This is a genomic window from Nocardia sp. NPDC049935 (assembly GCF_055586645.1).
The window spans coordinates 619,257-676,927 of record NZ_JBVJHV010000001.1; the positions used below are offsets into that span (position 1 = coordinate 619,257).

Here is a 57,671-nt window from a genome sequence, read left to right on the forward strand (position 1 = left end):
GCGGCGTTGTGCCGGTGTGTTCTCTGGATCCATGGTTACCGCTGCTCCATTTCGAGGGCGTGGCCGGTGTGCCCGATCTTCTGCCGGCTGTTGTATTCGGTCCGCCGGTGCGATGTCCGCTACGGCTTCTGCCCTCGGAGACGCCGGTTCCTCCGGGGGGGAGCCCGAGAGCGAACCATGCCCGCCGTCGGGCTCGCTCATTCCCTCGGTGGTGCACCCGCACAACGACATCGGCCCACTCTTTACGCGAATCGGGCGATGGCGTGGAGGACGGCCTCGCCCATGGCGGGGCTGCCGGTGTGACCGGAGTCGTCGATGATGCGCAGGCGGGCGTCCGGCCAGGCCTTCGCGAGTTCCCACGCGGTTTCGAGCGGGCAACTCAGGTCGAGGCGGCCGTGGATCAGTTCTCCGGGGATTCCGATCAGGCGTCCGGCTTCGCGCAGCAGGACACCTTCGTCGAGCCATGCCGCGTGCGCGAAATAGTGCGTGCAGATCCGGCCGAAGGCGAGCGTCGCGGTATCCGGGCCCGAGCTGTATTGGCCCGGTCTGCCCAGGGATTCGTGCGCGATCACCGCGTCCTCCCAGCGGCACCACTCGGTGGCGGCGTTGCGCCGGACCACCGGATCCGGGTGTTCCAGCAGTCGGCGGTAGCCCTCCACCAGATCGCCGTCGCCGGGCAGCGCGGCCCGGAAGCGTTCCCACTCGGCGGGCAGCAACCGTCCGACGTCCCGGTACAGCCAGTCGATCTCGCGGCGGCGAGTGCTGGTGACCCCGACCAGCACGATTCCGGTGACCCGCTCGGGGTACCGCTCGGCGTAGGCGAGGATGAGCGTCGACCCCCAGGATCCGCCGAACAGCAGCCAGTCGTCGATGCCGAGATGGGTCCGCAGTCGCTCCATATCGGCGATCAGGTGTTCGGTGGTGTTCACCGTCATATCGGTGTCCGGGTCGGCCGCGCTCGGCAGGCTCCGCCCACATCCGCGCTGATCGAACTGCACGATCCGGAAGACATCCGGATCGAACGACTTCCGCGGCCCCGGACTGCTGCCGCTGCCCGGCCCACCGTGTACCACCAGCGCCGGACGTCCGGCGGGGTTTCCGCTGGTGCACCAGTACACCTGATTCTCGTCGCCGACCTCGAGCAGCCCGTCGACGTACGGCTCGATCGGGGGAAAGGGTGTGGGCACGCTTGCCGAGGTTAGCGAAGGCCCGCGGCTTCGACGACCGTGCGGGCGGCGCGGTGTGGTCATCGGCGGAACCGCTCCGCAAGGTTCCCGAAAGGTTTTCTCGAGCGGGGCCGATAGGTTTGCCGGTATGACGCACAGAGTTGTCCGCCGGGTCGTACTCGGCGCGGGGTGGTGTGCGCTGCTGGCCGGAGTGCTCGGGATCGGGCTCTATCTGGGTGGATGGCAGCGGCGGGAGCTGATTCTGCTGGCCTCCGGGGCGACGTATCTGATGCTCGGGGCGCTCGCCGCGCCGGTGCTGTTCGTGGCCGCCCGGGGCTGGCGCAGTGCCGCCGCGGCGGGGATCGTGCTCACCGGTGTGCTGTGGACCCAGGTGCCGCTGTTCGTGGCCGACGGGCGCGCCGCCACCGGTGCGGGCGCGGAGCTGACGGTATTGCAGTCGAATCTGCTGTTCGGCGGCGCCGACGCGGGCACCCTCGTGGCGGCGGTGCGGGACCGGCAGGTGGATGTGCTGACCGTGAACGAGCTGACCGACTCCGCGGTGGCGAATCTGAGTGCCGCCGGACTCGATTCGCTGCTGCCCCATCACTATCTGGATCCGGGGGACGGGGGCGGCGGCACCGGTATCTACAGCCGGTTCCCGCTCTCCGACCCCGTGCGACACCAGGAATTCGTACTCGGCAACCTCTCCGCGACGCTCACCCACCCGGAGCTCGGCCCGGTGACGGTGTTCGCGTTCCATCCGCTGCCGCCGAATATCGACCACGCGGCCTGGCTGACCGAGATGCGTGCCGCCGATACCCTCCTGCGCGGCACGGACGGGCCGGCGGTGGTCGGCGCGGACTTCAACGCGACCAGCGATCACGCCGCCTTCCGGCAATTGGTGAGCGGTGACTTCGCCGCGGCCGCGGATCAGGCGGGAGCAGGCCGGCTGCTGACCTATCCGGCCGACCGATCCTGGGGTCCGGTGATCGGAATCGATCACATACTTGTCTCGGGCGGCACCACCGAACACATCAGCACCTTCACCGTCCCGGGCTCCGATCACCGTGCCGTGCTCGCCCGCCTCCGCCTGACCACCCCCTGACTTCCGTCCTCCCGCGATTCCTTCCCGCCATTTCCAGGAGAGAACATGTCCTCCCGCACCCGCCTGCGCACCCTCACCTGCACCACGGTCATCGCCCTCGCCGCCGGTTTCGGCTCGGTGGCGTGCAGCAACGACCGCTGGTGTGAATTCGATGCCACCGATACCAAGGTCGACAATTCCTATTGCGAGAAAGGCACGCCCGGCTACGAATGGGAACCGGACAGCGACGGGAAGTCGAAGAGCAAGAAGTCGAAATCCACGACCTCCAAACGCAACAAGAACTGAGTGACTCCGAACCCCGGCGCGAGACGCCGGGGTTCTCCTATCCGAGACCGATCGCTGCTGGATTGCTCCGCGGGGAACTATTGCGGCGATTTCAGCCGGATGCTCCCGCCGACCGCACCCCAGCGGGCCGATCGCGAGCGGCGCTATCGATGCGCGTCGTGGCACTGCCTACCGGTCGATCGCCGCAATAGTGGCGATGCTCGCGCGCGGCGGCCGTGGCGACCAGTTCCGCTTTCAGATACACGATTGCTCGACACATCGGTGATGCTCCTGGCATAGTCTTGGTGCGCACCCGGTGCGGGGTCCGAAACCGCTGTCGGCGTGGTCGATACGGACCACCGGCCCTCCGCACTCCAGGCATCGGGTCGATGTTCCCCCAGGGCCATTGGGGGAGGGGCCCGCACCGGGCGCCCTATGAGTAGAGCGTTGCCGCAACGGAATTCACAGCGGCCTCGTGGATATTTCGCCGGAAATCACCCGCCTTCCATCGCGGGGCATTCCATATTCCGCTCATCCGATTAGCAAGGGGAACGATCATGGCCATGGGATCGACGCTTCCGCGCCGCGCACTGGGGCAGCAGTTGCGAAAACTCAGGGAACGCATCGATATGAGTCAGGCGGCGGCGTCGCGAATCGCCGAGACCAGCCCGCAGTCCTACGGCCGGTTGGAGGACGGCCGTATCACCAAGGTGACCGATATGGCACTCAACGCTCTCGCCAATGCCTACCGGGCGACCGATGACGAGCGTCGGCTCCTGCTCGATCTGGCGCGGGAGATCCGGGTGAGCCCGGCCTCCGGATCGGGCTGGTGGCGGGCGTATTCGGATGCCATCGCGCAAGGTTTCGATCACTATCTGGCGCTCGAGGAGGCGGCCGACCGTGTGACGTCGTGGCAGACGGCGGTGGTACCGGGCCTGCTTCAAACACGGGAATATCGCCGGGCAATGACCTGGGCGTTCCTGCCGAACGGTTCACCCGACGAAGTGGAGCGCCACCTCGATCTGCTCGCCGAGAGGCAGGTATCGCTGGATCGGGAAGAGTTCCGCTTCGAGGCAATTCTGTCCGAGGCCGTGATCCGCCGGAAGGTGGGGAGCTCATCGGTCATCGGCGAACAGCTCGGGCACCTTCTCCGGGTATCGGAAAGCGATTCCGTCGATGTTCGGGTCGTGGCGTTCGCTGAGACGAATCCGGTCGGATTGGCGGGAAACAGCTTTGTTCTGTTCGAGTTTCCGCCTCTTCGTAGTTCTGGTCTCGAGTCGCCTCCCGTCGTCTACATGGAAGGATTGACGGGAAATCTCTATATCGAGAGCGGCGCGGAGGTGACCCGATTCTCTCACGAGGCGGAGACGCTTCGACGTGTAGCGTTGTCGGCGGTGGCATCGCGTGACCTGATGCTACGGGCCTCGAAGGAGTTCAGATGATCGACCTGTCCGGCGAGCGATGGTTCAAGAGTTCACACAGCGCGGGCGGTCAGGATTGTGTCGAGGCCGCCCATATTGCGCGGGGCTCGGTCGCGGTGCGTGACAGCAAGAACCCGTCCGGCCCCGCCCTGATCTTCGACGCCGGGCAGTGGGACGCATTTCTCGGTGCGGCCAAGTCCGGGAATTTCGATCCACACTGATTCGCGGACTCCGATCCCGGCTCCGGGCGCGCTACGGGTTCGGCGGTAGCGCGAGCCGCATCTCGAACTCCAGGCGCGGATCCTCGGGGGAAATGGTCGCGGTGACACCGGTGCGGCGGAAGCCGTGGCGGTGATAGAGGCGTTCGGCGATATCGTTGCCGTCGGAGACCTCCAGGCGGACAGCGGGGTGACCGCCGGCCCTCGCCCAGTCGATCACCGATCGGACGAGGAGGTCCCCCACACCGGCGCCGCGTGCATCGGGTGCCACCCACATCGAGATCAGGTGCGCGCCGTCGCCCTCGGCGACGGCGCCGACCGTGCCGAGATCGAGATCGCCGGTGGTGCAGAGGAACTGCGTCCGGGCGGCGAGAAGGTCGCACCAGCCCTGGTCGGTGCGTGCCTCGGCTTCCGCCAGGGTGGAACCGAAGGCGTAGGGGGCCTCGGCGAGGGCCAGCAGCCGGATGCGGCGGAAACGGGGCCAATCGCCGGGGCCGAGGCGGTGGATGTGGACCTCGTCGATATCCATGGTCACCACCTTCCCCCGGTGTCACCGGCCGGGGGAAGGTGGACGGCGGGGTTCGTTCTTCCGGTGCGGCCCGGACCCGGAGTCATCTCGTGATGCCGGCGGCACGCGCCGCGCGGAGCCAGTCGGGGAATTCGCCGAGCAGCCGGTTGTAGAGGTCGGTGTCGGTCACGGCGTCGATATCGTCGACCGCGAAGAATCCGGCGTTGTCGACGCGACGGCCGGTCATGGTGTCCAGGTTCCGCAGCACGCCGTACTCCGCCTTCCCGAGGCCGATGAACTGCCAGAAGGCCGGCAGTGCCGACGCTTCGCGCAGGAGGGCGCCGATCTTGGATTTCTCACGGAATCCGCCGTCGGTGAAGAACAGGATCAGGGTGGGTTCGCTGTGGCGGGCGACGGAAGCGATGACCTCACGCATGATAGGCAACTCGTTGTTGGATCCGCCCAGCTCGCCGTAATCGATCCCGCCGTGATGGCCCCGCAGGTGAAGGAATTCGGCGCACCAGGCATCCGCCTTCTCGATCGTGACGTCCGGCAGCCGGGCGTAATCGGCGGCGTAGAGGTAGGGCTCGAGTTTCCCGTCGTCGTCGAGCTGGACCGCGACCGGGATCATGCGCTCGACAATGCGCTGGACCGTGCCCCCGGAGTACAGGCGGCGCATACTCCCGGTTTTGTCGATCACCAGGACAACCCGGGCCCGCACCCCGACCGCGCCCTTGTCCAGCAGGACCTTCGTGACCGCGCGTTTGCGGAGATCGAGCTGCTGCCGCTTCTCGAACGAGAGCTGTTCCTCGCCGCGAACCGCTCGGATGTCCTGGCCGAGCCCGTGTCCCGCGCGGCCCGCGGCCGGGATCAGCGGCGGGGTGTCCGGGACCGGGGTGGTCGCCGGGGCCTCGTCCACGGTGATCCCGTGGTCGGTCGCCAGCGCGGCGAGGCCGCCGGCGTAGCCCTGGCCCACCGCCCGGACCTTCCAACCGCCCGCGTGCCGGTACATCTCGACAGCGATCACCACCGATTCCGTATCGAGTCCCTCGATGCGGAAGGAATGACACCGGGAGCCGGAGGAATCGGTGATATGCGCGTGGAGCGGTCCGGAAGGGCCGAAGGTCGCACCGGCGGCGTCCATCGATACGACCACGCGGACCCGGTCGATCTCGGCGGGCAGCGCGCCGAGCGAGAGGGCCACATGCTCGGACCGGCCCGCGGTACCGGGCCGCAGGCGGACGCCCGGGGCGGACGGCTGGTCGAAGAAGACGAAGTCGTCGTCGGACCGGACCGATCCGTCGGCGGTGACCAGTAGCGCGCAGAGATCCGCCGCGGCGGTGATATCGATCGTGACGGTGAGATCGGTATCGGCGAGCCGGGCATTCTGGCCCTTGATCAGGTGCGTGGTGGACATGGATTCCCTCCGGCGGGATGTGTCGGCTCAGTGGAAATCGCGGGGGACCGCCGTTTCGTTGCGGCCGGGTTTGCCGTGAGTTATCCGAGAGTCGGGCGTTCGATTCGGATCGGCGGTGTCGGCGGCGGCCGGCCGCGTGGCGTTCCCGGGTGCCCGCCGCATGCGCCGGTAGAGTTCATGTGCGCATCAATGCACGTCTAATGGCATTTTCGGTTGAGTCGACATGATCGGGGAGGCGATGGACAGGCGTTCGATGCTGGCGATACTGGCCGCGGGTACCGCGGTGGCGCTGACAGGTTGCCAGCGGGCGCAGGGCGACCCGGTGGTTGCCGAGCGGCCGGTGGCGCCGGAGGTGCGGGTTCCCGCGGCCGTCGAACCGCCACTGCTGCCGCCTCCGCCGGGCGGGCCGAGAACACCGATACCGCCCGCGACCATCACCGCCCTGCCGGGCCCCGGCAGCGCGATGGCACTCACCGTGGACGACGGCGCGAGCGCGGAGGTCGTGGGCGCCTACATCCAGTTCGCGAAGGACACCGGCGCGCGCTTCACCTTCTTCGTCACCGGTTACTACCCCGCCTGGACCGAGCATCGCGACGCCTTGCGACCGCTGGTGGAATCCGGCCAGATCCAGCTCGCCAACCATACCTGGGACCACGCCGATCTCACCTCGCTGCCGGAGATGGAGGTCGCCGACGAACTCTCGCGCTGCAAGATGTTCCTGAACAACACTTTCGGGGTGAGCGGTGCGCCCTACTATCGTCCGCCCTTCGGCCGGCACAACGACGCGGTGGACCGGATCGCCGCCGATCTCGGGTACCGGGTGCCGGTGATGTGGTACGGGTCCCTGTCCGATTCCGGGTATATCACCGAGCAGTACCTCATCGAATGCGCCCACAAATACTTCACTCCGCAGACGATCGTCATCGGGCACGCCAACTTCCTTCCTGTCACCCGCTGCTACGGGCAACTGGTGGACATCATCCGTGAACGGAAACTCGCGCTGGTCACCCTCGACGACGTCCTCACCCTCGCCTGACCGGACGCCGGTGGCCCGTGCGGTCTTGGTCACGAGGCCGTAACGCGATCCGAACCGCCATGACATGACGCCCCACCAGACTTCCCCGAGTGTGATCACGCCGGGAAGTGAAGGTGAGGTGATATCACATGACCGCGGAGCCGATGGAACGGACCGTGGCGGACACGGTGTATCAGCAGTTCCGCCGCAGGATCCTGGAAGGGCGCATCAAACCGGGAACCCGGGTATCGATCCGTTCGCTGGCCCAGTCGGCCGGAGTGTCGACCATGCCGACCCGGGAAGCGTTGAAGCGGCTGCAGTTCGAAGGGCTGGTCGCCTTCGACCGGCGGGCGGTCACGGTGACGGCGCTCGACGCGGAGGAGATCCGGCAACTGTTCGCCATCAGGCTGACGGTGGAACTCCTCGCCACCGAATGGGCGCTGCCCCGGCTGGACGAGGACGGAATAGCCGCCATGCGGGCCGTTCTCGACGAAATGAACGATCCCGCGATCGCCCCGGACGCCTGGCGTGAGCTCAATCGCACCTTCCACCAGACCTTCTACAGTCATGCCCGCAGCCGCTATCTCATCGAGCTGATCCACAACATCTGGGACCGGATCCAGCCCTATATGGCGATCTACGCCTCGGCGGGTCACAACCTGGACGACGCCCGGCAGGACCACGAGCACATGATCGGGTTGATGGCCGGCCGGAAACTCGATGCCCTCCTCGACGCCACCAGGTATCACATCGAAACAACCGCGGAGGCCATCATCGGCGCGCTCGGAGAACCACACGGATCGGACGCCGCCACGGTGGACTACGAGGAATTGTCGATCGCGTCGTTCCACCGGATGATCGAGCGCGGCGAGACCACCAGCGCGAAACTCACCGGCTGGTATCTGGACCGGATCGAGGAAATCGACTCGACCGGTAATCCGGACGGCCCGCAACTGAACTCCGTGGTCACGCTCAACCCGGACGCCTTGGCCGACGCCGCGCGACTGGACGAGCGGTACGCGCGGACGGGCGAATTCGCCGGACCGCTGCACGGCGTTCCGGTTCTGGTCAAGGATCAGGGCGAGACACGCGGTATACCGACGTCCTTCGGGTCCGAGGTCTTCGCCGATTACCTACCCGACACCGATGCCGCGGTCGTCCGGCGCCTCCGGGAGTCGGGCGCGGTCATCCTCGGCAAGACCGCGATGTGTGATTTCGCCGCGGGCTGGTTCTCGTTCTCGTCCCGGACCGGCCACACCAAGAACCCGTACGACACCGACCGGGAGACCGGGGGATCGAGCGCCGGGACCGCGGCGGCGGTCACCGCCAACCTGTGTCTCGTCGGTATCGGCGAGGACACCGGCGGATCGATCCGGCTACCGGCTTCGTTCACCAATCTCTTCGGCCTGCGGGTCACGACGGGGCTCATTCCCCGCACCGGCTTCTCGCCGCTGCTGCACTTCCAGGACACCCCCGGGCCCATGGCGCGTACGGTCCCCGATCTGGCGGCCGTGCTCGACAGCATCGCCGGGTACGACTCCACCGATCCGTACACCGGTATCGCGACGGCTCATCCGGACATCGGGAACTACGCCGCCGGGGTCGGCGAGGTGAACGCGGAACTGTTGCGCACCTTCCGGATCGGCGTGCTCACCGACGCCTTCGGCGCCGGACCCGACCAGGAATCGACGAACGCCGTCGTGCGGGCGGCGATCGAGCATCTCGGCAGGCTGGGCACCGAGGTGGTCGACGGGGTGCGCCTCGCGGACCTGCCCTCGTGGATCGCGGAGACGTCGCTCTACACGCGCTGCTCCAGGAAGGACATCAACGATTTCCTGGCGCGGCGCCCCGGCGCCCCGGCCGCATCGGTGGACGAGATCGTCGCGGCCGGGCGGTTCCACCCGCTCACCGACCTGTTCGGGGATCTCGTCTCCGGCCCGGACGAACCCGGCGACGACCCGGTCTACCTCCGGGGGCGGCTGCGTCAGGAGCAATGGCGGCGGGTCCTCGTCTCGATGATGGCGGAGGCCGGTGTGGACTTCCTGGTCTACCCGACGGTTCAGGTCCCGGCCCCGACGCGGGCCGAACTGGAAGCGAAACGCTGGACCGCGCTCGACTTTCCCACCAACACCGTGATCGCCTCCCAGACCTCGCTGCCGGCGATGAGTATCCCGGCCGGTTTCACCGATTCGGGCCTGCCCATCGGCCTGGAGGTGCTGGGCCGGCCGCTGTCGGAGCTCTCGCTGCTGCGTTTCGCGCGGGCGTGGGAGCTGGCCGCGAGGCCGCGGCGGCCGGCGATATCGACGTCCTCGGCTTCCCGCTGATCACAGATTTTCCACGTCAACGGTGACCTGGACGGAATCTTCGGCGCCTCGGCGCTTCTCGTTCGACAAAGGATGGTCTCGCATGACAACAACGCGTATCGACGAAACACCGGCGGTGGAACCGGATAAACACACCGGGCTCGAGGAGGAATTCGAGAATGTCCCGGTCCCCGAATCGCATCGGCGGTCGGTGTTCTCGGTATCGGCGGTGTGGTTCGGATTCCCGATGGTCCTCACCTCCGCCATCTTCGGCGGGACCATCGCCTACGGACTGGGCTTCTGGAAGGGCGTGCTGTCCATCCTGATCGGCAATCTCGTCCTGTTCGCCTACGTCGGCGCGCTGTCCTATCTCGCGGGCACCACCGGTAAGAACTTCGCGCTCAGTGCGGCCGAAACGTTCGGCCGGAACGGGGCGAAGATCGTGGCGGGCTTCCTGTCGACGGTCGTGATCGGCTGGTTCGCCTTCCAGACGGGATTGACCGGCGCGACCCTGGAAACCTCACTCGGCTGGAATGCCACGCTGCTCGCCCTGGTCGCGGGCCTGCTGTACATCGGTATCACCTTTATCGGCATCCGCGCGCTGACCATCATCGGCCTCATCGCGGCGCCGCTGTTCATCGCCCTCGGGATCGTCGCCGTGGTGATCGCGACGCGCTCCGACGGTATCGGTGCGATCACCTCCTACCAGGGCGCGAGTGATGCGACGGTGCTCTCGGTCGGCGCGGCGATCTCGATCGTGGTCGCCGGTTTCGTCGACTCCGGAACGATGACCGCCGACTTCACCCGCTGGTCCCGCAACGGCAGGGAAGCCGTCGTCGCCACCTTCAGCGCGTTTCCCGTCGCCAACGCGATCGCCATGATCGTCGGCGCGATCGTCGTGGCCGCGGGCGCCGCCGTGAACCCGGCCGCCAACGGCGGTGATTTCCTGCCGATCCTCACCGATCACGGTGCGGTGCTGACCGTTCTCGCGGTCGTCTTCGTCTTCGTGAACCTCGGATCGGTCTGCGCTCATTGCCTGTACAACGGCGCGGTCGGGTGGAGCCAGCTCACCGGGTCGAAGATGCGGCTGCTGACCATCATCCTCGGGGCCGTGGGTGTGGTGATCGCGCTGGCCGGGGTGTGGAGCCATTTCGCCACCTGGCTCAATCTGCTCGGTATCTTCGTGCCCTCGATCGGCGCGGTGCTGATCGTCGATCAGCTGATCACCCGCCGCGCGGCCGCGCGCACGATCACAGGTCTGCGGGCCCAGCCGTTCGTCGCCTGGTTCATCGGCGCCGCCTGCGCCTACGCGGTGCACCACTGGGCGCCGCAACTGAGCGAAGCCCTCGTCGGAATGGTGTGCGCGGTCGTCGCGTACCTCGTCGTCGAGGCGGTCGTCCCGGAACGGGCCGGCCGCACCGCGGTCGCCGATACGACAGAAACCGAGGTAGCGCAATGACACTCGCCTCCGAGACCGCACTGGCCGGAATGTCGGCGGTGGAGATCGCCGCGTCGATCCGCGACGGCCGGATGACAGCGACCGACGTCGTGGAGAGCGCGCTCGCCCGGGTCGACGCTCTCGACGGCAGTCTGCACGCCTTCGTCGAACGCACCGATTCGATGGCGCGGGCGCAGGCGGCCGAAGTGGACGCGGCCTTCGCCCGCGGTGACGACCCGGGACCGCTGGCGGGAGTGCCGATCGCGGTCAAGGATCTGATCGCCACCGCGGGAGTACCGACCCGGAACGGGTCGGTCGTCTACGGGGACTGGATTCCCGACGAGGACGATATCGTCGTGGAGCGGGTCAAGAACGCCGGAGCGGTGATTCTGGGCAAGACCACCGTTCCCGAGTTCGGGTACAGCGCGGCCGGTCACAGCCCGGTGTCGCCACCGGCCCGCAACCCGTGGAACCCCGCACTGACTCCCGGCGGCTCCTCGGCGGGCTCCGCGGTGGCGGTCGCCACCGGTATGTCGCCGCTCGCCCTGGGCAGTGACGGCGGCGGGTCGGTCCGGATTCCCGCGTCGCTGTGCGGGCTGGTCGGATACAAGGCATCGATGGGCCGGGTCCCGCTCTACCCCGGATGCCGGGACGAGCGATTCCCCGGTATGTCGAGCTGGGAGACCATCGAGCACATCGGCCCGATGACGCGCTCCGTCGCGGACGCGGCGCTGCTCATGTCGGTGATCGCCGGACCGGATCCCCGCGACCGGCATTCCCTGCCCGCCGGTGACGTCGACTGGCGCGCAGCGGTTTCCGGGCCTGCGGCCGGGGGACTGGCCGGAAAACGCATCGCCTATTCGGCCGACCTCGGCTATCTGCCGGTCGATCCGCGGGTCCGGTCGACCGTGGCGGCGGCGGTCGAGACCTTCGAGACCCTGGGCGCCACGGTGGTCGAGGCCGATCCGGGAATCGATGACCCGCGGTCCTATATCTGGTCGATCGTCATGGCCGACAGCGATCTGGTGGGTATGCGCGGGCTGGTGGCACAGCATCGGGACCGCATGTCCCCGCATCTCGTCGATCTCATCGAAAAGCCCTGGACAGCGGAGGAGTTCACGACCGCGCAGATGATGCGCAAACGCGTGGTCAACCAGCTGTGGCGGTTCATGCGGAACTACGACCTCCTCATCACACCGACCCTGGCCGCACCCGCGTTCCCGATCGGTATCCAGGGCCCCGAGCTGATCGACGGCCGGATGGTGGATGCCGGGAGCTGGCTGGGTTTCCTGAATATCTTCAACTGGTCCGGACAGCCCGCGATCTCGGTGCCGGCGGGATTCACCGCCGACGGATTGCCCGTCGGTCTGCAGATCGTCGGCCCGCATCTGGGCGACGCCGCGGTGCTCGCGGCGGCGGCGCTCTACGAACAGGAAAAGCCGTGGCAGCACCTGTGGCCGGAACTCGGGTCACCGGCGGCCGGTGCGATAGGAGAGGAGTATCCCGCCCGATGAGCGGACTCGACGGACTCAACCCGACACCGGGCGCGCTGGTCCTGGGATTGGTACAGGCGCGCGTGCCCACCATTCGCGAACCCGGCGATCTGCCGGCCACCGCCGAGCGGCTGGCGGGCATCGTGCGGGGCGCCAAGGCAGGTATGCCGACCATCGATCTGGTGGTCCTGCCGGAATACAGCATCAACGGGCTCGACCCGCAGACCTGGCTCGACGACGCACTGCTGTGCGACCGGGACGGCCCCGAGATGACGCTGCTCGCCGAGGCCTGCCGCGAGGCCGGGGTGTGGGGGTGCTTCTCGATCATGGAACGCAACCCCGCGGGAGCGCCCTGGAACAGCGGGATCGTCATCGACGACACCGGCCGGGAACGGCTGTACTACCGCAAGATGCATCCCTGGGTACCCGCCGAACCGTGGGCGCCGGGCGACCTGGGTATCCCCGTCTGCGAGGGACCGGCGGGGTCGACACTGGCGCTGATCATCTGTCACGACGGCATGCTGCCCGAGATGGCACGGGAGGCCGCCTACAAGGGCGCGAACGTCATCCTGCGGACGGCCGGCTACACCTACCCGATCCGGCAGGCCTGGCAGATCACCAATCAGGCGAACGCGTTCCAGAACCTGGCCTACACCGCCTCGGTGGCGCTGGCCGGACCGGACGGCAACAACATCTGGTCGCAGGGCGAGGCGATGGTCTGCGATATCGACGGCACGATTCTGGTGCACGGGGACGGAACACCCGACCGGGTGGTCACCGCGGAGGTGGTCCCGGCGCGCGCGGACCAGGCCCGGCGGACCTGGGGCGTGGAGAACAATATCTACCAGCTCGGGCACCGCGGATACTCCGCCGTCGAAGGCGGCGCGCGCGACTGCCCGTACACCTTCATGCGGGACCTGACGGAGGGCGTGTACCGGGTGCCGTGGGAATCCGAGGTCCGTCATGTGGACGGGACGGGCGCGGGCTGGGGTGTGCCGGCCGAAGTCCGCGCGCGCTAGCGGTCAGGCGGATTCGGCGAGGTTGTCGGCCGTCCAGATCTCGGCGAGTTCCTCGAGGGGGAGTTCGAGGACGCGGCTGAGGGAGACCACCGTGCCGAATCCGGGAGAGGGGAGGCGGCCGGTTTCGATCTTCCGGAGGGTCTCGGGGGAGATACCCGCCGCGCGGGCGACATCGGCCAGGTCCCGGCCGTCGCGGGCGGTGCGCAATCGGACGCCGAGGCGGCGGCCGGCATCGATCTGGGAAGGGGTCAGGGGGAGGCGGACCATGCGCTCCAGCTTAGAAGTGGTATTAATGTACCGCAAGGACGGTATAGAAATACCGATGATTCTGGAGGCTGTCATGGTGGAACTGAAAACACCCGAGGAGATCGACCGGATCGGAGTCGCGGGCGCGTTCGTGGCCGAGATCCTGGCCGAATTGCGGGCCAAGGCCGGGGTGGGGGTCAACCTGCTCGAGCTGGAGGCAATCGTGCGGGAGCGGATCCGGGACCGGGGCGCGCAGTCCTGCTACTGGGATTATTCGCCGTCGTTCGGGCGGGGCCCGTTCCGCAACACCGTCTGCCTGTCGGTGAACGACGCGGTACTGCACGGGCTGCCGTTCGACTACGACCTGCGCGACGGCGACGTGCTGACCATGGATCTGGCCCTGGGCATCGACGGCTGGGTGGCCGACGCCGCCACCACGATCATCGTCGGGACGCCGGATCCGGAAGATCAGCGGCTGGTGCTGGCCACCGAGGAGGCTCTGCGCGCGGGTATCGACGCCGCACAGGCCGGGCGCCGGATCGGCGATATCTCGGCCGCCATCGAGGCGGTCGCGCGGCGGCACGGCTACCCGGTGAACACCGAATTCGGCGGGCACGGGCTGGGACGCACCATGCACGAGGACCCGCACGTATCCAACGCGGGCCGGGCGGGGCGCGGCTATCCGCTGAAGCCGGGCCTGGTGATCGCCCTGGAACCGTGGTTCGCCAGGACCACCGACCGGATCTACACCGACCCCGACGGATGGACGCTCCGCTCCGCGGACGGATCGCGCACCGCGCACTCCGAGCACACTGTCGCCATCACCGCCGACGGGCCGCGGGTGCTCACCGCGGCCTGAGGGGGAGTGCCGCAGACGCGCCCCTCACCGCAGGGTGAGGGTGGTCTCCGACTCGATATGGGTCAGCTTCTCCGGATTGCGGACGAAGTAGAGACCGCGGATGCGGCCCTGCTCGAAGCGGAACGCCAGGATGCCGTCCAGGACATCGTCGACCTTGACGACGAACGCGGGACTGCCGTTGATCACCGTGAATTCGACGGCGCCGCGGTCTTTCCCACGGCGTCGGCGATCTCGTCGTAACCGAAATCGAAGACCTCACGCAGCACGAATACCGCGCGCTCGGTCGGCGACAACGTCTCCAGCACCAGCATGAGCGCCATCGACACGCTATCGGCGAGTTCGGCGTTCTCCGCGACATCCGGCGTGGTGAGCAGCGGTTCGGGCAACCACTGGCCGACGTAGGACTCCTTGCGGCGGTTCATGGATCGCAGCCGGTTCAGCGACTGGCGGGTGGTGATCCGGACCAGATACGCGCGCTGATCCTGCACTTGCGCGAGATCGACCTCGACCCACCGCAACCAGGTCTCCTGCAGCACGTCCTCGGCGTCGGCCGCGGAACCGAGCATTTCGTAGGCGACGGTGAACAGCAGATTGCGGTGGGCGACGAAGGTCTCGGTCGCGGTATCGCCGACGGGGTTGCCCATGATGTCGGTCCCTTTCTGGGGGTGCGGTGCGCCCGGGCGCGGAACGGGTCGTCCGGACCCGTGATCGACGGGTCCGGACGCCGGAGGAGTCAGGCCGCGGGTTCGCGGACGGTCGCGGTCGCTGCCCGGCGGTTCGCCACGAGTGCGGCGCGTTTACCGTCGGCGACCCACCGCAGTGAACCGGGTTTGCGCGCCTCCGCCGCCAGATGCCCGACGGTATGGACGCAGACGAACTCCTTGAGCCTGGCCCCGGCGCCGCCCGCGACGAAATACCGGTTGGCGGCGTCGTCGCGCGAGGCGAACTGGAAGATGCCGGCGGCGCGCCCCAGGCTGATGCACTGCCCGAAGAAGCCCAGGTCGATCGGTGCGGGGGTGCGGCCGGCGATCCGGGCGAGCACGGTATCGGCGGCATGCGCGCCGATCCTGGTGGCCGACTGGCAGCTCATCCGGAACGGCAGATCCGAGGGGGCGGTACTGTCCCCGGCTCCGATGATCCGGTTGTCGGTGACACTGGTCAGCGTTTCGTCGGTGCGCAGACGCCCGGCCTCGTCGGTGCTCAGCCCGCTGCGGGCCGCCAGATCCGGGACACCGAAACCGGCGGTCCAGATGGTCACCGCGCTCGGCAGCTCGCGGCCGTCACGCAACCGCACCGCCTCCCGCGTCACGGCGGTCACCCGGGCGTCGGGCCCTTCGAGCACGGTGACGCCCAGCCGGGCCAGCCGTTTCGCGACCGAACGCCGCCCCCGCGCGTGCAGGTACGGGCCGAGCACCCGGCCGCAGACCAGGGTCACCGGGCGGCCCCGTTCCGCCAGTTCGGCGGCCGTTTCGATACCGGTCGGACCGGCGCCGACCACTGTCACCGGCGCGGTCGCGGGCGCCTGTGCCACCACCGGCAGCAGCCGCCGCGCCTCCTCGTAGGTGGTGATCGGATAGGCGAATTCGGCCGCCCCGGGAATACCGGGATCGGCGCTGCCGCTGCCGACGGCGTAGATCAGATAGTCGTAACGCCGGGCGCCGCCGGCGGCCAGTTCCACCGTGCGACCGGCGGCGTCGATACGGGTGACGGTGTCCACCACCAGCCCGACCCGTTCGGCGAGGACCTCGCGATACGGGACGACCGCGTCGTCGGAACCGCCCACCAGCTGATGCAGGCGGATCCGCTCGACGAAATCCGGGCGCGGGTTGATCAGGGTCACGGTCACATCGTCGCGCTGGGTCAGCCGGTTGGCGGCCAGGACGCCGGCATAGCCACCGCCGATCACGACTACCTCGGTGTTCTCCGACATGATGTCTCCTCGCTTCAGGGGGTCGAGCATGAGACACCGGGGAACCGCGGCGTGTGACAGGTGGTGACGTGGATCACTTCCGGCTGGGTCAGGTCGCCTGGCTGACCGAGGACATATGGAAATCGGGCACCCGCAGCGGTGGCATCGCCGTGCGGGTGAACCAGTCCTTCCACTCCCTGGGCAGCGTCTGCTCGGTGGCCCCCGCCTCGGTGACCCGGCGCAGCAGATCCAGCGGGCTCTCGTTGAACCGGAAATTGTTCACCGCCCCGGTGACCTCTCCGTTCTCCACCAGGTACACCCCGTCGCGGGTGAGGCCGGTGAGCAGCAGGGTCGCCGGGTCCACCTCGCGGATGTACCAGAGGGTGGTGAGCAGCAGACCGCGTTCGGTGCGGGCGATCATCTCGTCCAGTGTGGCCTCCGAACCGCCGGTGAGCAGCAGGTTGCCCACCGGGACGGTGGGGGAGGCGTCGTAGTCGGCGGCGGTGGCGCGCGGATACACCAGATCGGCGATCGCGCCGTCACGCAACCAGTCCACCCGCCGCGCCGCCATCCCGTTGTCGAAGACCGACAGCGTTTCCGAGGACGCGGGAGTGGCCACGAACGGCAGGCACTGCAGGCCCGGGGCGTCCGGATCCGACGACAGGGTCAGCGGGATATCGGTGAGCTTCTCCCCGACCCGGGTACCGCCCGCCGCGGCGAAGGCGGTATGCCCCTCCTGCGCGCCCCGCCCCTCCATCGACCAGTACATATAGATGAGCAGATCCGCGACCGTCGAGGGCGGCAGCAGCGTCTCGTACCGGCCGGCGGGCAGGTCCACCCGCCGCGCCGACCAGTCCAGCCGCCGCGACAGTTCCGCCAGCAGCGCCGGGATGTCCACATCGCCGAAATCGGTGGTGCCCGCGCCCACCCAGGCGCTGGCCAGCTCCGCGCCCGCGCCGCGTTTGCCGTTGATCTCCACCGACCCGGTGGGCTGGGTGTAGCGGCGGCGGACCCCGGTGGAGGTGCCCAGCCAGGTGGTCTGCACCTGGTGGTGGGCGAATCCGTAGAGCCGGTCGGCGCCGTCGAAACCGGCGGACAGGCCGGTCGCGAGACCGGAGAACACCTCGATACCGGTCGCGGCGGGCGCGTCCGCCCAATCCGGCGCCGGCGGGGCGATATCGGCCGCCAGCAGCGGCATGGCGTCACGCGCGGGTTCGGCGGCGGTCGCGGCGGCCTCGCTCGCGCGGACCACCCCTTCGATATCGGCGGGATCCACGCTGGTCGAGGCCACACTGCCGACCCGAGCGGTCCGCGGCCCCTCCCGGTACACCGAGATCACCGACCAGTGCCGCGAGACCGACTGCCCGTTGGTGGTCATGGAGTTACCGGCCCAGCGCAGCGACGCGTCGTAGTCGTCGGTGACGATGACGATCGCCTCGTCGGCCCGCGACAGCGCGAGTACCCGGTCGACCACCTCACCCGCGGGCAGTACACCCGCACCGATGCCCGTCATCGTCGCGCCTCCGTCCGGGTGTTGAGTACGTTCACGCCTCGGACCAGCACCGACGGGCAGCCGTGGCTGACCGCGGCGACCTGTCCGGGCTGCGCCTTACCGCAGTTGAACGCGCCGCCCAGCTGCCAGGTCGACGGTCCGCCGACGGCCTCCATCGACCCCCAGAAATCGGTCGTGGTGGCCTGGTAGGCGACGTCGCGGAGCTGGCCGTCGAGTTTCCCGTCGCGGATCCGGAAGAAGCGCTGGCCGGTGAACTGGAAGTTGTAGCGCTGCATATCGATCGACCAGCTCTTGTCGCCCACGATGTAGATACCGTCGCCGACCCGCGAGATCAGATCCGCCGTACTGGTATCGGTCTCGGGATCGGGTTGCAGCGAGACGTTCGCCATCCGCTGGATGGGGACATGATGCGGGGAATCGGCATAGGAGCAGCCGTTGGAGCGGTCCAGGCCCAGCCGCGGCGCGAATACGCGGTCGAGCTGGTAGCCCACGAGCACGCCGTCGCGCACCAGATCCCAGCTCTGCCCGGCCACTCCGTCGTCGTCGTAGCCGACGGTGGCCAGGCCGTGTTCCTGCACCCGGTCGGCGGTGACGTGCATGATCGGGGTGCCGTAGCGCAGGGTGCCGAGCCGGTCCGGGGTCGCGAAGGAGGTACCGGCATAGGCCGATTCGTAGCCGATGGCCCGGTCGTATTCGGTGGCGTGGCCGATGGATTCGTGGATGGTGAGCCACAGGTTGGTCGGGTCGATCACCAGATCGGTGGGCCCGGCGACCACACTGGGCGCCTTCACCTTCTCCGCCAGCCACTCCGGGATGCGGGTCAGTTCGGTATCCCAGTCCCAGGTCCCGTCGGCCCCGGTGACGTACTCCCAGCCGCGCCCGACCGGTGGGGCCAGGGTGCGCATGGTCTCGAACGCGCCGGACGCGCTGTCCACGGTGATCGCCTCGAACTGCGGCTGCAGGCGCACCCGCTGCTGGATGATCGACGACCCCGCGGTATCGGCGTAGTAGGTCTGCTCCTTCACCTGCAGCAGGGCCGCCGAGACATGATCGACGCCGTCGGCCGCCGACAACCGGCCCGAATAGTCCTGGAGCAGCGCCACCTTCTCGGCGGCGGGCACGGTGAACGGGTCGATCAGATACGACGACACCCACCGGGCATCCTCGTACCGGGGTTCCGGCGCCAGTTCCACGCGCTCGCGGTTGAGGGCGCGCAAACCGGTCGCCACCGCCACCGCCGACCGGGCGACCTCGGCCGCGGTGGCCGGATCCAGGGCGGCGTGTGAGGCGAAACCCCAGGTGCCGTCCACGATCACCCGGACCGCGAAACCCAGTTCGACCTCATCGGTGAGGGCCTCGACGCGGCCGTCCCGTAACCGGACGGACTGGGTGCACAGCCGGTGCACCCGCAGGTCCGCGTGCTCGGCGCCGGCGGCGCGCGCCGCCGAGAGCGCCGCGTCGGCCAGCGTCGCCAGCGGTAGGTCCGCGAATTCCGGATCGATTGCGTGGCCGGGGGGTTGCCCGCCCCGCCCGGTGGAGGTCGCCGTAGTCACCCTGCCCAACCTAGTGCCCGGAGACCGTCCCGGGCGCGGCACTCAGCCGAACTGCTGCCAGCCGAGCCGGATCACCATCGCCACCACGACCACCAGCAGCACCACCCGGACGAACTCCGCGCCCCGGGCCAGCGCCATCCGCGAACCCACCACCGATCCCGCGATATTGGACAGTGCCATGGCCGCGCCCAGTGCCCACAGCACATGCCCGGTGGCGCCGAAGAACAGCAGCGCCCCGATATTGGAACCGCAGTTGATGACCTTCGCCATGGCGGCGGCGCGGACGAATTCGGTGCCGAGCAGGGTCGCGAAGGTGATGATCAGAAAGGTGCCGGTGCCCGGGCCCAGTAATCCGTCGTAGGCGCCGATGAGCCCCGCCGCCAGGCCGATCACCAGGATCGTCTTACGCCGTGACGGTGGATGGGTGGCCAGGGTGATACCGATCGTCGGCCGGGCGGTCACGAAGATCGCCACCCCGATCAGCACCACCAGCACGATGGGGATGAACAGGTCGCGGTCGATGAGCGATACCGCCGCCGCCCCGGCCGCCGAGGTCGCCGCCGCCAGTGTCGCGGCGGGTACCAGCAGCCGCCACTGCATCGGCACCTTGCGGGCGAAGGTGGCCGCGGCGGTGGCGGTACCGGCGACCGCCGCCAGTTTGTTGGTGCCCAGCGCGGTCTGCGGGGCCAGGCCGGGGGCGACGAGCAGCAGGGTCGGCAGCACGATCAGCCCGCCGCCACCCACCACCGCGTCCACCCATCCGGCCGCGGTGGCGGCCGAGAGCAGCAGTATCCAGTCGGTCACGTCCACGCGGGCCAGCAAATCAGACGGCCGGCGCCTCCCCGCGCCGCGGTCGGCGGGCCGGCCGGCGGACGCGGGCCTCCTAGGCTGGTCGGGTGCGCCGGTTCAGCCTGTGGCTTCGAGACAAACCCGTCGTGGCGGATTCCGTCCTGGCCGGACTGCTGCTGCTCCTCGATCTCGCGGTATCGCGGGACGCCACCAATACCGCCGCGTTCCTCGTCTTCTCGGTACTGATCCCGCTGCCCATCGCCTTGCGGCGGGTCTATCCGCGGGCGATGGCGGTCACCTTCATGCTGCTGTCGTTCTGCGCCAGCACCATCGGTCATATCGTCGGCGATCCCACCGTGCACGGCGCCCTGCTCGGGCACGGAATCATGCTGTACACGCTGGTGGCCTACCTCGGCCGCCGCGAGGGTCTCTGGTACGCGCTGGCGCTGGTCGCCGACACCGTCTACGGTATGGCGCTGGTCAGCGGGTTCAAGGCGAGCGATACCGCGTTCGTGAGCGTGTTCTTCGCGCTCTGCTGGGCGCTGGCCGAATTCTCCGGCGCCCGCCGCGCCTACGACGCGGAGGTCGCGGCCCGGCTCGCGGTCGCCGAATCCGACCGGGAGCGCCGCGCCCACGACGCGGTCTCGGCCGAGCGCACCCGGATCGCGCGGGAACTGCACGATGTGGTCGCGCACGCGGTGAGCGTGATGATCGTCCAGGCCGACGGCGCCCGCTACGCCCTGCGCGCGGATCCGGATACGACGGAACAGGCGCTGGTCACCATCGCCGGTACGGGACGCGAGGCGTTGCGTGAACTGCGCCGCACCGTGGCCCTGCTGCGCACCGAGCACGCCCCCGACCAGGTGCCCCAGCACGGCACCGCCGGGCTGGCGCGGGTGACGCAACTCATGCGGGACGCGGGCCTGGCCGTGGAACTGGAACTGGCCGGAGAACTCGACGAGGTGGCGCCCGAGGTGAGTCTGGGTATGCACCGGATCGTGCAGGAGGCGCTGACGAATACGCTGCGGCACGCCGGAGCGCATCCGAAAGCGTGGGTGCGGGTACGGCGGCGCACCGACGATATCGAGGTCGAGGTCACCGATTCCGGCGGTGTGCCGGTGCGCCCGGAAGACCGGATCCAGGGCAGCGGGCTGGGTCTGGCCGGGATGCGCGAACGGATGGCGGTGCTGGGCGGCAGTCTGGAGGCCGGCCGCACCACCGACGGCGCCTGGCGGGTCCGCGCCCGGATACCGCTGGCCCCACCGGATCGGGAATAGCCCGTCGCCGCCACTACATTGGAGCCCGTGCCGATCACCGTGCTCGTAGTCGACGACCAGGAACTCATGCGTGTGGGGTTGAAGATGGTGCTCGGCGCGCACCCCGATATCGAAGTCGTCGGTGAGGCCGACAACGGCGCCACCGCGGTCGCCCGGGCCGCGGAACTCGTCCCCGATGTGGTGCTCATGGATGTCCGGATGCCGGTGGTGGACGGGGTCACCGCCACCGGGCGCATCATCGAGGCCGAACACGGCACCCGGGTCCTGGTGATGACCACCTTCGACCTCGACGAACACGCTCTGGGCGCACTGCGCGCGGGTGCCAGCGGATTCCTGCTCAAGGACACCCCGCCCGAGGATCTGATCTCGGCCATCCGCAGCGTGGCCGCGGGGGACGCGGTGGTCTCCCCGAAGGTCACCAAACGCCTGCTGGACCGGTTGATCGTCGAGGAGCCGGCGCCGTCGCGCGATCCGGCGGTCCTGGACGTGCTCACCGTCCGGGAGCGCGAGGTGCTCGGGCAGATCGCCGCGGGCCGCTCCAACGCGGAGATCGCGGGGGAGTTGTTCCTCTCCGAGGCGACGGTGAAAACGCATGTCGGGCGGGTGCTGACCAAACTCGGGCTGCGGGACCGGGTACAGGCGGTGGTGCTCGCCTACGAGACCGGGCTGGTCCGTCCGGGCGGGTGATGCCCGAATTGCGGCATTCCGGGAGCAAAACCGGCCGCTCGTTCGTTACACGGGTAGTCCGACCCGAAAGGTTCGCCCATGCCCGTCCTCGGTTTCCTCGTCTACCTCGTCGTCGAGATCGCCGTTTTCGCCGCCGCCGTCGCCTGGCTCGGCGCGGTGCCGGCGATTCTGCTGCTGATCGCCAGTTCGGCCGCCGGCATGCTGCTGCTGGGGTCCCAGTGGCGGCGGGTCGCCGAACAGTTCCGCGGGGTCACCCGCGGTGAGGTCGCGCCGGGCTCCGCGGTGGCCGACGGTGCGCTGGTGGGCCTCGGCAGCGGGCTCATGTTCGTGCCGGGTCTGGTCACCTCGGTGGTGGGCCTGCTGATGCTGCTGCCGCCCACCCGCGCGCTGCTGCGTCCGGTGGTGTCGGCGCTGGCCGCCCGGCGGGTGGCCACGATCACCGCAGCCGCCCGGCATCGCGGCGTCACCGTGGTGGACGCCGACGTCGTCGACGGTGTCGTGGTGGACGAGTGGTACACCGACGAGCCCCGTAGATCCGCGACCGTGCTCGAGCCCGGACCGTATCCGGGGCCGCGCCCCGGGCCCCAGGTCTGAGGCGGTTCAGCGGGCCGGGTCGTCGGCCATCCGGTACTCGCCGCCGCGCAGGCGGGTGAGCACCCCGCTGGTCCAGCCGGTGAGATTGTCGAACACCCCGCTCCACAGTTCGAGGAGATCGGTGGCATGCGGGGCCTCGTAGCGGCCCGGGTAGTCGCCGACCATTCCGAGCAATTCGTCGCGGATCCGCCGGCTGTGCTCGCGCTGTTCCTCCAGTTTCGCCACCACCTCCGCGCGCGGTAGCGCATCCATGAAGGCGATCCCGGCGCCGAGCTCTTCCATATCCACGCTGGTCAGCGCCGCGGCCATCCGCTCCCGGAATTCCGCCTCACCCGCCGGGGTCAGCTCGAACAGGGTGCGGCCCGGGCCGCGGTTGCCGTCCTCCGAGCCCAGGGTGCGAAGTTTGCCCTCCTGGGTGAGCTGTTTGATGGCGTGATAGATCGAGCCCGGCTGCACATTGGTCCAGGTATCGGCGCGCCACGAGAGCAGTTCGCGGCGCACCGCGTAGCCGTGTGTCGGCTGTTGCCGCCGCGCGACCCCCAACACCAGTAGCCGTACCGCCGACATCCGCGCTCCTTGTCCTCGCTCACCGGAACAGTACGGTACTCAAATTTGACTTCTTTACCTCGTGTTGCCTACCGTTCTGTAGTCAAATTTGATTATCGAGAGGGTTCTCATGGGCGATATCGCGGTCCCTGTCCTGCCGGCGCGCGATCTGGACGTCACACTCGATTTCTACGAGGCGCTGGGTTACGCGATCACGTACCGGCAGACCAAGCCCTACGTCTACGGTGCGGTCACAGCCCACGGTTGTGATCTCAACTTCACCGATCCGCGGGGGGAGGAGATGAAGGAGGGGGTGGCGGGCTGTTTGGTGCTGGTGGACGATATCGCCGCCCGGCACCGGGCGTTCACCCTCGGGCTGCGGAAGCGCTTCGGCGCCATCCCGGCCAAGGGCTACGGTCGCATCACCCGGTTCCGCCCGGGGCAGACCCGGTTCAGCCTGATCGATCCGGACGGGAACTGGGTGACCTATATCGAGAAGGGGGAACCGGAGGATCTCGAATACGGTGGCTCCGAGGAGCTCACCGGTCTGGCTCGGGTCCTGGACAACGCTCGGATCCTGCGGGATTTCAAAACCGACCATCAGGCGGCGGAACGCGCGATCGAAGCGGGTCTGCACCGTTACGGCGCCGAAGCGAGCCGATCGGAGCTGGCCCGGGCCCATGCGGCGCTGGCGGAATTGGCCGTGGCGCTGGAGAAACCGGAGAAAGCGGCCGAACGCCGGGCGGATCTGCGCGCACTGGCGCTGACCGCGGACGAACGCGCCGCCCTCGCCGGTGAACTGGGCGCCGCCGACGAACTGGCCGAATGGCTGAGTCCGCCGGAGAACTGAGACCGGCGGCCGGTTATTCGGACTCGGCCGGGACGAGTTCGATACCCACGGTGCCGGATTTGCCGCGCCGCAGGGTGCTGCCCCATACGATCAGCGGCCCGGCCAGCCGGTACTTGCGCCGGATCAGTTTCCGCACGTGCTCGCTACCGGAATCGTCGAGGACCCGTCCGGTGCCGCGGACGACCTCGCCGTGCGGGTTTCCCCGGAAATCACAGGGCTGCATGGTCACCTCGGGATTGCGCCGCAGGCGCTTCACCTTCCAGCTGTCGGTGACGGTCCACACGTACACCTTGCCTTCCTCGGCCACCACCCACAGCGGGGTGGCCACGGGCGTGCCGTCCTTACGGAACGTGGTGAGCAGGACGTAGTCGGCGGTACCGACCGCACCGGGAGCATTGGTCATGCAGGCAGGGTAATTCGCCGGCGTGCGGGAGGCGATCCGGCGAGCGCGGGCCGGCACCGCCCCCACCGGACGCACGGTCGTGCCGGCGGTGCGGCAGACTGGATCCCCGTGAGTACGCAGCTGCTGGTCGGAGGTCGGATCTACAGTGCGGCGGCGCCCGACGCCACCGCCATGGCGATCACCGACGGCGTGGTGGTCTGGCTCGGCGCCGATCACGTGGGACGGGCGCTGCACCCGGACGCCGAGGTCCGCGATCTCGACGGCGCGTTCGTGACCCCGGCGTTCGTGGAACCGCATCTGCACACCACCGCCTACGGTCTGCAGCGGCGGGGTCTGGATCTGTCCGCGGCCCGGTCGCTGCCGCACTGCCTGGAGCTGCTGGCACGGTTCGCCGCGGACCATCCCGACGGCGCGATTCTGGCCGACGGCTGGGACGAAACCCGCTGGCCGGAGCGGCGACCGCCGACGGCCGAGGACATCGATACCGCGGCCGGTGCGGGGCGGGTGGTGTATCTGGCCCGGGTGGACGCGCATTCGGCGGTGGCCTCCACCGCGTTGCTCGACGCGGTACCGGGTGTGACCGCCGCGACCGGGTACACGGCCGGGGAACCTGTGCGCGCGCAGGCGCACCACCTGGTGCGGGCCGCGGCCCGCGGTCTGCTCACCCGCGCGCAACGCGACGCGGCCCGCCGCACCGCGCTGGACCTCGCGGCCGCCCACGGTGTGGCGGTCGTCCACGAATGCGCCGGACCGGAGATCGAAGGGGAGACCGACCTGCGGGAACTGCTCGTCTTCGACCACGGCGTGCAGGTTCGCGCCTACTGGGGGCAAGCGGTCGGCAGTGCCTTGGAGGCCGAAGCGCTGCTGGCCGAACTGGGCGCGCACGCCCTGGGCGGCGATCTGTTCGTCGACGGATCGCTGGGCTCGCACACCGCCTGGCTGCGTGAACCCTACGCCGACCACGCCGGCACCGGGGTGTGCTACCTCGACGCCGACGCGATCGCTGCCCACGTCCGCGCCTGCACCGAGGCCGGTATCCAGGCGGGATTCCATGCCATCGGCGATGCGGCGCTGGACGCGGTGATCGCCGGGTTCGGCCGGGTCGCCGCCGAGCTCGGAGGCCCGGCGATCGCGGCCCGCGGGCACCGGGTGGAACATGCGGAGCTACTCGACCCCGGGCAGATCGAGGCCCTGGCCACCTGGGGTGTGATCGCCAGCGTGCAGCCCGCCTTCGACCGGGAATGGGGCGGTACGGAGGGGATGTACGCCGAACGGCTCGGCGCGGAGCGCGCGAGCGCGTCGAATCCCTACTCGGCGATGGCCTCGGCCGGGGTCTCGCTGGCCATCGGCTCGGACGCGCCCGTCACCGCGCTGGACCCGTGGGCGGCGATCCGGGCGGCCGTGCACCACCGCACCGCGGGGCACGGGCTCTCCCCGCGCGCGGCCTTCGCCGCCGCCACCCGGGGCGCGTGGCGAGCGGGGGGCGTACGCGACGGTGTCGCCGGTACGCTCGCGCCCGGCGCGCCCGCCTCCTACGCGGAATGGGACGCCGCCGATCTGGTGGTCAGCGCACCGGCCGATTCGGTCCAGCGCTGGTCGACCGATCCGCGCTCCCGGGTCCCCGGACTGCCGCCGCTGACCCCCGGCGCCGAACTGCCGCGCTGCCTGCGCACCGTGCACCGGGGTGCCACCCTCTACGGCGCGTGAACCCGGCCGCCACACGGTCCCGATCAGGACGCGACGACAGGATCTCCCAGTGAATCAGGCCGAGACGACCCGCACCGAGAATTCAGCGCTCGGCCTGCCCGCGCGGATCCGCCGCCATCCCGGGGTGCGCCTGCTCGGCCGCCATCCGGTGATCACGCGTTCGGTGGCCGCGCTGGTGTCCGGACTGCTGATGTTCGGAAGTTTCCCGCCGCGGCCGTGGTGGTTCCTCGCGCCGGCCGGGATCGCCCTGCTCACCCTGGTGCTGCGGGGCGAGGGCCGGTGGCGTTCCGGATTCGGGTACGGCTTCCTCGCCGGGCTCGGGTTCTTTCTCCCGCTACTGCCGTGGACCGGAATCTATGTGGGCCCGCTGCCGTGGATCGCGCTCTCCACAGCGTGCGCCCTATATATAGGACTGTTCGGTGTCCTCGTCCGGATCGTGGGGCGGCTGCCGGGCTGGCCGCTGTGGGTCGCGCTGGCCTGGTCGGCCGCCGAATGGGGCCGATCCAGTTTTCCGTTCGGCGGGTTTCCCTGGGGCCGGCTGGCGTTCGGTCAGGCGGACGGCTGGTTCCTGCCGCTGGCCTCGGTGGGCGGGGCGCCGCTGGTGAGTTTCGCGGTGGCGCTGAGCGGTACCTGCGGGGCCGCGGTGGTGCTCGGCCTGATCGGATTCGCCGGCCGCGGCGGCTCCGAGTCCACGGCCGCCGAGTCCACCGGCGCCGAGTCCGCGGTACCGGCCCGGCGCCGTGCGGTGCCGGTCGCCGTCGCGGCGGTCGTCTGCGTGCTGCTGCCGCTGGCCGGTCTCGCGGTGCGTGCCACGCTGCCCGGACCGCTGGACGGGGACAGCACCGTCACGGTCGCGGCGATCCAGGGCAGCGTGCCGCGGCTGGGGCTGGATTTCAATGCCCAGCGCCGGGCCGTTCTCGACAATCACGTACGCCGGACCGAACAATTGGCCGACGAAGTGGCTTCCGGTCGGTTTCCCGCCCCGGATATCGTCATCTGGCCCGAGAACTCCTCCGATATCGACCCGTTGCGCAATCCGGACGCCGCCGCCCTCATCACCCGCGCGGCGCAGCGTATCTCGGCACCCATTCTGGTGGGTGCGGTGCTGGTCAACGGCGATCGCACGACCACCAATTCGGTAATGGTCTGGACCGGTGACGGCGGACCCGGTGAACGCCACGACAAAAAAATAGTACAACCTTTCGGTGAATATCTGCCGATGCGGGGATTCTTCCGGCTCTTTTCGGACTATGCGGACAGGGCGGGTTACTTCGTTCCGGGTCACGGTGACGGAACAATTCGGGCTTCGGGTACGGAAATCGGGGTGGCAACCTGTTACGAAGTCGCTTTCGACCGCGCTTTCCGTGATTCACTCCGCTCCGGCGCGCAATTACTCACGGTGCCCACGAACAATGCGACTTTCGGTGACAGTGAAATGACCTATCAGCAGCTCGCGATGTCGCGGGTGCGGGCCGTGGAACACGGCAGGTCGCTGGTCGTGGCGGCGACCTCGGGTGTCAGCGCGATCATCGCGGCGGATGGAACGGTGCGGCAGCGCAGCGAACTGTTCGTGCCGGAAGCGCTGGTGGCCGAGGTGCCGCTGCGGACCTCCGCGACGGTTGCCACGGCGGCCGGACCCTGGCCCGAACTGGTCGCGGTGCTGGTGACGGCCGGTGCGGTGGCGTTCGCGCTGATTTGCCGGCGTAACGCCCGCCGCGCGGGCGGCGATGTCGAGGTAACCGTCCGGAACTGAACGCCGGACTCCGCTGTCCGCGTCGGCCGCTCGGCCGGTGCCGAGTACCCCTGCGGGCAAACGTTCCGCGGGGACGAAGTAACCGGTTTACTTTTTGCTCACGGAGGGTAAACACTCTCGCTATTTGTGCGTAGGATCTAGTGAGCGCCCGGGCTGCCGGGCTCGAAGTGAAGCGCTATTCCGCTACATCGCAGGACATCGCGCCGGAATCGGACACCGTGGTCCGAAGTCTGCACCGGCTCCAGGTAACCATTCGGTTTCGACTGCAATCCATTCGAGGTGACGCTCCGAATAACCAGTCGTGAATCACACCCACGACCGGTATCGGTCGGGTTTGGGCTGTTCGGGGAGTGTCTAGCTGTAGAACGGAGTGATTGATGAGATCGTCGGCCACCGGGGTCGATAGCAGTTCGTCCACAGAGATTTCGGCCGATCCCTTTCCACTCACACCGGCGCAGACAGCGATGTGGTATGCCCAGCGGATCCAGCCGGATATCCCGCTGGTTATTGCGGAATACGTGGAGTTCCACGGTGAGCTGGATCCCGGGCTGCTGCTCTACGCGATCGAACGCTTCGGGGTGGAAACCCAGGTGGGATTGCAGCGGATCGTGCAGGTCGACGGGGTGCCGCACCAGGTGATCGATCCGGCGGCCCGGCCCGGTTGGGCGCGGGTGGATCTGCGGTCCGAACCCGACCCGCACGCCGCGGCCCTGCGCTGGATGAAGGACGACGTCCGGACCCCGACCGATATCGATCACGACCCGCTCGTCTTCAATGCCGTGCTGCGCACCGGCGACCGTGACTACATCTGGTATTCGCGGGCGCACCATATCGTCATCGACGGCTACGCGGCGATGAACGCGCTGGTCCGGACCGCCGAGATCTATACCGCCTACATCGAAGGCCGGGAACCGTCGGTATCGCGCGCCACGCCGCTGGCCGAGCTCTACAGCGGCGAGATCGAATACCGGAACTCCCAGCGTTTCACGACCGACGGTGAGCACTGGCGCGCACTGCTCGACGGTGCCGGCGACGTGGTGAGCCTGTCCACGGTCGCCAACCCGGCCGCCGCCGTCTCCGATCCCGGGCGCCGGCTGGCCACCTCGACACTCGCCCCGGCCACCGAAACCGCGGTGGAGGCCGCCGCGGCCGCCCGGAACGCGTCGAATCCGGTGCTGTTCGCCGCCGCCATGGCCTGCTATGTGCGGGCGATGACCGGTGAGAACGATGTGGTGCTGAGCCTGCCGGTTTCCGCCCGGACCACGGTCGGGCTGCGACGGTCCGCGGGTGTGGTGTCGAATGTGGTGCCCCTGCGGATCCGGTTCGACGCGGCCACAACGGTGTCCGACGTGGTGCGCGCGGTGGAGAAGCAGGTCACCGGCGCCCTGCGGCACCAGCGGTACCGGCACGACGATATCCGCCGTGACTGCGGCTACGACCGCGATACCCGCGGCTTCTTCGGCCCGATGATCAACATCATGCTGTTCAGCAAACCGCTGCGGTTCGCCGATCTCGACGTCACCGTCCACGTCCTGGCCACCGGGCCGGTCGAGGACCTGTCGGTCAACCTCTACAACGCCGACGGCGGGCCGATGCACCTCGATTTCGAGGCGAACCCACAGCTGTACAGCGAAGACGAGATCGACGCGCATCACCGGCGGTACCTCGGATTCCTGGAGCGTTTCCTGAGCGCCGCCGACGACACCCGCGTCGGCGCGATTCCCGTCCTCACCGACGGTGAACGCCGGCAGGTGCTCGACACCTGGAACGACACCGCGGCCGAGGTCGAACCCGGCACGCTGGCGAGTATTTTCGCCGATCGCGCGCATCGCTGCCCCGACGCGGTGGCGGTGGAGTTCGAGGGTGCGGCGCTGACCTACCGGGAACTCGACGAACGGGCCAACCGGCTGGCCCGGCTGCTCATCGCCGAGGGCGCGGGCCCCGAACAGGTGGTGGCGCTGTGCCTGCGCCGCGGCCTCGAGCTGGTGACCGCCATGTACGCGGTCGTCAAAACCGGCGCCGCCTATCTGCCGCTGGACCCGGAGCATCCGGCGCAACGGCTGGCGGGGATCGTGGACCGCGCCCGGCCGGTCGCGCTGCTCGTGGCCGAGCGCGACGGGCTCGAACTCCCGGGGGATATCGCCGTCCTGGCGGTCGATACCGCCGACCTCTCCGACCTGGATCCGGCCCCGGTGACCGATGCCGACCGGATCACCCCGCTGCGCCCCGACCATCTGGCGTATCTGCTGTTCACCTCCGGGTCGACCGGTACGCCCAAGGGGGTCGGCGTCACCCACCGGGCGATCGTGAACCGGTTGCGCTGGATGCAGCACGAATACGGCCTCGATTCCAGCGATGCCGTGCTGCAGAAGACGCCCGCCACCTTCGACGTCTCGGTCTGGGAGTTCTTCTGGCCGCTGCAGATCGGCGCCCGGCTGGTGGTGGCGCGCCCGGACGGTCACCGCGACCCCGCGTACCTCGCCGCCCTGATCCGGGAAAAGGAGGTCACCACAGCGCATTTCGTTCCCTCCATGCTCTCGGTATTCGTCACCGAGACCGAGGTGGGCGGATGCGGCTCACTTCGCCGGGTCTTCTGCAGCGGTGAGGCGCTGCCGCCCGCGACCGTGCGAGATTTCCACACCGCCCTGCCGGGACCCCGGCTGCACAACCTGTACGGGCCCACCGAGGCCGCGGTGGACGTCACCTACTGGCCCTGCCCGGCCGATCCGGACAGTGTGCCGATCGGCTCCCCGGTGTGGAACACCCGCACCTACGTCCTCGACGCCGGACTGCGCCCCGTACCGCCGGGCGCGGTCGGCGAGCTGTATCTGAGCGGCGTGCAATTGGCCCGGGGCTATCTCGGGCAGGCCACGCTCACCGCGGACCGGTTCGTGGCCGATCCGTTCACCCCGGGTGAGCGGATGTACCGGACCGGCGATCTGGCCCGCTGGCGTCCCGCCGCGGCGGATGCCGCGGCAGGTGTCCTGGACTACCTGGGGCGCACCGATTTCCAGGTGAAGATCCGGGGGCTGCGGATCGAACTCGGCGAGATCGAATCGGCGTTGCTGGCCGATCCGCGGATCGCCCGCGCGGTATGCGTCGCGCAGCGCACCACGGCCGGTGACCGGCTCGCCGCGTACGTGGTGCCCCGCGGTGACGAGGTACCGGATACCGATTCGCTGCGATCGGACCTGGCCCGGGCGCTGCCCGCGTACATGATCCCGGATACGGTGACCGCCCTCGGCGAACTGCCGCTCAACAGCAACGGCAAGATCGACCGGGCCGCGCTCCCGGCGCCGGTCGTCACCGGCACGCGGACCCGCGTCGCGCCCCGTACCGAAGTGGAAGCGGGCCTGGCCGCGATCTTCGCCGAACTGCTCGGCGTGGACGAGGTGGGCATCGAGGACGGTTTCTTCGAACTCGGCGGGAACTCACTGGTCGCCGCCCGCGCGGTGGCACGGATCAACAACGCGCTCGGTACCGCGCTGACCATCCGCGACCTGTTCGAGGCCGGCACCATCGCCACGCTGACCGAACGGTTCACCGTGAGCGAGCCGGATCTGGCCTCGCCGCAACTGGTTCCGATGGACCGCCCGGACCGGATCCCGCTGTCCCCGGCCCAGCAGCGGTTGTGGATCCTGAACCGCTTCGCCGAACACGCCGCGGCCTACAACATGCCCCTGGCCGTTCAAGTCGACGGCCACCTCGATATCGACGCGCTGCGCGCCGGTCTGCGCGATGTGCTGGGCCGGCACGAGAGCCTGCGCACCACCTTCCCGGACCTCGGCGCGGGCCCGCAGCAGCGCATCCATCCGCTCGACGAGGTGCCGCTGCCGCTGGAGGCGGTCACCGTGGCCGCTGCCGAGATCTCCCGGCGGACCGCCGAGTTCGTGTCACGGCCCTTCGATCTGCGCACCGAATTCCCGTTCCGGGTCGCGCTCTACGCCACCGATACCGACTGCCATGTCCTGGTGCTGGTCCTGCACCATATCTGCGGTGACGGCTGGTCCGTCGCCCCACTGGCCCGCGATCTCACCGGCGCGGTCACGGCGCGGGCCGCGGGCCGGGCGCCGGAGTGGACTCCGCTGCCGGTGCAGTACGCCGACTTCGCCCTGTGGCAGCGCGAATTGCTCGGTGAGGAATCCGATCCGGCCAGCGCGCTGAGCCGGCAGGTGGCCCACTGGCGGGCCGAACTGGCCGGCCTGCCCGATCAACTGGACCTCCCGCTGGATCGCCCGCGTCCCGCGCGCCGCTCCACCGAGGGCGGCCGGGTCGCGTTCACCATCCCGGCCGGAACCCGCCGTGCCGCCGCGGAACTGGCGGCCGCTCGCGGGGCGAGCATGTTCATGGTGGTGCACGCGGCTCTGGCGACACTGCTGTCCCGGATCTGCGGCAGCACCGATATCGTCATCGGCACCCCTATCGCGGGCCGCACCGATCCCGCGCTGGACGAACTCGTCGGGATGTTCGTCAACACCCTGGTCCTGCGCACCGAGGTCGATCCCGCCGCCGATTTCGACCGGATGCTCGATATCGTCCGGGAAACCGATCTCAACGCGTTCGCCAACGCCGATGTGCCGTTCGAGCGGCTGGTGGACGTGGTGAATCCGGAACGCTCCGGCGCCCGCCACCCGCTGTTCCAGGTGATGCTGTCCTACGACAACGTCGGAGAACTCGATCTGGACCTGCCCGGTGTGCGCACCGAGATCCTGCCGCTGGATGCCGATATCGCCAAGTTCGACCTCCAGCTGGAGGTGCACGACGACAATTCCGGTGACGATCTGCGCGCCGAATTCGGTTATGCCACCGATGTCTTCGACGAACGTACGGTAGCGGCCGTCGCGCGCCGGTTCGTCGCGGTGCTCGAGGCGGTGGTGGGGGCGCCGCGGCGCCCGGTCGGCGATATCGATGTCCTGGACCGGCGCGAACACGGGAACCTGGTCCCACTGGCGGGTGGACCCGCCGAGCCGCCGGTATCGCTGCCGGAAATGCTGCACCGGTCCGCGGTCCGCGATCCCGACGGTATCGCGGTGCGCTGGCGCGGTCGCGATACCGGCTACCGGGAACTCGACGAGCGGGCCAACCGGCTGGCCCGGCTGCTCATCGCGCGGGGCGCCGGGCCCGAAGCGGTGGTCGCGGTGGCGCTGCCGCGCGGGCTGGACGCCGTCACGGCGATCTGGGCGGTCGCGAAAACCGGTGCGGCCTATGTACCGGTCGATCCCGGCTACCCCCGCGACCGGATCGCGCATATGCTCACCGATTCCGGTGCGCGTCTGGGGATCACGGGCCCCGATCAGCTGGCGGCGCTGCCCGAACAGGCCGTCGAGACCTGGCTGGTGCCGGGGTCGCTGGAATTCGAATCGGCGTGCGCCGCCGAATCCGGCGCCCCGATCACCGACGCCGACCGTCTCACGCCGCTGCGCACCACCCACCCGGCGTACCTGATCTACACATCCGGATCCACCGGAACGCCGAAAGCCGTGGTCGTCACCCATGCCGGGCTGGCCTCGTTCGCCGCCGAACAGTGCTACCTGTTCGGTGTCACCCCCGCCTCGCGGACCCTGCATTTCTCCTCACCGAGCTTCGACGCCTCGGTGCTGGAACTGCTGCTCGGCTTCGCCTGCGGCGCGACCCTGGTGATCGCGCCCCCCGATATCTACGGCGGCAAGGAACTCGCCCAGCTGCTGCGGACCGAACGGGTGACCCACGCCTTCGTCACCCCGGCCGCGCTGGCCACCGTCGATCCGGCCGGTCTGGACCGGCTGCAGACGGTGCTGGTCGGCGGCGAGGCCTGTGGTCCCGACCTCGTGGCCACCTGGGCGGACCGGTTCCGTATGCACAATATGTACGGGCCGTCCGAGGCGACGGTGGCCGCCACCATGTCGGGGCCGATGCGCGCCGGACGTCCGGTACCGCTCGGTCATCCGGTCCGCGGGATGCGGCTGTTCGTCCTCGACTCCCGGCTGCGCCCGGTACCGCCCGGTACGCCCGGCGAGCTCTACCTCTCGGGACCGGGCCTGGCCCGCGGGTACCACGGCCGCCACGGCCTGACCGCGGCCCGGTTCACGGCCAACCCGTACGGCCGCCGCGGCGAACGGATGTACCGGACCGGGGATCTGGTGGTGACCGACCGGGCCGGTCGGCTCCGGTTCCTGGGCCGCGCCGACGACCAGGTGAAACTGCGCGGCTTCCGGATCGAACTCGCCGAGATCGACCATGTGCTGCGCGCCCACCCCGGGGTGCGTTCCGCGCTGACCGTGGTGCACACCGACGCCCGGGGACACCAGCGTCTGGCCGCCTATCTCGTCGCGGACACCGAGATCGACCCGGCCGCGGTGCGGGCCACCGTCCGTGGCCGGCTGCCGGGGTACATGGTGCCCGATGCCGTCACCCGGTTGCCGGAATTCCCGACCGCACCGTCCGGAAAACTCGACCGCAAAGCCCTGCCCGAACCCGATTTCCGCGCCACGGCCGCCGCGTCCCGGCCGCCCGAGACCGATGCCGAACGGCGGGTCGCCGAGATCTTCGGCCAGATCCTGGGGCGCGAGGTTCCGGGCGCCGAGGACGGGTTCTTCGATCTGGGCGGTAATTCGCTGCTGGCCACCCGGCTCGTCGGTGAACTGTACGAACAGTTCGGCGTCGACCTGCCGGTCCGCACCGTGTTCGAGGCGCCGACCGTGGCCGCCCTCGCCGAGCAGCTGATCCGGACACCGGTCACCGTCCGGGTACCGCTGACGGCCCGCGACCCGCGCCCGGCCCGGCTGCCGCTGTCGCTGCCGCAGCAGCGGCTGTGGTTCCTGAACCGGTTCGCCCCCGAATCCAGCGCGTACAACATCGCGTTCGTGCTCGATATGGAGGGCGCGCTGGATGTGCCCGCTCTGCGGGCGGCACTGGGCGATCTGGTCGAACGGCATGAGGTGCTGCGCACCGTCTACCCCGACGACGGGGCCGGAGCGCAGCAGCGGATCCTGCCCGCGCCCTGGGCGCTGCCCGCCGTGGAACTGCGCGACGCCTCCCCGGAGGAGGCGGAGACGCTCCTCGACGAATGCGCCACCACCGGTTTCGATCTCACCTCCGGCGGACCGTTGCGCGCGGTTCTGCTGCGGACCGGGCCGGACCGGTACCGGCTCGGCGTGGTGATACACCATATCGCCGCGGACGGCTGGTCGCTGGCGCCGCTCACCCGGGATCTGGCGGTCGCGTACCAGGCGCGGTCCGCCGGGAGCGAACCGGCCTGGACCCCGCTCGAGGTCCAGTACGCCGATTTCGGTCTCTGGCAGCGCGAACATCTCGGCGCCGATACCGATCCCGGCAGTCTCGCGGCCCGCCAGCTCGGCTACTGGCGGGACCGGCTGGCCGGGTTGCCCGAAGAACTGCCGCTGCCCTACGACCGGCCGCGTCCCGCCGAACCGCGGCAGACCGCGGCCACCGTCCGGCGCACCGTTCCCGAACCGGTGCGGCAGGCGCTGACCGCGCTGACCCACAGCCACGGGGTGAGCGCCTTCATGGTGATGCGCTCCGCGCTGGCCGTTCTGCTGCGTTCGGTGACCGGCGGCCGCGATATCGCCCTCGGCACCCCGGTCGCCGGGCGTACCGACCGGCGACTCGCGGATCTGGTGGGGATGTTCGTCAACACCCTGGTCCTGCGTTCGGATGTCGATCCCGCCCTGCCGTTCGCCGAATTGCTGCTGGCCGACCGCGATACCGAACTCGGCGCGCTGGCCCATGCCGATGTTCCGTTCGAACAGGTCGTGGGCGCACTCGGTAGTGATCCGCGCGCCACCGGTCGCCACCCGCTGTTCCAGGTGGCGCTCACGGTGACCGATACCGAGGTCCCGCCGCTGGAACTGCCGGGACTCACCGTCGCGGCCGCGCCGCTGGATATCGCCCGCGCCAAATTCGATCTGGAACTGCGGGCCGGTGAACTCGCCGGCGGCGAACTGGAATTCGTCTACGCCGACGAACTGTTCGACGACGCCACCGTGGCGACGCTGGCCGACCGGTTCCTGCGGGTGCTCGCGGCGATCGCCGCCGACCCCGCCATCCCGGTGGGCGATATCGACACCCGCACCGATTCCGAACGCGCGACCCTGTGCCCGGCCCGCGGGCCCGCTCCCGGTATCCCGCGTACGCTCGCCGCGCTCTTCGGGTCGGCCGTGCTGGCCCACGGCCACCGGCCCGCACTGCACGCCGACGACACCGTCCTCACCTACGCCGAGCTGGATCGCCGGGCCAACCGGCTGGCGCGCGCCCTGATCCGGCGCGGGCTGGGCACCGGGGACAAGGTCGCGCTGGGCCTCACCCGGTCCGCCGATTCGGTGACCACCATGCTCGGAATCGCCAAATCCGGTGCGGCGTTCGTCCCGGTGGATCCGAACTACCCGCCGGAGCGGGTGACACATATGCTCGCCGATTCCGGGTGCGCCTTCGGGGTGACCCTGACCGGTCACGCCGACAAACTGCGGGCCGCCGGCGGCGTGGATATCGAGTGGTTGCTGCTCGACGCACCGGCCGGGCACCGCGAGATCGCGGGATCGGCGCCCGATCCCGTCACCGACCGCGACCGGGTGCGCCCGCTGCGGATCGGTGACCCCGCCTACCTGATCTACACCTCCGGCTCCACCGGCACCCCCAAGGGTGTCACCGCCACCCACGGCGCGCTCGCCGATCTCGCCGACGAGTTCCGCGACCGGCTCGCGGTGCATCCCGCCGCGCGGACCCTGCACTTCTCCTCACCGAGTTTCGACGCCGCGATCCTGGACCTGCTGCTGGCCATCGGCGCCGGCGCCGCGATGGTGATCGTCCCGCCCGAGGTCTACGGCGGCGAGGAACTGGCCGAACTCATGACCCGGGCCGAGGTCACCCACACCTTCATCACCCCGGCGGCGCTGGCCACCATCGACCGGTCCCGGTGGCCGCTGCCGCGCCTGAAGGCGCTGATGGTCGGCGGTGAACATCTCGGCCCGGAACTGGTGGCCCGCTGGGCGCCCGGCCGCCGGATGTTCAACGCCTACGGGCCCACCGAAACCACGGTGGTGGTCTCGGTGACCCCGGTGGCCGTCGACCGGCCCGCCACCCTGGGCAGCCTGATCCGCGGCACCCGCGCCCTGGTACTCGACGAACGACTGCGGCCGGTGCCGACGGGTGTGCCCGGTGAGCTGTACCTGGGTGGGCCGGGTCTGGCACGCGGATACCACGAGCGGTTCGGGCTCACCGCGTCGCGGTTCGTGGCCGACCCCTACGGCCCGACCGGCGCTCGCCTGTACCGCACCGGCGATGTGGTCCGGTGGACCGCCGACGGCGATCTGCGCTATCTCGGCCGCAGCGACAGCCAGGTCAAGGTCCGGGGTTTCCGGATCGAACTCGGCGAGATCACCGCCGCGCTCACCTCCCATCCGGCCGTCCACTTCGCCCATACCGAGGTGCGGGCGGTCGGCGGTACCGACCGGCTGGTGGCCTACGTCCACCCCGCCGACCCGGGCAACCGCCCCGAAGCCGAGCAACTGCGCGACCATCTGGCGCAGCGGCTGCCCCGGCATATGGTGCCGTCGGCGTTCACGCTGCTCGACGAGATTCCGCTCACCCCGGTCGGCAAACTCGATATCGCCGCGCTGCCCGAACCCCGGGCGCTGCCGGCCGCCGCGACCGGTCGCGCGCCGGAAACGGCCACCGAGCGCCTGGTCGCGTCGGTGATGGGGGAACTGGCCGGGACCGCGGTGGCCGATGTGAACGAGAGTTTCTTCGATATCGGCGGTAACTCGCTGCTGGCCACCCAGCTGGTGGGCCGGCTGGCCGCCGCCACCGGCGCCCGGATCGCGGTCCGCACGGTGTTCTCCGCGCCGACGGTCGCCGAACTCGCGGCGCTGCTGGACGCCGAATCCGACGGGGCGACCGGACCCGCGCTGGTGCGGCGGGAACGGCCGGAGCGGATTCCGCTCTCCCCGGCCCAGCAGCGGCTGTGGTTCCTGGAACGCTTCGGTGGTCCCGGAACAGCGGCCGCCGCCGACAGTGCCGCCGGGGCGTACAACGTGCCGATGGTGCTGCGGTTGCGGGGCCCGCTCCACCACGCCGCGCTGACCGCCGCGCTGCACCGGGTGCAGGAACGGCACGAGACATTGCGCACGGTGTTCCCGGAGGTCGAGGGCGATCCGGTCCAGCGGGTGATCCCGGCCGCCGAGGCGGCGGTGACCGTGCACAGTCCCGCGGCCGCCGACGGCGATCTGCACGCCGCTATCGCGCGCTTCGTGGCTCCCGGCTTCGATCTGGCCACCGAGATACCGCTGCGCGCGGCGTTGTTCGCCGTCGCGCCCAATGAGTACGTCCTGGTGCTGGTCGTCCACCACATCGCGATGGACGGCTGGTCGCTGGGACCGCTGGCCGCCGAAATCGCGGGCGCCTATCGCGCCGTCCGGCTCGGCGCCGAACCGGCGGCCGACGGGGACGAACTGCAGTACATCGACTACACCCTGTGGCAGCGGGAAATGCTCGGGGACGAGAACGATCCCGCGTCCTCGATCCGCGGTCAGCTCGACTACTGGCGCGACACCCTCGACGGATTGCCCGAACTGCTCGCGGTGCCCGCCGACCGGCCGCGGCCGCCGGTGCCGTCGTATCGCGGCGGTACGGTGCGGGAACGGCTCGACGCCGGTGTCCACCGGGAGCTGAAAGAGCTCGCCGGACGGCACAATGTCAGCCTGTTCATGGTGTTGCACGCCGCCCTGGCGGTACTGCTGCACCGGGTCACCGGGTCCGGTGATATCGCCGTCGGGACCGCGGTCGCGGGCCGCGGCCGGCCCGAACTGGACCGGATGATCGGCATGTTCGTCAACACGCTGGTGCTGCGGACCCCGGTCGGGTCCGGCGATCGGTTCACCGATCTGCTCGAAACCGTGCGCGGCACCGATCTCGACGCGTTCGGCCATGCCGAGCTGCCGTTCGAGCGTCTGGTGGAAGTTCTGAACCCGGCGCGTTCCCGGTCCCACCATCCGCTGTTCCAGATCATGCTCTCGGTGCACGACGAACCGGTGCGGGCGCTGGAGCTGCCGGGCCTGAGTATCGAGGCACTGGAAATCGATCCGGGAATCGCGAAATTCGATCTGCAGTTCACCCTCACCGAATGCCATACCGGCGACCGGACGCCGGACGGTATCGCGCTGTCGGTGAACTACGCCGACGATCTCTTCGACGAAGCGACCGCGGTGCGGCTGGGACGACGGCTGATCCGGCTGCTGGGCGCGATCGCCGCCGATCCGACGGTGCCGGTCGGGGATCTGGAACTGCTCGAACCGGCCGAATGGTCGGCGCTGGCGCCGCTGCGCCGCGCCGACCCGGACACTCCGGTCACCCTTCCGGAGGTCTTCGCCGCCGCGGCCGCCGTCGATCGGCATGCCGTCGCGCTGGCCGCGGCCGGAGTCGAGGTCACCTACGACGCGCTCGACCGTTGGAGCAACCGGCTGGCCCGGGTCCTCACCGCGCACGGGGTCGGCCCGGAAACCCTGGTGGCCCTGGGTATTCCGCGGACGATCGAATCGGTGGCGACGGTGCTGGCGGTCACCAAGACCGGTGCGGCCTTCGTCCCGGTGGATCCCGGCTACCCCGCGGCACGGATCACCCATATGCTCGCCGATTCCGGTGCGGCGCTGGGGCTCACCCTTGCCGAGTACCGTGACCGGCTCCCGGGCGACTGCCGCTGGCTGGCGCTCGACGATCCGCAGGTCCGTGAGCAGGTCCTGGGCGCGTCGAGCGCGCCGATCGCCGATTCCGAGCGGACCGCGCCGCTGCGGATGGACAACCCCGCGTATGTGGTCTACACCTCCGGCTCCACCGGAACCCCGAAGGGCGTGGTGGTCACCCACCGGGGCCTGTCCAATTTCGCGGCGGAGACCGCCCACCGGTTCGATGTCCGCCCGGGCAGCCGGGTCCTGCATTTCGCGACACCGAGTTTCGACGCCGCGATGCTGGATCTGCTGTTCGCGCTGGGCGGCGCGGGCACCCTGGTCCTGACCCCGCCCGGAGTGGTCGGCGGCGCCGAGCTGGCGCGGGTGCTGACCGCCGAGCGGATCACCCACGCGTTCATCACCACAGCGGCCCTGGCCACCGTCGACCCGGAGGGCATCACCGATTTCCAGCATGTGCTGGTGGGCGGTGAAGCACTGCCGGCCGAGGTCGTGGCCCGCTGGGCGCCGGGGCGCGATCTGCACAATGTCTACGGTCCCACCGAGACCACCATCGTCACGGTCATGTCCCCGCCGCTGACTCCGGGCGGCCCGATCCCCATCGGCGAACCGATCCGCGGCGTCGCCGCCATGGTGCTCGATTCCCGGCTGCGGCCCGCGCCGCTCGGGGTCACCGGCGAGCTGTTCCTGGCCGGTGGCGCGCTGGCGCGCGGATATCACGACCGGCCGGGGCTCACGGCGCAGCGGTTCGTGGCCAACCCGTACGGGAAACCGGGCGAGCGGATGTACCGGACCGGTGATCTCGTGCGGATCGGCACCGGGGCCGACGGTGGGCCGGGCGAGATCGAATACGTCGGCCGCACCGACCACCAGGTGAAGATCCGTGGTTTCCGGATCGAACTGGGCGAGATCGACGCCGCGCTCGGCCGGCATCCGGCGGTGGAGTTCTCGCTCACCGTCGGGCACCGGACCGCGGCGGGCGCCACCGCACTGGTGTCGTATGTGAAACCCGGATCCGCGACCACGGCGGGCGAACTGACCGAACACTTGTCCGGACTGGTGCCCAATTACATGGTGCCGCAGTCGATCATGATCATCGACCGGCTGCCGCTGACCCCGGTGGGCAAACTCGATCGCACCGCCCTGCCCGAGCCGGTCTTCGGCGGGGCCGCGGGGTATCGCGCACCGGAGGGCCCGCTGGAGACCGCGCTGTGCGAGATCTTCGCGGCCGTACTCGAAGTGGAGCGTGTCGGCGCCGCCGACGGATTCTTCGATCTGGGCGGTAACTCGCTGCTCGCGACGAAGGTCGTCGCCCGGGCCCGGGAGGCCGGGCTCGACCTGCCGATGCAGCTGCTGTTCTCCGAATCCACCCCCGCCGCGCTCGCCACGCGACTCGGCGACGGAACCGCCGCCGACGCGATGGATCTCGCCCTGGCCCCGCTGCTGCCGCTGCGCCCGGCCACCGGGTCGAGCCGGCCGCCACTGTTCTGCGTCCACCCCGCGATCGGGTTGTCCTGGTGTTACGCCGGGCTCCTCGCCGAACTACCCGCCGACCGCCCGGTCTACGGACTGCAGGCGCCGCACGCGACCGGAGGTCCCGGATACGGCTCGATCACCGAGGCCGCCGAGCACTATGTGGCCCGGATCCGTGAGGTGCAGCCGCACGGGCCCTACCATCTGCTCGGCTGGTCGCTCGGCGGTCTGATCGCGCACGAGATCGCCGTCCGGTTGCAGGCCGCGGGTGAGCGGGTCGCGCTGCTGAGCATGCTGGACAGCTACCGGCTCTCCGACGCTCTCGCCGCCGACGCGATGCCGGGGATCGGTGAGATCCTCGGCGAATTCGGCGGCGAACTCGCGGTCGACGGCCCGGAACCGACCCTGGCCGAAGCCGCCGAACTCCTGCGTTCCCGTCCCGGACCGTTCCAGGCGCTCACCCTGGAACACCTGGAACGCCTGTACACCGGCTACGCCGACGGTACGGTCCAGGCCAACGGGTTCCGCCCGGGTGTGTACGACGGCGATCTGCTGTTCTTCGCGGCCGGCGCCGACCCGGTCAATCTCGCCGCGCCCGACCGCCGGCCGGGGGCCTGGCGGGAGTTCGTCACCGGCGAGGTGCGGGCCCACGAACTGGCGTGCACCCACGCGGAGATGACGACCGCCGAATCGCTGGCCGTGATCGGCCCCGTCCTCACCGAACATCTGCGCGCCGCGGACGAGTCCGCGCTCGCGCGGTCACAGCCCGGTATCGACACGAAGGAGAACGCTCAGTGAACCCCGCGGTGCAGATCACCGGTCTGGTGAAGATCTACGGCCGGACCCGGGTGCTGGACGAGGTCGATCTCGAAGTCCCCGCCGGTACCGTGATGGGCCTGCTCGGCCCCAACGGCGCGGGGAAGACGACGGCCGTCCGAATCGTCACCACACTGCTGAAGCCCAACGCCGGTTCGGTGCAGGTGGCCGGAGTCGACGTGCTACACGATCCGGCCGGGGCGCGCCGCCTCATCGGCGTCTCCGGGCAATACGCCGCGGTGGACGCGAATCTCACCGGTTACGAGAATCTGCGGATGGTTTCCCGGCTCTACGGGATGTCGCGGGAGAGTTCGGCGGCGCGGGCCCGGGAACTGCTGCGAGATTTCGGGCTCGAGGAGGCGGCCGACCGCCGTGCCGGAACCTATTCCGGCGGTATGACCCGTCGACTGGATCTGGCCGGGGCGCTGGTGGCCCGCCCGCCGGTGGTGGTCCTCGACGAACCGACCACCGGGCTGGATCCGCGGGCCCGCAACGATATGTGGCGGGTGATCGCCGAACTCGTCCGCGACGGCACCACGGTACTGCTCACCACGCAATACCTGGAGGAGGCCGACCGGCTGGCCGACAAGATCACGGTGATCGACAAGGGCCGGGTGATCGCCCGCGGCTCCGCCGACGAGCTGAAGTCCTCGATCGGCGGCGATCGCCTCACCGTCGTCCTGACCCCGGGCCACGATCCGGCGGTCGCGCTGCGGGTCCTGGGTGAGATCGGTATCGGTGAGCCCGCGCACGAGGCGAGCGTCGACGAGGTGTCGGTGGTGGTCGGCGACGGCTCCCGCACCATGGTGGAGGCGCTGCGCAGGCTCGACGACGCCGAGGTCCACGTCGTCGACGCGCGGGTCCACCGCCCCAGCCTCGACGACGTATTCCTGTCCATCACCGGCGCTCCGGCGGTGCCGGACACCGAGCCGGAAACCCACGAGGCACCTGAGGAGATCATGTCGTGAGCACCGCAGAAGCCGCGGTCGATCAAGTGGACGCCGAAGCCGGGGGCGAGGGAGCGACGGAAGTGGGCACCACACCGGCCTCGCATCGACTCCCGAAATCGAACCGGCCCCGGATGCGGGTCTTCCGGGACAGCGCGATCGTGGCGCACCGCAATCTGCTCACCATCATGCGGGTGCCGACCCTGCTGGTGACCGCCACCGTGCAGCCGCTGATGTTCGTATTCCTGTTCGCCTACGTGTTCGGGGCCTCGCTCGGTGGTGGCGAGTACCGGGAATTCCTGATCGCCGGAATCATGGCGCAGACCGTCGCCTTCAGCGCGGCCTTCACCACCGTGGGCCTGGCCGGTGATCTGGAGAAGGGCATCATCGACCGGATGCGCGCGCTGCCGATGTCGCGGCTGGCGGTGCTGATGGGCCGTACCCTGTCCGATCTCGTGGTGAGCATGGTGAGCCTGGCGGTGATGACCGCCTGCGGTTACGTGGTCGGATGGAGTATCGAGGGCAGTTTCCTCGACGCGGTGCTCGCCTACGGGGTACTGCTGCTGTTCGCGTTCGCCATGTCGTGGGTCGGCGCGCTCACCGGCCTGCTCGCGCCGAATGTCGAGGTCGCCCAGAGCGCCGGGCTGATCTGGCTGTTCCCGCTGTCGTTCATCTCCTCGGCGTTCATCTCCGCCGAAACCCTGCCGGGCCCGCTGGCCACCATCGCCGAATGGAATCCCATCACCGCGGTGGCCGCGACCGGCCGGAAACTGTTCGACAACAGCGCTCCGCCCACCTTCGTCCCGGCCAGCGGCTGGCCGGCCGATCACTGTGTCGAATACGCGATCGGCTGCTCGCTGGCGATCCTCGCGATCGCCATTCCGCTGGCGCTGCTCCAGTACCGGCGGGTCGCCAGCCGCTGACCCGTCACAGAAAAGACCGTGCCCGCCGGACGATCCCGGCGGGCACGGTCTTTTCACCGGTTGCGGCCCGTGACGGGCCGCAACCTCCGCGCTGTGATCGGAAACTCAGCCCCGGCGACGGGTCTTGAGCAGTTCCAGGCGTTCTTTGAGCAGTTCCTCGAGCTCTTCCTTGCTGCGGCGCTCGAGCAGCATGTCCCAGTGGGTCCGCGGCGGCTTCACCTTCTTCGCCTCCTGCGTGGTGCCCTCGATCAGCACACCCTCCTGGCCGTTGCGGCACAGCCAGGTCGGCGGAATCTCGGCGTCGTCGGCGAACGGGACGTCGAACTCTTCACCATTGTCGGTCCGGTACCGGGCGATCCGGCGGGGTGCCAGATCATGGTCGCGGTCGGTTTCGTAGCTCACCGCTCCGAGCCGGCTGCCCCGGAGTACGCGATCTGCCATCTGTACAGGTCCTCTCTGTGTTGTGGCGCGTTGCCGCGCGCGGGTTCGCGGTCCTCGGTCGCTGTGTTCCACTACCGCCGGAGCGGAAACACCTGGCGGGTGTATCCACTGCGGGGGCACCGGAACCCGATCCGGGGCGCGAACCGGTGGGTTGACCCCTGTGTTCTCCGACGCGGACCTCGTGGGTCCGCGCTGTGCCGGCCGATTCTTCCGCCGACCGTTCGGGTCACGTGTGCAAGCCGTTACCTGTGGTACGAATCCGAGGATTCGTGCCGGTCCCGGCCGTGCGCCCTGTTCTTGTCAACGTTCGTGAGGGTCGATCCGTTCCCTTGTTCGGGAGAGCCTTGCCATTGTACGGCGTTCGGCGGAGTGGGCCGCGCGGTGTGCGGTGTGTGCCGATGCGAGAGTGCCTATTAGGGTGTCGGGTCATGTCGCGCCGGTTGCAGTCGTGTCTGTGGTGTGGTCGGGAAATTGTGGATACGGAAGCGGGTCGGCGGCGCCGGTATTGTCGGCAGTCCTGCCGGCAGCGCGCCTACGAACACCGCAACAATGTGAAGGGCACTGGTATCCCCGCTGATTCGGTGGTGCTCAGTGCCGCCGAGGCCACCGCCCTGGCCGACCGCTGGTTCGCCGCGCGCTGCGCGGCCGAGGATGTCGCCATCGCGGTCGAGGAGGGCGCCGATACCGTGGAATTGGCGCGCCTCAGCGCGGTGCTGGTGGAACTGGCGCGAGACGCGGAACGTCTGCGCTGACCCGATGGGCGCCGCGCCGGTGTTCCGGTCCGGCGCGCAGGCTCGCGACGGTCAGGCCCGCGACCACGACGGCCGAGATGGACACCGCCAGCAGGGTGGCCCAATCGGGACGTAGCAGCGGCTGGCCGCGCATCGCCTGCCAGAACGTGATCGCCAGCAGCCCGGCCCAGCCGAGCGTGACCACGCCGACCAGCCGGCTGCGGACGCGGACCGGCCGCAGCCGCGGGAACCGCGCCGCGCCCCAGGCCAGGAGAACCGCGGCGAGGAGGAGGACCTGGATACCGTGCAGGCCGACGAAATGGGCTATCCGCAGGTCACCGCCGACGGTGCTCCAGTGCGTCACCGGCATTCCCGCCGCCGCGTCCGGGGCGCCCAGGGCCTGCCGGGTTTCCGGGTCGACCACGGTATGACCGGCCGCCAGCTCCACGAGACGGCCGTCGGCGGTGCGGGTGAGCTGGGTTCCGGTGAACCCCATCAGGTACCCCAGTGCCATGGCGGCCACCGCGAGCGCCAGTCCGCCCCGGATCGCCCAGACGGTCGGCCGATCCGCCCCGGGCCGTATCGAAACGATCACCGCGATCACCAGATTCGCGACGAACAACCCGGGTACGCCGGAGGCGAACACCATCTGGCCGATCTCGTTCACCGCGTCGGTTTCGGTGTTGAAATGGCTGAAGGTGCCGCGTGCGGCCTGGAGCACGATGAAACCCACGTCCACGACTCCGGTCACGGCGAAGACGAGTCCGAACCACCAGGTGATCCGGCTGCCCCGATGCGGTAGCGACAGCAGCCAGGCGAGAGTGAGCGAGTACAGGAAGAACGCCAGCCCGAATTTCACCGGTTTGAGCCAGACCGATTCACCGAGCAGCTGCCGGTCGTCGAAAACCATCGCGACCAGGCCGGAAAACACCAGACCGGCCATTGCCGCGGAACAGAGCAGCAAAGGCCGGTGCAGGCGTCCGATCACCCGACGCGGATCGGAGAACAGGGGGCGGCCGGTGTGGACGGGCGCGCCGGGCGGGGGAAATGCGGGCATGGACCGACGGTAGGAACGGGAGACCGGGGGAGACGTCCCGCTGCGGGACGGATACCGCCCGGTACCCCGGTATCGCCGGGGCCGCCGGTATGGATCGTGGGTAGGGTCAGCCGGGGAAGTTGTTCACATCGAGACCGCGCGCGGCGAGCCACGGCTGCGGGTCGATGGGGCCGATACCGGGCTGGTGGACCTCGTAGTGCAGGTGCGGGCCGGTGGACTGGCCGCGGCTGCCGACGGTGGCGATCACGTCACCGGCGCGGACCTGCTGGCCGACTCCGACCAGGATGTCCTGCATATGGCCGTACACGCCGACGGAGCCGTCGTCCTGCTGGACGCGGACCCACAGGCCGAAGCCGGTGGCGGGCCCGGCCTCGATGACCGTACCGTCGGTGACGGAGTGGATCGGGGCGCCCATATCGCCGGCGAAGTCGATGCCGTTGTGGGCGGTGCCCCAGCGGGCGCCGTAGCCCGAGGTCAGCACGCCGTTCACCGGGCGGACGGTGGTCTGGCGGGGCGGTTCGGGGAACGGCCACGCGACGGGCTGGGCGGCCGCGTGCGGATCCCAGGCGCCGGGGTCGTGGGAGGTGGCCGGCTGTTCGGTTTGCTGGGGCGCTTCCCCCTGCTGCGCCGACGCCGAGGCGGCGACCGGAGTGATCTGTTCGTTATCGGAGTCGGCACCGGCGGCGAAGAGGCCGAAACCGGCAGCGACAGCGGTCGTGGTGGCGACAACCTGCGTCGTTACGCGACGACGGCCGATCGACGGCACCGTGAGCTTGCGGAAAGGTAACGGAAGGGTCACGGGCATGAGATACAAGCTAGGGGACCGGCGCGCCCGGTCAGCAATCGTGTGGCAACCGTCACTCGCGCGCATAAGCCCAGGTCGCTGATAACCGTCCGGTAACGAAATGTCCGATATCGCCCTTCGAGCTGCGCAAATGAGACATCCGAACGATGTTTGACCCGAGTGTGCCGGAAAGTGACACTTGTTGAGTGGTCGCTAACAGAGCCGCGCCGCTGATCGCCCTGGCAGACCCCACCAGGCGGGCGATTTTCGAGGCGTTGCCCTCCGGGCCCCGGTCGGTCGGAGAGCTGGCCCATCAGGTGGGGATCAGCAGTTCGGCGGTCTCCCAGCACCTGCGGGTACTCCGGGAAGCGCGCCTGGTGATGGTGCGGCCCGTCGGCAACCGCCGCCTCTACTCGCTGGACCCCCGCGGGCTCGGCGACGCCCGCGATTACCTGGAACAGTTCTGGCCCAGTGCGCTCGCCGCCTACAACGCGGCATTGACCGAGGCCCGCGGCCGGGAGCTACGGCCCGAGCCCCGGCGGCCGGGGTTCAGCCCACCCGGCGATACGAGACGCCGGTAACGCCGGTGGTCGCCTCGGCGCGCCGTTTGCGCAGCTGACGATCCAGCGCCGGGATGACCTCGCCCACGCCGATCTGCAGCAGTCCGGAATCGGGAGTGACCGCCTCCCGGTCGCCGGTACGGCCGGCCCACAGCACCTCGTGGCGGTTGAGCAGATGTTGCGGCGGGCCGCTCTCCTCCGGCGGGGTGGGCCCGAACAGCTGCACCGTGCGGGTCCCGAACGCCGTGGCCAGATGCGCGACCCCGGTATCGCCGCAGAGCACCACCGAGGCCTCGGCGACGGTGGCGGACAGTTCGATGAGGTTCTGGGTCCCGGCCTGCACCCGCTGTCCGGACAGGCCCGCCCGGGCGGCGATGCCCAGGGCTTCGTCGCGATCGCATTCGTCGCCGGTGAGCACCACCTCGTGCCCGAGCACCAGCAGATGCCGGATCACGGCCGCGAACCGGTCGGCGGGCCAGCGCCGGGCGGCCGCGCCCGCCCCGATATGCACCACGACGCAGTCGCGATGATTGGTGGTGGCCACCGGGGGAACCAGGCCGAGGTTGCGGCGATCGGCGCCGATCCCGTCGAATTCGAGCAGATGACACCAGCGGTCGATGGGATGGCGCCCGGCCTGCCAGTCGGGGCCGGGAATCTCCGGGAACGCCGGATTGCGATAGGTGAGGATGCGCTCGGCGCCGGTTTTGGCGAGTTCGACGATGGAGGTGGCCTCCGCCCCGTGCAGGTTGACCGCGAGCTTCGGCGGGGGGCCGTCCCAGCGCAGGCCCTGCGGGTCGGCGATCGGCAGGATCTCGTCCACCGACGCGATCACATCGACGATCGGGCGCAAGCGGTGCGGGGTGGCGAGGACGAGATGGTCGTTGCGGCGCGCCCGCCGCAGCGCGCGCAGTGCCGGGACCGCCGTGAGCAGATCACCGAGACCGCGTGCCTGAAGCACGAGAACTACCGACACCCGACTCTCCTAGCCACCGTTACTCGTCGACCGCCCCCTCCCGAGCGGCCCCGGGGGCCGGCCACGACGAGAGCACTCCCGCTTGAATAACTACCCCCAGTGATCAGGGGCAAACGTGGCCCGGTCGCGGTCTGGATCACATGCCACGGGTTCGCCTCATCGCCGGGATCCGGCCGGGGATCATCCGCCCCGCCGGGCCCACCCGCCGGTTTCCGGTGGTGGCGCCGGGCCGTGGGGATACCGGTCGATCCGTTTGCCGCCCTGCCGGATCGGGCACCGTGGTCCGGCGCGGGGCCCTTGGGTAATGTCTGGAACGTCCGTGGGGAAGCCCGGTGTGAATCCGGCGCTGTCCCGCAACTGTGTGGCCCGTGCGCGGGCCGGAGCCAGATACCCGCGGATGAAGTATTGGAACGGTCATGATCACGTGGGTATTGGTCGATGCGCCGAACGCGCCGCTGTGCGGTGCGTTTCGCATATCTGTCGCGTGAAGGGCCCGACGCGACAGGAGTCCGATATGCCGATCCCGCCCGTGCCGATGAGCCGGCGATCCTTCCTGGCCGGCAGCGCGGTCGCCGCCGGTGCGCTGGTCGCCGGGTGCGGTGGTGGTACGGGTGCCCGTACCGATGTGTTCACCGCGGCGTTCCAGGGGTCGGGCGCCGGCGAGGGTATCGATCCGGGGGTCAACACCCTGTTCATCGACGAGGCGCGGATGAAGTCGGTCTACGACGGGCTCTTCGAATGCGACGAGACGATGACGCCGATCCCGCGACTGGCCGAATCGGGCGAGCCGAACGCGGACGGCACCCGGTGGCGGATCGCGCTGCGCGACGCGCGATGGCACGACGGTACGAAGTTCACCTCCCGGGATGTGCTGTACACCTTGTCCCGGGTGCTGGGGCCCGCGCAGAAACGCCCGTTCATCGCCGCGTCCTCGCTCGCCCAGGTCGATCTGCCGGGCTGCCGGGCCGTCGACGACCGGACGGTCGAGATCGCGCTGACACAGCCGTCGTTCGAGTTCCTCATCGCCCTGTCGGTGTACGGAACCAAGATCGTGCAGGACGGTGCGGCCGATTTCACCCGTCCGGTGGGCACCGGCCCGTTCGTCTTCCGTTCCTTCGAGCCCGGCCGGCAATTCGTCGCCACCGCCAACGAGCACTACTGGGGCGGCCGGCCCGAGATCGGTGAACTGCGAATCGTGAGTGCCGAGGCGGATGCCCGGGTGAACGCGGTGCGCAGCGGCGAGATCGACTACGCCGACAACCTCACCCCGTCCGCCCACCGGACCCTCGAGGGCAGCGGCGGTCTGGATCTGGTGTCGACGCCCGGCAGCGGGATCTACTTCTTCGCCATGAAAACCGACCGCCCGCCGTTCGACAAGCCGGATGTCCGCCGGGCGGTGATGCGGATGTTCGACCGCCGGGAGCTGGTGAAGGTGGCCCTCGAGGGGCAGGGGGAGGTCGCCAACGATGTGTTCGGCAAGGGGAATCAGTACTACGCCGACCTGCCCCAGCACGAATACGACCCGGACGAGGCGGGCCGGCTACTGCGGAAGGCCGGCGTCCGGGACCTGACCTTCGATCTGTTCACCGCGCCGGTGGCCTACGGATTCGTCGAGGCGGCCCGGCTCTTCGCCGACCAGGCGGCCGCCTGCGGGGCGCGGGTGAACGTGGTACTCGGCGCCAAGGACAGCTACTACACCGACGCGCTGAAAACCGGCCACCTCACGATGGGCCAATCCGGCCCGTTGCCGATTCCGAATCATTTCGCGTCACGGCTGCTGAGCACCTCGCCGCAGAACCGGACCAAATGGTCCGACCCGGAGTTCGACCGCCTGTACACGACCGCCCAGGCGACTCCCGATGTGGCGGACCGGGCGGCCATCTATCGCACCATGCACGAAATACTGCACGACAGAGGAGGTTTCGTGTTCTTCGGCACCACACCGTGGAACAGTGCGGCCCGATCCGGATATCGGGGGCTTCCGGCCGCGGTCCCGAATTCGCACGCGTGGGCGCGATTCGACGGAGTCGGCGCGCGATGACCGCTCCGGTGCTCGACGCGGCGCTCGCCCGCTACTGGATCGAACGCTGGGACCGCCAGCAGGAGCACTACATGCCCGACCGCGAGACGCGGTTCGAGGTGATCGGCGATGTGCTCCTGGAATCGGTGGGCCGGGCGGATCCGCTGATCGTCGACCTGGGAGTGGGACCGGGAACCCTGTCCCAGCGGCTGCTGGCGCGGCTACCCGGCGCCCGGATCGTCGGAGTGGACGCCGATCCGCTGCTACTGGCCCTGGCGGAGGCCGCCTACGGGTCGCCGCGCCTGCGCACTGTCCGCGCCGATCTCCGGGTTCCCGGCTGGCTGGACGCGCTCGGGCTCGATCGCGCGCCGGACGCCTTCGTGAGCACGACCGCGCTGCACTGGATGAACCGGGAGCCCCTGCGCGCGCTGATCGAGACCTGCGCGAAGGCGCTGCCGGAAGGCGGAGTGTTCGTCGACGGTGATCATCTCTACGAGGGACCCGCCGGGCCCCGCCTCGACGCGCTCGGCCGGGCGCTGACGTCCCGCCGGGCCCGGCAGACGGGCGCCGCGGCGGCCGAGAACTGGGGCGCGTGGTGGACCGCGGTCGAGCAGGCGCCCGAATTGGCGGGCCTGGTCCGGTTGCGCGCGGGCGGTTTCGAGCACACCGTGCACGACCGGCCCACCGTCCACGATTACCTCGGCTTCGCGCGCGACGCGGGTTTCGCGGAGGCCGGTGTGGTGTGGCAGTACGGCGACGACCGCGTCGTCGTCGGCGTCCGGTGACCGGCCGGTGCCGCGCGACCCGCATACGCTCGGCCGGCTGGTGGCGCGGCGCCTGATGATCGGGGTGGGTCAGCTGTTCGTCCTGCTGATCCTGGTGTTCGTGCTCTCGCTGCTGCTGCCCGGGGACGCCGCCGATATCCAGAACAACACCATCCTCGGGGAGGAGCAGCGCGATACCGCGCGTGAACTGCTCGGACTCGACGTCTCCCCGGTGACCCGCTTCCTCGACTGGATCGCGGGGGCGGTCACCGGGGATTTCGGCACCTCGTACGCCAGTGGCGAGAGCGTCGGCGCGGTGATCGCGGGTCCGTTCCTCACCACCGGGCTGCTGGCCGTGCTGGCACTGGTGCTGCTGATACCGGTGGCGGTGAGCGCCGGTTTCGCCGCGGGGCTGCGCCCGGGCTCGGGGCGCGACCGGGTCATCACCACGATCGGTATCGGCCTGGATTCGATTCCCGATTTCGTGCTCGCCGTATTGCTGGTCGCGTTCCTGTCGGTCCGCCTGGACCTGCTGCCCGCGACCTTCCTCGGCGTCGACCTCGCGACCCTGGTGGACCGGCCCGAATACCTGGTACTGCCGCTGGTCGTCACGGTGGCGCGGATCGCCGCGCCGCTGGTGCGGCTGATCCGGGCGGGGGTGATCGATGTGATGGATCAGCCTTATATCGTGCAGGCGCGGCGGCTGGGGGTCGGGAGAACATCGCTGCTGGCCCGGCATATCGCGCCCAACGCGCTGGCCCCGGCGGTACAGGAACTCGGGCGCGCCACCGGCGGTCTGCTCTCCGGTGTCCTGATCGTGGAGGCCGTTTTCGCGATGCCCGGTATCGCCTCCGAACTCATCGGCGCCATCGGAAACCGGGACGATCCGGTGATTCTCGCGATCGTCTCCCTCACCGCCCTGTTCGCTCTGCTCGTGAATATCGCCATCGATATCGCGGGGTACCGGATGAATCCGCGGTCGGCGCGAGGGGCGCGGGGATGAGCCGGCGGCGGATGACGAGTCTGTCGCTGATCGCGATCCCGCTGGTCTTCGCGGCCGTCGGCCCGCTCGCGGCTCGCGCGGCGCCGGCCGAGCGGCTGGCGCCGTTCGGACCGTCGCCGTGGTCACCGTTCGGGACGGACCGGCTGGGCCGGGATGTACTGGCCGCGGCGCTCACCGGGGGACAGACCTTCCTGCTGGTGACCCTGCTGACCGTCCTGGGCGCGTACGCGGCCGGTTTCGCGATCGGAGTCGCCGCAGCGGCGGCGCCGCGGGTATGGCTCGACGAACTGCTGATGCGCCCGGTCGATGTCCTGCTGTGTATACCGTCGCTGCTGATCATCATGGTGGCGGCGCTGCGCACCGAGGGGTCCGGCCTCGCCATCGCCGGCGCGATCGGTCTCGCGCTGGTGGCCCCGATCGCGCGTTTCGCCCGGATGGCGGCGTCCGGGGTCGTGCACGGGCCGGTGATGGACGCCCTGCGGATGCAGGGGGAGACCCGCGCCTACCGCTACGGCCGCTACGCGGTCCGGGAGCTGGCGCGCCCGCTCGCGGCGGATTTCGGTATCCGCTTCACCACGGCCGTGTACTTCCTGGCATCCGCCAATTTCCTCGGCCTCGGATTCGATACCACCGCACCCGACTGGGCGGTATCGGTCGCCGCGAACAAGGACGCCCTCCTGATCGCGCCGTGGTCGGTGGTATTGCCCGCGACGCTGATCGTGCTGCTCGCGGTGGGAACGAATCTGCTGGCCGATGATCTGCTGTCCGATCCGCGGACGGTCGCGGCGGGCTACGCGCGAGGGGGACGCACCCGTGGTTGACGATCCGCTGATCTCGGTGCGGAGACTGGGAGCCCGGGCGGGTGACGCGGTGATCCTGCGCGATATCGACCTGGATATCGCCGCCGGGGAGGTGGTGGCACTGTTCGGGCCCTCGGGTGCCGGGAAGACGACCATCGCGTCCGCACTGGCGGCGAGGACGCCTCCGGGGCTCGAGTTATCCGGGGAGATCCGGCGCGCGGACGGGGTGCGGATCGGCTACCTGCCGCAATATGCCGCATCGACGCTGAACCCCGTCCGCCGGATCGGGCCGGCGCTCGGGGAACTGGTCGCGCTGCGGCACCGGCGCGAGGGCGGTGCGCGGTTGCGCCGGGCGGAGCGGCGCGCCCACATCGCCGGGGTGCTCGCGGCGGCGGCCTTCGATATCGACGACCGTGACCTCGACCGCACGCTGCGCCGGTATCCGTTCGAATTCTCCGGCGGCGAACGCGCCCGCCTGGCGCTGGCGCAGGTACTGGCCTGGCAACCCGACGTCCTGGTGGTCGACGAACCGACCGTCGGGCTGGATGCCCCGGCCCGGACCGCGCTGCTGGAGGGTCTGGACGGGGTGCGGCGCGCGGGCGGCGCCGTGGTTCTGGTGACCCATGACGCCTACGCGGTCCGGCGGCTGGCCGACCGCACGCTGTTCGTGCGGGCGGGCCGGCCGGACAGCGCGGGCCGCCTCGGGCCCGAATCCGAACCGGAATCGCGTCCGGCCGCCCCCGGGGCCGCCGATCCGATCGTGTGCGTTCGCGATCTGACGGTGCGGCGGGACGGCGCGGTGATCCTGCGCGATATCGATCTGGATCTGTATGCCGGGGAATGGCTGGGCCTGGTGGGGGTCTCGGGTGCGGGCAAGACGACCTTGGCCCGCTGCCTCGCCGGACTCGTCCGGCCCACCGGCGGCCGGATCACCGCCGACGGTGCCCCGCTCCCGGTGCTGCGGCGGCGCTCCCGCAGCCGGATCGCGGCGATCCAGTACATCTGGCAGGAATCCGCGGGCTCGTTCGATCCGCGCCGGACGGTACTCGACCAGGTGGCGGCCACCGGGGTCCGGTTACGCGGAATGGACCGGACCGCGGCCCGGGCGGCCGCGGTCACCGTACTGGCCGAGCTGGATATCGACGCGGACCAGGCCGGCCGCCGCCCCGCCGGCCTGTCCGGCGGACAACTCCAGCGGGCCGCCCTGGCGCGGGCGCTGCTGGCCCGGCCCCGGGTGCTGCTCTGCGACGAGGTGACCACCGCGCTCGACCGGCCCACCGCCCGGCGCATCCTCGACCACCTGGACAACTATCGCCGCACCCACGGGGCGGCGGTGGTGTCCATCGGCCACGATCTGGACGAACAACTCGCGCGTGCCGACCGGCTCGCGATCCTCGACGACGGCCGGCTGACCGGAGTCGGCTCACCGGCCCAGCTGTCCGGTACCCCCGGTACGGGAGTCCTGGCCCGTCTCCTCGCGGCCGGCGGCGCCGGGGTCCTCGGGTGAGGCCCGGCGGCGGCGCCGCTCCCAGGCTGTGGCGATGAGGATCGTGATCACCACGTACACCCAGCCCAGCACCACATCGATGACATAGTGCTCACCCCCGTAGACCAGGGTGAACGCCATCGCCACCGGGAAAAGCGCCAGCGGTATCCGCCAATACCGGTGCCGGGCCACCGGCCACAGCGCGAGTGTCACCAGCAGCGCGAAACCGGCGTGCAGGGAGGGCATGGCGGCGACGGGATTGCTCTGCGCGGCCAGCCAGTCGCCACCCACGTCGTAGGGAACGAGACCGATTCCGAACCCGGTGACGCGCCGGATATCGGCGTGGATGACATCGACCCGGGCGGCGTACCACGGGGGAGCCGACGGCAGCAGCACATAGGTCAGCAGGCCCAGATAGGACAGCAGCAGTACCCGCCGCATGTACTTGGACCAGCGGTCGCGCGATTGGATGTAGAAGACGGCGGCGATCAGCCAGGGCACGATGAAATGGCTCATGTAGACGAGGCCGGTGAGCACCGTCCACCAGGGTTTCCCGTCGTCGTGCAGCAGATGATCCTGGAGCCAGACCGTCGGCACCGTCCCGCCGAACAACCAGCTCTCCACCGATACCAGTTCCTCCACTCGGACCGGCATGCCGAGGGTGTTGGCGATACCGCGGGTGTGGTCGTAGATCACCAGCGCGGCGATGAGCGGCACCCAGTCGACGAGGATGCGCACCTGCTCGCGCCACGGGCGATCCGGCTGGTAGGCCGCGATCCCGGCCACGATCCACAGCGCCTGGTAGATGCGATCGGTGGGTGGGCCGAAGACCACGGTCACCACCACGAGCGCCAGCAGGTAGGCCGACCACACACCACTGCGCAGCAGCCGACGGGGCCGGGTGCGGGCAGGCGCCGTGGTCGCGGGGGCTCCCATCCCTTCAGTTTTCCATCAGTCGTCCATCGGGTGAACGAAAAGCGACGCCACGCCGACCGTCGGGTGACGTCGGCGGTACCTGCCGGGCTAGCGGCGGGTGGATCCGCCGCGCATCGTGTAGACGGCGGCCCCGGCCGCCACCACGATCAGTCCGCCGATCACGGAGGCCGGCGGCAGGGTCGCGGCCAGCAGGAGACAGCCCGCGAAGCCCGCCACCGTCAGGAACCGTGGCGGCGGGTCCTCGGTGACCGTGAGAGTGAAGGCGGACGCGTTCGCGATCGCGTAATACAGCAGGACGCCGAACGACGAGAAGCCGATCGCGGCGCGGATATCCGCGGTCGCCACCAGTACCGCCACCAGCGCGGCGATGGCCAGTTCCGCGCGGTGCGGCACCTCGAACCGGGGATGCACCGCGGCCAGCGCGTGCGGTAACCGCCGGTCGCGGGCCATCGCCAGGGTGGTGCGCGACACGCCCAGCATCAGGGCCAGCAGCGAGCCGAGCGCCGCCAGCGCCGCCCCGGCGCGTACCACCGGCTCCCACTGCGGCGCACCCGCCGCCCGCACCACCTCCGACAGCGGGGCCGGGGTCGCGGCCGTGCCCTCGGGCCCGAGCACCGCGAGGGTGGCGAGGGTGACAGTGGTGTAGACGATCAGAGCGATCCCCAGCGCCAGCGGTACCGCGCGCCGGATCGTCCGGGTGGGATCGCGCACCTCTTCGCCCAGGGTCGCGATACGCGCGTACCCCGCGAACGCGAAGAACAGCAGCCCGGCGGCCTGCAGGACGCCGCCGGCGGAGATATCCGGACCCGGCGGCGGATGAGCCGCCACCGGCCGGTCCGAGGTCACGGCCACGGCGACGACAACGGCCAGGACCGCGAGTACGGCCACGACGATGATCCGGGTGGCCCCCAGGGATTTCCGGACCCCGAGACAGTTCACTCCGGCCACCACCGCGACCGCGGCGACACCGAGGGCCCGGGCGTAGTCCGGCCACAGGTAGAGCCCGGCCGTCAGCGCCATCGCGGCACACGACGCGGTTTTACCGACCACGAAGGACCAGCCGGCCAGGAATCCCCAGAAATCACCGAGGCGTTCCCGGCCGTAGAGGTAGGCGCCACCCGATTCCGGATAACGCGCCGCCAGCCGGGCCGAGGAGAGCGCGTTGCAGTACGCGACGGCCGCGGCCAGAGCCAGCGCGATCGTCACGCCGGACCCGGCCGCGCGCGCCGCCGGGGCGAGCGCGGCGAAGATCCCCGCGCCCAGCATCGCGCCCAGGCCGATGGTCACGGCATCGGCGGTCCCCAGTCGCCGGGGTAACCGGTCGTGTGTGTGGTCGGCCGCAGTCACCGTATCCCTGCCGTTCCGGGTGGGCGTTGGTCTCGAAAGCAGCATCGCGCATCGCGGCGGGTCCCGCGACACGGGCCCGGTCTCGGAGGCTCGCCCGGTGGCTGCGCCGGCTGATTACGCTCGGGCACCATGAGCCTGGGTGAGGTGGCCGCCGACCTCTACGGTCTGGCGCCCGGCGAGTTCGTCGCCGCGCGCACCGAGCGGGCCCGCGCCGCCACCACGGCCGGGGACCGCGAACTGGCGGCCGCGATCGGCGCGCTGCGGAAACCCACCGTGGCGGCCTGGGCGGTGAACGCCCTGGTCCGCGCGGTGCCCGATGAGGTCGACGCGCTGCTGGGCCTCGGGGAGCAGCTGCGCACGGCGCAACGGGAGCTGTCCGGTGACCGGCTGCGCCTGCTCACCCGGCAACGCCGCCGGGTCGTCGATGCCCTGACCGCGCGCGCGGACGAGGTCGCCGCCGAACGCGGACATCCGGTCTCCGCCGCGGTCCTGCGTCAGGTGGGGGAGACACTGACCGCCGCCCTGGCCGACCCCGAGGTCGCGGAGCGGGTGCGGACCGCGACGCTGGCGACGGCGGTCACCTGCGAGGGATTCGGGCCGGTGGACCCGGATCTCACGGTGGTGCGGGACGAGCCGGAAAGGGTGGATACCGCGGCGCCGCGCCGGAAATCGCGTACGAAGCGCGCCGGCGGGTCCGGGGAGGCGGATCGGGCGGCCCGGGAGGCCGAGGAGCGCCGGCGGGCCGAGCTGTCGCGCGCCGCCGAGGAGCAGGCGCGCGCGGATCTCGACGCCGCCGAACAGCGGGCCCGCGCCGCCGCCGACGATCTGCGCCGCACCGAATCCCGGATCGGCGAACTCCGCGACGAACTGGCCGCCGCCGAG

At 70.0% G+C, this 57,671-nt stretch carries 43 protein-coding genes, 1 pseudogene and 1 riboswitch (1 of these 45 only partly in view); of the genes and pseudogenes, 27 read left to right on the forward strand and 17 right to left on the reverse strand.

Annotated elements, in window-relative coordinates; genetic code table 11:
- Window positions 1-242: 242 nt before the first annotated feature.
- Entirely contained in the window at window positions 243-1,187 is a 945-nt protein-coding gene (gene pip, locus ACZ6SF_RS02950; RefSeq protein WP_466060230.1) for a prolyl aminopeptidase, read from the reverse strand.
- Window positions 1,188-1,314: 127 nt separating this feature from the next.
- Between pip and ACZ6SF_RS02955 the strand changes: the two genes are divergently transcribed.
- The 4 genes from ACZ6SF_RS02955 to ACZ6SF_RS02970 all read left to right on the forward strand — a co-directional run bounded on the left by ACZ6SF_RS02955 (window position 1,315) and on the right by ACZ6SF_RS02970 (window position 4,177).
- Entirely contained in the window at window positions 1,315-2,271 is a 957-nt protein-coding gene (locus ACZ6SF_RS02955; protein WP_466060232.1) for an endonuclease/exonuclease/phosphatase family protein, read from the forward strand.
- A gap of 45 nt (window positions 2,272-2,316) precedes the next feature.
- Window positions 2,317-2,556 carry a hypothetical protein gene (locus ACZ6SF_RS02960; RefSeq protein ID WP_449998995.1) on the forward strand — a complete coding sequence of 80 codons (240 nt, stop codon included), beginning with the start codon at window positions 2,317-2,319 and terminating at the stop codon, window positions 2,554-2,556.
- 536 nt (window positions 2,557-3,092) lie between these two features.
- Window positions 3,093-3,977, forward strand: a complete 885-nt coding sequence (locus ACZ6SF_RS02965) for a helix-turn-helix domain-containing protein (protein WP_466060234.1) — start codon at window positions 3,093-3,095, stop codon at window positions 3,975-3,977.
- On the forward strand, window positions 3,974-4,177 hold the full coding sequence (locus ACZ6SF_RS02970) for a DUF397 domain-containing protein (RefSeq protein WP_466060236.1): 204 nt from the start codon (window positions 3,974-3,976) through the stop codon (window positions 4,175-4,177). The genes ACZ6SF_RS02965 and ACZ6SF_RS02970 overlap by 4 nt, the downstream gene beginning before the upstream one ends.
- 31 nt (window positions 4,178-4,208) lie before the next feature.
- Here the strand turns inward: ACZ6SF_RS02970 and ACZ6SF_RS02975 are convergent, their stop codons facing one another.
- Together ACZ6SF_RS02975 and ACZ6SF_RS02980 are read right to left on the reverse strand one after the other, a co-directional pair.
- Window positions 4,209-4,703 (reverse strand): GNAT family N-acetyltransferase, encoded by a 495-nt coding sequence (locus ACZ6SF_RS02975; RefSeq protein WP_466060238.1) that lies wholly within the window; start codon window positions 4,701-4,703, stop codon window positions 4,209-4,211.
- Between the two features lie 82 nt (window positions 4,704-4,785).
- Window positions 4,786-6,099, reverse strand: a complete 1,314-nt coding sequence (locus ACZ6SF_RS02980; protein WP_466060240.1) for a vWA domain-containing protein — start codon at window positions 6,097-6,099, stop codon at window positions 4,786-4,788.
- 238 nt (window positions 6,100-6,337) lie between these two features.
- Here ACZ6SF_RS02980 and ACZ6SF_RS02985 point away from each other — a divergent pair, with 238 nt between their 5' ends.
- The 5 genes from ACZ6SF_RS02985 to ACZ6SF_RS03005 all read left to right on the forward strand — a co-directional run bounded on the left by ACZ6SF_RS02985 (window position 6,338) and on the right by ACZ6SF_RS03005 (window position 13,367).
- Complete coding sequence (locus ACZ6SF_RS02985) at window positions 6,338-7,135, forward strand: polysaccharide deacetylase family protein (protein WP_466060242.1); 798 nt, start codon at window positions 6,338-6,340, stop codon at window positions 7,133-7,135.
- Window positions 7,136-7,263: 128 nt separating this feature from the next.
- Window positions 7,264-9,438, forward strand: coding sequence for an amidase family protein (locus tag ACZ6SF_RS02990; protein WP_466060244.1), 2,175 nt, complete (start codon window positions 7,264-7,266; stop codon window positions 9,436-9,438).
- Window positions 9,439-9,520: 82 nt separating this feature from the next.
- Window positions 9,521-10,876 carry a cytosine permease gene (locus ACZ6SF_RS02995; protein WP_466060246.1) on the forward strand — a complete coding sequence of 452 codons (1,356 nt, stop codon included), beginning with the start codon at window positions 9,521-9,523 and terminating at the stop codon, window positions 10,874-10,876.
- A complete protein-coding gene (locus tag ACZ6SF_RS03000; protein WP_466060248.1) occupies window positions 10,873-12,369 on the forward strand; it encodes an amidase in 1,497 nt (498 codons plus the stop codon). The genes ACZ6SF_RS02995 and ACZ6SF_RS03000 overlap by 4 nt, the downstream gene beginning before the upstream one ends.
- Window positions 12,366-13,367 carry a formamidase gene (locus ACZ6SF_RS03005; RefSeq protein WP_466060249.1) on the forward strand — a complete coding sequence of 334 codons (1,002 nt, stop codon included), beginning with the start codon at window positions 12,366-12,368 and terminating at the stop codon, window positions 13,365-13,367. The genes ACZ6SF_RS03000 and ACZ6SF_RS03005 overlap by 4 nt, the downstream gene beginning before the upstream one ends.
- A gap of 3 nt (window positions 13,368-13,370) precedes the next feature.
- On the opposite strand, the gene ACZ6SF_RS03010 is transcribed toward ACZ6SF_RS03005, so the two are convergent.
- Window positions 13,371-13,634 carry a helix-turn-helix transcriptional regulator gene (locus tag ACZ6SF_RS03010; RefSeq protein WP_357421500.1) on the reverse strand — a complete coding sequence of 88 codons (264 nt, stop codon included), beginning with the start codon at window positions 13,632-13,634 and terminating at the stop codon, window positions 13,371-13,373.
- A 73-nt stretch (window positions 13,635-13,707) separates the two neighbouring features.
- Between ACZ6SF_RS03010 and map the strand changes: the two genes are divergently transcribed.
- A complete protein-coding gene (gene map / locus ACZ6SF_RS03015; RefSeq protein ID WP_466061317.1) occupies window positions 13,708-14,472 on the forward strand; it encodes a type I methionyl aminopeptidase in 765 nt (254 codons plus the stop codon).
- 24 nt (window positions 14,473-14,496) lie between these two features.
- Here the strand turns inward: map and ACZ6SF_RS03020 are convergent.
- From ACZ6SF_RS03020 to ACZ6SF_RS03040, 5 genes and pseudogenes are all read right to left on the reverse strand, one after another.
- Window positions 14,497-15,116 (reverse strand): annotated as a pseudogene (locus ACZ6SF_RS03020) (sigma-70 family RNA polymerase sigma factor).
- Between the two features lie 89 nt (window positions 15,117-15,205).
- Entirely contained in the window at window positions 15,206-16,402 is a 1,197-nt protein-coding gene (locus tag ACZ6SF_RS03025) for an NAD(P)/FAD-dependent oxidoreductase (RefSeq protein WP_466060252.1), read from the reverse strand.
- A gap of 88 nt (window positions 16,403-16,490) precedes the next feature.
- Complete coding sequence (locus tag ACZ6SF_RS03030) at window positions 16,491-17,894, reverse strand: metallopeptidase TldD-related protein (RefSeq protein ID WP_466060254.1); 1,404 nt, start codon at window positions 17,892-17,894, stop codon at window positions 16,491-16,493.
- Window positions 17,891-19,396, reverse strand: coding sequence for a TldD/PmbA family protein (locus tag ACZ6SF_RS03035; RefSeq protein WP_466061318.1), 1,506 nt, complete (start codon window positions 19,394-19,396; stop codon window positions 17,891-17,893). Before ACZ6SF_RS03035 ends, ACZ6SF_RS03030 begins: the two co-directional genes overlap by 4 nt.
- 93 nt (window positions 19,397-19,489) lie before the next feature.
- On the reverse strand, window positions 19,490-20,257 hold the full coding sequence (locus ACZ6SF_RS03040; RefSeq protein ID WP_466060255.1) for a TSUP family transporter: 768 nt from the start codon (window positions 20,255-20,257) through the stop codon (window positions 19,490-19,492).
- A gap of 86 nt (window positions 20,258-20,343) precedes the next feature.
- Between ACZ6SF_RS03040 and ACZ6SF_RS03045 the strand changes: the two genes are divergently transcribed.
- From ACZ6SF_RS03045 to ACZ6SF_RS03055, 3 genes are all read left to right on the forward strand, one after another.
- The gene (locus tag ACZ6SF_RS03045; RefSeq protein ID WP_466060257.1) at window positions 20,344-21,513 is read left to right on the forward strand and encodes a sensor histidine kinase; all 1,170 of its coding nucleotides are present in this window, start codon (window positions 20,344-20,346) and stop codon (window positions 21,511-21,513) included.
- A 27-nt stretch (window positions 21,514-21,540) separates the two neighbouring features.
- Window positions 21,541-22,200 carry a response regulator gene (locus tag ACZ6SF_RS03050; protein WP_466060259.1) on the forward strand — a complete coding sequence of 220 codons (660 nt, stop codon included), beginning with the start codon at window positions 21,541-21,543 and terminating at the stop codon, window positions 22,198-22,200.
- Between the two features lie 78 nt (window positions 22,201-22,278).
- Entirely contained in the window at window positions 22,279-22,794 is a 516-nt protein-coding gene (locus ACZ6SF_RS03055; RefSeq protein ID WP_466060260.1) for an FxsA family protein, read from the forward strand.
- Between the two features lie 6 nt (window positions 22,795-22,800).
- On the opposite strand, the gene ACZ6SF_RS03060 is transcribed toward ACZ6SF_RS03055, so the two are convergent.
- Complete coding sequence (locus ACZ6SF_RS03060; RefSeq protein WP_466060262.1) at window positions 22,801-23,361, reverse strand: PadR family transcriptional regulator; 561 nt, start codon at window positions 23,359-23,361, stop codon at window positions 22,801-22,803.
- An 88-nt stretch (window positions 23,362-23,449) separates the two neighbouring features.
- Here ACZ6SF_RS03060 and ACZ6SF_RS03065 point away from each other — a divergent pair, with 88 nt between their 5' ends.
- Window positions 23,450-24,190 carry a VOC family protein gene (locus ACZ6SF_RS03065; protein WP_466060264.1) on the forward strand — a complete coding sequence of 247 codons (741 nt, stop codon included), beginning with the start codon at window positions 23,450-23,452 and terminating at the stop codon, window positions 24,188-24,190.
- A 13-nt stretch (window positions 24,191-24,203) separates the two neighbouring features.
- On the opposite strand, the gene ACZ6SF_RS03070 is transcribed toward ACZ6SF_RS03065, so the two are convergent.
- Window positions 24,204-24,593 (reverse strand): PPOX class F420-dependent oxidoreductase, encoded by a 390-nt coding sequence (locus tag ACZ6SF_RS03070; RefSeq protein WP_466060266.1) that lies wholly within the window; start codon window positions 24,591-24,593, stop codon window positions 24,204-24,206.
- Window positions 24,594-24,701: 108 nt separating this feature from the next.
- Here ACZ6SF_RS03070 and ACZ6SF_RS03075 point away from each other — a divergent pair, with 108 nt between their 5' ends.
- The 5 genes from ACZ6SF_RS03075 to ACZ6SF_RS03095 all read left to right on the forward strand — a co-directional run bounded on the left by ACZ6SF_RS03075 (window position 24,702) and on the right by ACZ6SF_RS03095 (window position 43,887).
- Window positions 24,702-26,300, forward strand: coding sequence for an amidohydrolase (locus ACZ6SF_RS03075; protein ID WP_466060268.1), 1,599 nt, complete (start codon window positions 24,702-24,704; stop codon window positions 26,298-26,300).
- Window positions 26,301-26,490: 190 nt separating this feature from the next.
- Window positions 26,491-28,053, forward strand: a complete 1,563-nt coding sequence (gene lnt, locus ACZ6SF_RS03080) for an apolipoprotein N-acyltransferase (protein ID WP_466061319.1) — start codon at window positions 26,491-26,493, stop codon at window positions 28,051-28,053.
- A 377-nt stretch (window positions 28,054-28,430) separates the two neighbouring features.
- Entirely contained in the window at window positions 28,431-41,999 is a 13,569-nt protein-coding gene (locus ACZ6SF_RS03085) for a non-ribosomal peptide synthetase (protein WP_466060270.1), read from the forward strand.
- Window positions 41,996-42,985 (forward strand): ATP-binding cassette domain-containing protein, encoded by a 990-nt coding sequence (locus ACZ6SF_RS03090; RefSeq protein ID WP_466060272.1) that lies wholly within the window; start codon window positions 41,996-41,998, stop codon window positions 42,983-42,985. Before ACZ6SF_RS03085 ends, ACZ6SF_RS03090 begins: the two co-directional genes overlap by 4 nt.
- A gap of 113 nt (window positions 42,986-43,098) precedes the next feature.
- A complete protein-coding gene (locus tag ACZ6SF_RS03095; protein ID WP_466061320.1) occupies window positions 43,099-43,887 on the forward strand; it encodes an ABC transporter permease in 789 nt (262 codons plus the stop codon).
- A 105-nt stretch (window positions 43,888-43,992) separates the two neighbouring features.
- Here the strand turns inward: ACZ6SF_RS03095 and ACZ6SF_RS03100 are convergent, their stop codons facing one another.
- Entirely contained in the window at window positions 43,993-44,328 is a 336-nt protein-coding gene (locus tag ACZ6SF_RS03100) for an RNA polymerase-binding protein RbpA (protein WP_449895681.1), read from the reverse strand.
- A 428-nt stretch (window positions 44,329-44,756) separates the two neighbouring features.
- Between ACZ6SF_RS03100 and ACZ6SF_RS03105 the strand changes: the two genes are divergently transcribed.
- Complete coding sequence (locus tag ACZ6SF_RS03105) at window positions 44,757-45,080, forward strand: hypothetical protein (RefSeq protein WP_466060274.1); 324 nt, start codon at window positions 44,757-44,759, stop codon at window positions 45,078-45,080.
- Here the strand turns inward: ACZ6SF_RS03105 and ACZ6SF_RS03110 are convergent.
- Both ACZ6SF_RS03110 and ACZ6SF_RS03115 read right to left on the reverse strand, forming a co-directional pair.
- On the reverse strand, window positions 45,031-46,116 hold the full coding sequence (locus ACZ6SF_RS03110; RefSeq protein ID WP_466060276.1) for a hypothetical protein: 1,086 nt from the start codon (window positions 46,114-46,116) through the stop codon (window positions 45,031-45,033). The genes ACZ6SF_RS03105 and ACZ6SF_RS03110 overlap by 50 nt on opposite strands.
- 106 nt (window positions 46,117-46,222) lie before the next feature.
- Window positions 46,223-46,921 carry a M23 family metallopeptidase gene (locus ACZ6SF_RS03115; RefSeq protein WP_466060277.1) on the reverse strand — a complete coding sequence of 233 codons (699 nt, stop codon included), beginning with the start codon at window positions 46,919-46,921 and terminating at the stop codon, window positions 46,223-46,225.
- Window positions 46,922-47,106: 185 nt separating this feature from the next.
- On the opposite strand from ACZ6SF_RS03115, the gene ACZ6SF_RS03120 reads away from it, so the two are divergent.
- On the forward strand, window positions 47,107-47,481 hold the full coding sequence (locus ACZ6SF_RS03120; RefSeq protein ID WP_466060279.1) for an ArsR/SmtB family transcription factor: 375 nt from the start codon (window positions 47,107-47,109) through the stop codon (window positions 47,479-47,481).
- On the opposite strand, the gene ACZ6SF_RS03125 is transcribed toward ACZ6SF_RS03120, so the two are convergent.
- Entirely contained in the window at window positions 47,450-48,433 is a 984-nt protein-coding gene (locus tag ACZ6SF_RS03125; protein WP_466060280.1) for a glycosyltransferase family 9 protein, read from the reverse strand. The genes ACZ6SF_RS03120 and ACZ6SF_RS03125 overlap by 32 nt on opposite strands.
- A gap of 300 nt (window positions 48,434-48,733) precedes the next feature.
- Window positions 48,734-48,846: riboswitch (cobalamin riboswitch) on the forward strand.
- 101 nt (window positions 48,847-48,947) lie between these two features.
- On the opposite strand from ACZ6SF_RS03125, the gene ACZ6SF_RS03130 reads away from it, so the two are divergent.
- Genes ACZ6SF_RS03130 through ACZ6SF_RS03150 form a run of 5 tightly spaced genes read left to right on the forward strand, consistent with a single transcriptional unit; the run spans window position 48,948 to window position 54,527 of the window.
- Complete coding sequence (locus ACZ6SF_RS03130; RefSeq protein WP_466060282.1) at window positions 48,948-50,474, forward strand: ABC transporter substrate-binding protein; 1,527 nt, start codon at window positions 48,948-48,950, stop codon at window positions 50,472-50,474.
- A complete protein-coding gene (locus ACZ6SF_RS03135) occupies window positions 50,471-51,238 on the forward strand; it encodes a class I SAM-dependent methyltransferase (protein WP_466060284.1) in 768 nt (255 codons plus the stop codon). Before ACZ6SF_RS03130 ends, ACZ6SF_RS03135 begins: the two co-directional genes overlap by 4 nt.
- A gap of 7 nt (window positions 51,239-51,245) precedes the next feature.
- Window positions 51,246-52,220 (forward strand): ABC transporter permease, encoded by a 975-nt coding sequence (locus ACZ6SF_RS03140; protein WP_466060286.1) that lies wholly within the window; start codon window positions 51,246-51,248, stop codon window positions 52,218-52,220.
- Window positions 52,221-52,231: 11 nt separating this feature from the next.
- Window positions 52,232-53,041, forward strand: coding sequence for an ABC transporter permease (locus ACZ6SF_RS03145; protein ID WP_466060287.1), 810 nt, complete (start codon window positions 52,232-52,234; stop codon window positions 53,039-53,041).
- Window positions 53,034-54,527, forward strand: coding sequence for an ABC transporter ATP-binding protein (locus ACZ6SF_RS03150; RefSeq protein ID WP_466060289.1), 1,494 nt, complete (start codon window positions 53,034-53,036; stop codon window positions 54,525-54,527). Before ACZ6SF_RS03145 ends, ACZ6SF_RS03150 begins: the two co-directional genes overlap by 8 nt.
- Here ACZ6SF_RS03150 and ACZ6SF_RS03155 read toward each other — a convergent pair.
- Both ACZ6SF_RS03155 and ACZ6SF_RS03160 read right to left on the reverse strand, forming a co-directional pair.
- Window positions 54,444-55,442, reverse strand: a complete 999-nt coding sequence (locus ACZ6SF_RS03155; protein WP_466060291.1) for a phosphatase PAP2 family protein — start codon at window positions 55,440-55,442, stop codon at window positions 54,444-54,446. The genes ACZ6SF_RS03150 and ACZ6SF_RS03155 overlap by 84 nt on opposite strands.
- An 87-nt stretch (window positions 55,443-55,529) precedes the next feature.
- Window positions 55,530-56,834 carry an APC family permease gene (locus ACZ6SF_RS03160; RefSeq protein ID WP_466060293.1) on the reverse strand — a complete coding sequence of 435 codons (1,305 nt, stop codon included), beginning with the start codon at window positions 56,832-56,834 and terminating at the stop codon, window positions 55,530-55,532.
- 84 nt (window positions 56,835-56,918) lie between these two features.
- On the opposite strand from ACZ6SF_RS03160, the gene ACZ6SF_RS03165 reads away from it, so the two are divergent.
- A protein-coding gene (locus tag ACZ6SF_RS03165) for a hypothetical protein (RefSeq protein ID WP_466060294.1) crosses the window boundary here: on the forward strand, window positions 56,919-57,671 show its 5' portion. The gene runs 99 nt beyond the window's last position; only the first 753 of its 852 coding nucleotides appear in the window; its start codon is at window positions 56,919-56,921; its stop codon lies beyond the right edge, outside the window.

What these genes read in the sequence shown, in the direction of transcription:
- ACZ6SF_RS03105 (WP_466060274.1), top strand. Translation starts at nt 44,757, where the DNA reads ATGTCGCGCCGGTTGCAGTCGTGTCTGTGGTGTGGTCGGGAAATTGTG.
- ACZ6SF_RS03085 (WP_466060270.1), top strand. Translation starts at nt 28,431, where the DNA reads ATGAGATCGTCGGCCACCGGGGTCGATAGCAGTTCGTCCACAGAGATT.
- ACZ6SF_RS03005 (WP_466060249.1), top strand. Translation starts at nt 12,366, where the DNA reads ATGAGCGGACTCGACGGACTCAACCCGACACCGGGCGCGCTGGTCCTG.
- ACZ6SF_RS02980 (WP_466060240.1), bottom strand. Translation starts at nt 6,099, where the DNA reads ATGTCCACCACGCACCTGATCAAGGGCCAGAATGCCCGGCTCGCCGAT.
- ACZ6SF_RS03030 (WP_466060254.1), bottom strand. Translation starts at nt 17,894, where the DNA reads ATGACGGGCATCGGTGCGGGTGTACTGCCCGCGGGTGAGGTGGTCGAC.
- ACZ6SF_RS03130 (WP_466060282.1), top strand. Translation starts at nt 48,948, where the DNA reads ATGCCGATCCCGCCCGTGCCGATGAGCCGGCGATCCTTCCTGGCCGGC.
- ACZ6SF_RS02970 (WP_466060236.1), top strand. Translation starts at nt 3,974, where the DNA reads ATGATCGACCTGTCCGGCGAGCGATGGTTCAAGAGTTCACACAGCGCG.
- ACZ6SF_RS03010 (WP_357421500.1), bottom strand. Translation starts at nt 13,634, where the DNA reads ATGGTCCGCCTCCCCCTGACCCCTTCCCAGATCGATGCCGGCCGCCGC.
- ACZ6SF_RS02990 (WP_466060244.1), top strand. Translation starts at nt 7,264, where the DNA reads ATGACCGCGGAGCCGATGGAACGGACCGTGGCGGACACGGTGTATCAG.
- ACZ6SF_RS03145 (WP_466060287.1), top strand. Translation starts at nt 52,232, where the DNA reads ATGACGAGTCTGTCGCTGATCGCGATCCCGCTGGTCTTCGCGGCCGTC.
- ACZ6SF_RS02975 (WP_466060238.1), bottom strand. Translation starts at nt 4,703, where the DNA reads ATGGATATCGACGAGGTCCACATCCACCGCCTCGGCCCCGGCGATTGG.
- ACZ6SF_RS03155 (WP_466060291.1), bottom strand. Translation starts at nt 55,442, where the DNA reads ATGGGAGCCCCCGCGACCACGGCGCCTGCCCGCACCCGGCCCCGTCGG.
- ACZ6SF_RS03110 (WP_466060276.1), bottom strand. Translation starts at nt 46,116, where the DNA reads ATGCCCGCATTTCCCCCGCCCGGCGCGCCCGTCCACACCGGCCGCCCC.
- ACZ6SF_RS02965 (WP_466060234.1), top strand. Translation starts at nt 3,093, where the DNA reads ATGGCCATGGGATCGACGCTTCCGCGCCGCGCACTGGGGCAGCAGTTG.
- ACZ6SF_RS03000 (WP_466060248.1), top strand. Translation starts at nt 10,873, where the DNA reads ATGACACTCGCCTCCGAGACCGCACTGGCCGGAATGTCGGCGGTGGAG.
- ACZ6SF_RS03060 (WP_466060262.1), bottom strand. Translation starts at nt 23,361, where the DNA reads ATGTCGGCGGTACGGCTACTGGTGTTGGGGGTCGCGCGGCGGCAACAG.
- lnt (WP_466061319.1), top strand. Translation starts at nt 26,491, where the DNA reads ATGTTCGGAAGTTTCCCGCCGCGGCCGTGGTGGTTCCTCGCGCCGGCC.
- ACZ6SF_RS03025 (WP_466060252.1), bottom strand. Translation starts at nt 16,402, where the DNA reads ATGTCGGAGAACACCGAGGTAGTCGTGATCGGCGGTGGCTATGCCGGC.
- map (WP_466061317.1), top strand. Translation starts at nt 13,708, where the DNA reads ATGGTGGAACTGAAAACACCCGAGGAGATCGACCGGATCGGAGTCGCG.
- ACZ6SF_RS02955 (WP_466060232.1), top strand. Translation starts at nt 1,315, where the DNA reads ATGACGCACAGAGTTGTCCGCCGGGTCGTACTCGGCGCGGGGTGGTGT.
- ACZ6SF_RS03160 (WP_466060293.1), bottom strand. Translation starts at nt 56,834, where the DNA reads ATGCTGCTTTCGAGACCAACGCCCACCCGGAACGGCAGGGATACGGTG.
- ACZ6SF_RS03055 (WP_466060260.1), top strand. Translation starts at nt 22,279, where the DNA reads ATGCCCGTCCTCGGTTTCCTCGTCTACCTCGTCGTCGAGATCGCCGTT.
- ACZ6SF_RS02985 (WP_466060242.1), top strand. Translation starts at nt 6,338, where the DNA reads ATGGACAGGCGTTCGATGCTGGCGATACTGGCCGCGGGTACCGCGGTG.
- ACZ6SF_RS02995 (WP_466060246.1), top strand. Translation starts at nt 9,521, where the DNA reads ATGACAACAACGCGTATCGACGAAACACCGGCGGTGGAACCGGATAAA.
- ACZ6SF_RS03115 (WP_466060277.1), bottom strand. Translation starts at nt 46,921, where the DNA reads ATGCCCGTGACCCTTCCGTTACCTTTCCGCAAGCTCACGGTGCCGTCG.
- ACZ6SF_RS03070 (WP_466060266.1), bottom strand. Translation starts at nt 24,593, where the DNA reads ATGACCAATGCTCCCGGTGCGGTCGGTACCGCCGACTACGTCCTGCTC.
- ACZ6SF_RS03100 (WP_449895681.1), bottom strand. Translation starts at nt 44,328, where the DNA reads ATGGCAGATCGCGTACTCCGGGGCAGCCGGCTCGGAGCGGTGAGCTAC.
- ACZ6SF_RS03095 (WP_466061320.1), top strand. Translation starts at nt 43,099, where the DNA reads ATGCGGGTCTTCCGGGACAGCGCGATCGTGGCGCACCGCAATCTGCTC.
- ACZ6SF_RS02960 (WP_449998995.1), top strand. Translation starts at nt 2,317, where the DNA reads ATGTCCTCCCGCACCCGCCTGCGCACCCTCACCTGCACCACGGTCATC.
- ACZ6SF_RS03135 (WP_466060284.1), top strand. Translation starts at nt 50,471, where the DNA reads ATGACCGCTCCGGTGCTCGACGCGGCGCTCGCCCGCTACTGGATCGAA.